47 protein-coding genes (2 of these 47 running past the window's edge) are annotated in these 57671 nt (G+C 70.9%); 20 read left to right on the top strand and 27 right to left on the bottom strand.

Annotated features, from left to right (window positions below; genetic code table 11):
• Window positions 1-376, bottom strand: partial view of a GNAT family N-acetyltransferase gene (locus OG589_RS02665; protein ID WP_405145811.1) — the 5' portion only. It extends 2309 nt beyond the left edge of the window; the window shows 376 of its 2685 coding nt (coding positions 1-376); the start codon lies at window positions 374-376; its stop codon lies off the left edge, out of view.
• 147 nt (window positions 377-523) lie between these two features.
• Between OG589_RS02665 and OG589_RS02660 the strand changes: the two genes are divergently transcribed.
• Window positions 524-1417: a carbohydrate kinase family protein gene (locus OG589_RS02660; protein WP_405145809.1), complete on the top strand. Its 894-nt coding sequence runs from the start codon at window positions 524-526 to the stop codon at window positions 1415-1417.
• 105 nt (window positions 1418-1522) lie between these two features.
• Here OG589_RS02660 and OG589_RS02655 read toward each other — a convergent pair whose 3' ends face one another.
• Both OG589_RS02655 and OG589_RS02650 read right to left on the bottom strand, forming a co-directional pair.
• Entirely contained in the window at window positions 1523-3817 is a 2295-nt protein-coding gene (locus tag OG589_RS02655) for a DEAD/DEAH box helicase (RefSeq protein ID WP_405145807.1), read from the bottom strand.
• 114 nt (window positions 3818-3931) lie between these two features.
• Window positions 3932-4750: a TauD/TfdA dioxygenase family protein gene (locus OG589_RS02650; RefSeq protein WP_405145805.1), complete on the bottom strand. Its 819-nt coding sequence runs from the start codon at window positions 4748-4750 to the stop codon at window positions 3932-3934.
• Between the two features lie 186 nt (window positions 4751-4936).
• Between OG589_RS02650 and OG589_RS02645 the strand changes: the two genes are divergently transcribed.
• Window positions 4937-7477: a DNA topoisomerase (ATP-hydrolyzing) subunit A gene (locus OG589_RS02645; RefSeq protein ID WP_405145803.1), complete on the top strand. Its 2541-nt coding sequence runs from the start codon at window positions 4937-4939 to the stop codon at window positions 7475-7477.
• Between the two features lie 236 nt (window positions 7478-7713).
• Here the strand turns inward: OG589_RS02645 and OG589_RS02640 are convergent, their stop codons facing one another.
• Window positions 7714-8037: a hypothetical protein gene (locus tag OG589_RS02640; protein WP_405145802.1), complete on the bottom strand. Its 324-nt coding sequence runs from the start codon at window positions 8035-8037 to the stop codon at window positions 7714-7716.
• A gap of 145 nt (window positions 8038-8182) precedes the next feature.
• Between OG589_RS02640 and OG589_RS02635 the strand changes: the two genes are divergently transcribed.
• Window positions 8183-8683 (top strand): beta-class carbonic anhydrase, encoded by a 501-nt coding sequence (locus OG589_RS02635; protein WP_405145800.1) that lies wholly within the window; start codon window positions 8183-8185, stop codon window positions 8681-8683.
• Between the two features lie 97 nt (window positions 8684-8780).
• Here the strand turns inward: OG589_RS02635 and OG589_RS02630 are convergent, their stop codons facing one another.
• Window positions 8781-10853 carry a type IIA DNA topoisomerase subunit B gene (locus OG589_RS02630; RefSeq protein WP_405145799.1) on the bottom strand — a complete coding sequence of 691 codons (2073 nt, stop codon included), beginning with the start codon at window positions 10851-10853 and terminating at the stop codon, window positions 8781-8783.
• Between the two features lie 244 nt (window positions 10854-11097).
• On the opposite strand from OG589_RS02630, the gene OG589_RS02625 reads away from it, so the two are divergent.
• A complete protein-coding gene (locus OG589_RS02625; RefSeq protein ID WP_405145798.1) occupies window positions 11098-11325 on the top strand; it encodes a hypothetical protein in 228 nt (75 codons plus the stop codon).
• Window positions 11326-11545: 220 nt separating this feature from the next.
• On the opposite strand, the gene OG589_RS02620 is transcribed toward OG589_RS02625, so the two are convergent.
• On the bottom strand, window positions 11546-12271 hold the full coding sequence (locus OG589_RS02620) for a GNAT family N-acetyltransferase (protein WP_405145796.1): 726 nt from the start codon (window positions 12269-12271) through the stop codon (window positions 11546-11548).
• 85 nt (window positions 12272-12356) lie between these two features.
• Here OG589_RS02620 and yaaA point away from each other — a divergent pair, with 85 nt between their 5' ends.
• On the top strand, window positions 12357-13121 hold the full coding sequence (yaaA, locus tag OG589_RS02615; RefSeq protein ID WP_405145794.1) for a peroxide stress protein YaaA: 765 nt from the start codon (window positions 12357-12359) through the stop codon (window positions 13119-13121).
• On the opposite strand, the gene OG589_RS02610 is transcribed toward yaaA, so the two are convergent.
• The 3 genes from OG589_RS02610 to OG589_RS02600 form a co-directional block, all read right to left on the bottom strand.
• A complete protein-coding gene (locus OG589_RS02610; protein WP_405145793.1) occupies window positions 13108-14082 on the bottom strand; it encodes a hypothetical protein in 975 nt (324 codons plus the stop codon). The genes yaaA and OG589_RS02610 overlap by 14 nt on opposite strands.
• A 132-nt stretch (window positions 14083-14214) precedes the next feature.
• The gene (locus OG589_RS02605; RefSeq protein ID WP_405145791.1) at window positions 14215-15933 is read right to left on the bottom strand and encodes an RNA polymerase sigma factor; all 1719 of its coding nucleotides are present in this window, start codon (window positions 15931-15933) and stop codon (window positions 14215-14217) included.
• A gap of 237 nt (window positions 15934-16170) precedes the next feature.
• Window positions 16171-18270, bottom strand: a complete 2100-nt coding sequence (locus tag OG589_RS02600) for a SpoIIE family protein phosphatase (RefSeq protein ID WP_405145789.1) — start codon at window positions 18268-18270, stop codon at window positions 16171-16173.
• A gap of 476 nt (window positions 18271-18746) precedes the next feature.
• On the opposite strand from OG589_RS02600, the gene OG589_RS02595 reads away from it, so the two are divergent.
• Complete coding sequence (locus OG589_RS02595) at window positions 18747-19034, top strand: hypothetical protein (protein ID WP_405145787.1); 288 nt, start codon at window positions 18747-18749, stop codon at window positions 19032-19034.
• A 212-nt stretch (window positions 19035-19246) separates the two neighbouring features.
• Window positions 19247-20956: a hypothetical protein gene (locus OG589_RS02590; RefSeq protein ID WP_405151942.1), complete on the top strand. Its 1710-nt coding sequence runs from the start codon at window positions 19247-19249 to the stop codon at window positions 20954-20956.
• Between the two features lie 12 nt (window positions 20957-20968).
• On the opposite strand, the gene OG589_RS02585 is transcribed toward OG589_RS02590, so the two are convergent.
• From OG589_RS02585 to OG589_RS02560, 6 genes are all read right to left on the bottom strand, one after another.
• Window positions 20969-22774: an ABC transporter family substrate-binding protein gene (locus tag OG589_RS02585; protein WP_405145786.1), complete on the bottom strand. Its 1806-nt coding sequence runs from the start codon at window positions 22772-22774 to the stop codon at window positions 20969-20971.
• Between the two features lie 40 nt (window positions 22775-22814).
• Window positions 22815-24860 carry a dipeptide ABC transporter ATP-binding protein gene (locus tag OG589_RS02580; protein ID WP_405145784.1) on the bottom strand — a complete coding sequence of 682 codons (2046 nt, stop codon included), beginning with the start codon at window positions 24858-24860 and terminating at the stop codon, window positions 22815-22817.
• Window positions 24857-25765 (bottom strand): ABC transporter permease, encoded by a 909-nt coding sequence (locus OG589_RS02575; RefSeq protein ID WP_405145782.1) that lies wholly within the window; start codon window positions 25763-25765, stop codon window positions 24857-24859. The genes OG589_RS02580 and OG589_RS02575 overlap by 4 nt, the downstream gene beginning before the upstream one ends.
• A 3-nt stretch (window positions 25766-25768) precedes the next feature.
• Window positions 25769-26752, bottom strand: coding sequence for an ABC transporter permease (locus tag OG589_RS02570; protein ID WP_405145781.1), 984 nt, complete (start codon window positions 26750-26752; stop codon window positions 25769-25771).
• A gap of 160 nt (window positions 26753-26912) precedes the next feature.
• A complete protein-coding gene (locus OG589_RS02565) occupies window positions 26913-29267 on the bottom strand; it encodes an AAA family ATPase (protein WP_405145779.1) in 2355 nt (784 codons plus the stop codon).
• Between the two features lie 175 nt (window positions 29268-29442).
• Entirely contained in the window at window positions 29443-31314 is a 1872-nt protein-coding gene (locus tag OG589_RS02560) for a hypothetical protein (protein ID WP_405145777.1), read from the bottom strand.
• A 290-nt stretch (window positions 31315-31604) separates the two neighbouring features.
• Here OG589_RS02560 and OG589_RS02555 point away from each other — a divergent pair, with 290 nt between their 5' ends.
• The 3 genes from OG589_RS02555 to OG589_RS02545 all read left to right on the top strand — a co-directional run bounded on the left by OG589_RS02555 (window position 31605) and on the right by OG589_RS02545 (window position 34785).
• Window positions 31605-33158 carry an MFS transporter gene (locus OG589_RS02555; RefSeq protein WP_405145775.1) on the top strand — a complete coding sequence of 518 codons (1554 nt, stop codon included), beginning with the start codon at window positions 31605-31607 and terminating at the stop codon, window positions 33156-33158.
• Between the two features lie 60 nt (window positions 33159-33218).
• Entirely contained in the window at window positions 33219-34007 is a 789-nt protein-coding gene (locus OG589_RS02550) for a DoxX family protein (RefSeq protein ID WP_405145773.1), read from the top strand.
• A 205-nt stretch (window positions 34008-34212) separates the two neighbouring features.
• Window positions 34213-34785 carry a dihydrofolate reductase family protein gene (locus OG589_RS02545; protein ID WP_405145772.1) on the top strand — a complete coding sequence of 191 codons (573 nt, stop codon included), beginning with the start codon at window positions 34213-34215 and terminating at the stop codon, window positions 34783-34785.
• Between the two features lie 127 nt (window positions 34786-34912).
• Here OG589_RS02545 and OG589_RS02540 read toward each other — a convergent pair whose 3' ends face one another.
• Together OG589_RS02540 and OG589_RS02535 are read right to left on the bottom strand one after the other, a co-directional pair.
• Window positions 34913-38296: a BTAD domain-containing putative transcriptional regulator gene (locus tag OG589_RS02540; protein WP_405145770.1), complete on the bottom strand. Its 3384-nt coding sequence runs from the start codon at window positions 38294-38296 to the stop codon at window positions 34913-34915.
• Between the two features lie 54 nt (window positions 38297-38350).
• Window positions 38351-38968 carry a hypothetical protein gene (locus OG589_RS02535; protein WP_405145768.1) on the bottom strand — a complete coding sequence of 206 codons (618 nt, stop codon included), beginning with the start codon at window positions 38966-38968 and terminating at the stop codon, window positions 38351-38353.
• A gap of 178 nt (window positions 38969-39146) precedes the next feature.
• On the opposite strand from OG589_RS02535, the gene OG589_RS02530 reads away from it, so the two are divergent.
• Entirely contained in the window at window positions 39147-41180 is a 2034-nt protein-coding gene (locus tag OG589_RS02530; RefSeq protein WP_405145766.1) for a sensor histidine kinase, read from the top strand.
• A gap of 49 nt (window positions 41181-41229) precedes the next feature.
• Complete coding sequence (locus tag OG589_RS02525) at window positions 41230-41877, top strand: response regulator (RefSeq protein ID WP_405151941.1); 648 nt, start codon at window positions 41230-41232, stop codon at window positions 41875-41877.
• Between the two features lie 85 nt (window positions 41878-41962).
• Here the strand turns inward: OG589_RS02525 and OG589_RS02520 are convergent, their stop codons facing one another.
• From OG589_RS02520 to fdxA, 3 genes are read right to left on the bottom strand one after another with little or no spacing between them, the layout of a single operon-like run.
• Window positions 41963-42397 (bottom strand): hypothetical protein, encoded by a 435-nt coding sequence (locus OG589_RS02520; protein ID WP_405145764.1) that lies wholly within the window; start codon window positions 42395-42397, stop codon window positions 41963-41965.
• Window positions 42394-43227 (bottom strand): helix-turn-helix transcriptional regulator, encoded by an 834-nt coding sequence (locus tag OG589_RS02515; RefSeq protein WP_405145763.1) that lies wholly within the window; start codon window positions 43225-43227, stop codon window positions 42394-42396. Before OG589_RS02515 ends, OG589_RS02520 begins: the two co-directional genes overlap by 4 nt.
• The gene (gene fdxA, locus OG589_RS02510; RefSeq protein WP_405145761.1) at window positions 43224-43568 is read right to left on the bottom strand and encodes a ferredoxin; all 345 of its coding nucleotides are present in this window, start codon (window positions 43566-43568) and stop codon (window positions 43224-43226) included. Before fdxA ends, OG589_RS02515 begins: the two co-directional genes overlap by 4 nt.
• Window positions 43569-43634: 66 nt before the next feature.
• Between fdxA and OG589_RS02505 the strand changes: the two genes are divergently transcribed.
• Window positions 43635-43901, top strand: a complete 267-nt coding sequence (locus tag OG589_RS02505) for a DUF2249 domain-containing protein (RefSeq protein WP_405145759.1) — start codon at window positions 43635-43637, stop codon at window positions 43899-43901.
• Window positions 43902-44190: 289 nt separating this feature from the next.
• Entirely contained in the window at window positions 44191-44523 is a 333-nt protein-coding gene (locus OG589_RS02500) for a cupin domain-containing protein (RefSeq protein WP_405145757.1), read from the top strand.
• Here OG589_RS02500 and OG589_RS02495 read toward each other — a convergent pair.
• From OG589_RS02495 to OG589_RS02485, 3 genes are all read right to left on the bottom strand, one after another.
• A complete protein-coding gene (locus tag OG589_RS02495) occupies window positions 44488-45531 on the bottom strand; it encodes a LacI family DNA-binding transcriptional regulator (RefSeq protein ID WP_405145755.1) in 1044 nt (347 codons plus the stop codon). The two genes, OG589_RS02500 and OG589_RS02495, sit on opposite strands and share 36 nt — an antisense overlap.
• Window positions 45528-48374 carry a glycoside hydrolase family 3 C-terminal domain-containing protein gene (locus tag OG589_RS02490; protein ID WP_405145753.1) on the bottom strand — a complete coding sequence of 949 codons (2847 nt, stop codon included), beginning with the start codon at window positions 48372-48374 and terminating at the stop codon, window positions 45528-45530. The genes OG589_RS02495 and OG589_RS02490 overlap by 4 nt, the downstream gene beginning before the upstream one ends.
• A 270-nt stretch (window positions 48375-48644) precedes the next feature.
• The gene (locus tag OG589_RS02485; protein WP_405145751.1) at window positions 48645-49856 is read right to left on the bottom strand and encodes an ROK family protein; all 1212 of its coding nucleotides are present in this window, start codon (window positions 49854-49856) and stop codon (window positions 48645-48647) included.
• A 333-nt stretch (window positions 49857-50189) separates the two neighbouring features.
• On the opposite strand from OG589_RS02485, the gene OG589_RS02480 reads away from it, so the two are divergent.
• The 3 genes from OG589_RS02480 (at window position 50190) to OG589_RS02470 (ending at window position 53869) form a co-directional block, all read left to right on the top strand.
• Entirely contained in the window at window positions 50190-51884 is a 1695-nt protein-coding gene (locus tag OG589_RS02480; RefSeq protein WP_405145749.1) for an extracellular solute-binding protein, read from the top strand.
• Window positions 51885-52103: 219 nt separating this feature from the next.
• Window positions 52104-52967: an ABC transporter permease gene (locus tag OG589_RS02475; protein WP_405145747.1), complete on the top strand. Its 864-nt coding sequence runs from the start codon at window positions 52104-52106 to the stop codon at window positions 52965-52967.
• Entirely contained in the window at window positions 52964-53869 is a 906-nt protein-coding gene (locus tag OG589_RS02470; RefSeq protein WP_405145745.1) for a carbohydrate ABC transporter permease, read from the top strand. Before OG589_RS02475 ends, OG589_RS02470 begins: the two co-directional genes overlap by 4 nt.
• A gap of 79 nt (window positions 53870-53948) precedes the next feature.
• On the opposite strand, the gene OG589_RS02465 is transcribed toward OG589_RS02470, so the two are convergent.
• The 3 genes from OG589_RS02465 to OG589_RS02455 all read right to left on the bottom strand — a co-directional run bounded on the left by OG589_RS02465 (window position 53949) and on the right by OG589_RS02455 (window position 55394).
• Window positions 53949-54197 carry a hypothetical protein gene (locus OG589_RS02465; protein WP_405145743.1) on the bottom strand — a complete coding sequence of 83 codons (249 nt, stop codon included), beginning with the start codon at window positions 54195-54197 and terminating at the stop codon, window positions 53949-53951.
• 184 nt (window positions 54198-54381) lie between these two features.
• Window positions 54382-54582, bottom strand: a complete 201-nt coding sequence (locus tag OG589_RS02460; RefSeq protein ID WP_405145741.1) for a DUF397 domain-containing protein — start codon at window positions 54580-54582, stop codon at window positions 54382-54384.
• Entirely contained in the window at window positions 54573-55394 is an 822-nt protein-coding gene (locus tag OG589_RS02455; RefSeq protein WP_405145740.1) for a helix-turn-helix transcriptional regulator, read from the bottom strand. The genes OG589_RS02460 and OG589_RS02455 overlap by 10 nt, the downstream gene beginning before the upstream one ends.
• 248 nt (window positions 55395-55642) lie before the next feature.
• Between OG589_RS02455 and OG589_RS02450 the strand changes: the two genes are divergently transcribed.
• The 3 genes from OG589_RS02450 (at window position 55643) to OG589_RS02440 (ending at window position 57360) form a co-directional block, all read left to right on the top strand.
• A complete protein-coding gene (locus tag OG589_RS02450; RefSeq protein WP_405145739.1) occupies window positions 55643-56095 on the top strand; it encodes an ATP-binding protein in 453 nt (150 codons plus the stop codon).
• An 85-nt stretch (window positions 56096-56180) separates the two neighbouring features.
• Window positions 56181-56480, top strand: coding sequence for a nucleotidyltransferase family protein (locus OG589_RS02445; protein ID WP_405145738.1), 300 nt, complete (start codon window positions 56181-56183; stop codon window positions 56478-56480).
• A gap of 460 nt (window positions 56481-56940) precedes the next feature.
• The gene (locus tag OG589_RS02440; protein WP_405151940.1) at window positions 56941-57360 is read left to right on the top strand and encodes a PIN domain nuclease; all 420 of its coding nucleotides are present in this window, start codon (window positions 56941-56943) and stop codon (window positions 57358-57360) included.
• Between the two features lie 59 nt (window positions 57361-57419).
• Here OG589_RS02440 and OG589_RS02435 read toward each other — a convergent pair whose 3' ends face one another.
• On the bottom strand, window positions 57420-57671 hold the 3' end of the coding sequence (locus OG589_RS02435; RefSeq protein WP_405145736.1) for a beta galactosidase jelly roll domain-containing protein. The gene runs 1014 nt beyond the window's last position; 252 of the gene's 1266 nt are visible here — the last part of the coding sequence; the start codon falls outside the window, past its right edge — the gene reads right to left on this strand; its stop codon occupies window positions 57420-57422.

Here is a 57671-nt window from a genome sequence, read left to right as displayed (position 1 = left end):
CGCGCAGGTGCTCCATGAGCACCGAGGCGACTCCCCTGCCCTGGTGCGCGTCCTCCACCAGGAACGCCACCTCGGCGCTGTCCTGCTGGTCCATCCGGTCGAAGCGGACGACCGCCACCATCTCGGTGCCGAGGGTCGCGATGAGGGCAACCCGGTTCACGTAGTCGACGGTCGTGAACCACGCCACCTCGCGATCGGAGAGGCGGGGACGCGGGCCGAAGAAACGGAAGTAGATCGACTGGTCGGAGAGCCGGGAGTAGAACGCGCGGAGCATGTCGGCGTCCTCCGGCCGGATGGGCCGCAGGTGCGCGGTACCCCCGTCGGCCAGGACGACGTCGGCCTCCCAGTGAGCGGGGTAGTGAGGTTCCACATTCATGAGGGTAAGGGGCCTCGTGCCGGGATTGTTGGGCAACGCTTGTGCATCGACTGTGCACGGGTGTCCGCTCTATGCCCCACGCCCCGGCTTGAAGCTGTTAGGTTTTCTGTCAGCAGCCTCCTGTAGTGCCAACAAGGTGGTGACATCATGACGCGGGTTGTCGTGGTGGGCGATCTGATGACCGATGCGGTCGCACGCGCCCGCTACCCTCTCGCCAGGGCAAGCGACACTCCGGCCGTCGTCACCATGCATGGTGGCGGCTCCGGGGCGAACATCGCGTCCTGGCTCGCCGTCGAGGGTGCGGAGGTGGCCTTCGTCGGCCGCCGAGGCGCCGACATCACGGGCCGTAACCGTGACATGGAGCTCATGGGATACGGCGTCGACGCCCGCCTGGTGATGGATCCCGAGCGACCAACCGGCACCTGTGTCGTGCTGGTCACGCACAAGGGCGAGCGCACGCTGCTCTCCGACCCCGGTGCCAACGCCGCGCTCTCTCCGGAAGACCTCCCTCGCGACCTGTTCGCCCAGGGCGGCCACCTGCACGTCTCCGGGTACACCCTGCTCAACGACGGCTCGCGTGACGCCGGCCTGGCGGCGCTCGACCACGCGCGCCGGGCGGGCATGTCGATCTCGATCGACTGCGCCTCCGCCGCGCCGCTCGAGCGCACGGGCGCCGAGCCGTTCCTCGAGTGGACCCACAGCGCCAAGCTGCTCTTCGCCAACGACGCCCAGGCCAAGGTGCTCACGGGTCGTGACGACCCCGCCTCCGCCGCCAAGGTGCTCACCGCGTGGTTCCCCCAGGTCGTGATCAAGATGGGTGCCGAGGGCGCTCTCTGGTACACCAACAACCGGGCGGAGCCCGTCCGCGCGCCTGCCGACCACATCGAGCGCACGGTCGACGGCACTGGCGCGGGTGACGCCTTCACCGCGGGCTTCCTCCAGCCGTGGCTGGAGGGCAAGCAGCCGGCCGACGCGCTGGCCGCGGGCAACGCCCTCGCCGCCAAGGCCATCGCCAACCTCGGCGCCCGCCCCCGCCTCTGACCGCTCCCCTCCACTCCTCTGACATGGAACGACCGAGAGGTCTTCCTCTCACATGGAACGGCCGAGAGGTCTGGGGCGGCTCCCTGCGTCAGGGCGGGGTCTTGGTCAGTTAGTGGTGGCCAGGGCCAAGGGCAGGACGGCGGGAGCGCCCGCCTCGCGTAGGAGCATCGCGCCCATGGTCATCGTCCAGCCGGTGTCGACCCGGTCGTCGACCAGCAGCACCGGGCCGCCGGAGACGTCGGCGACGGGCGGCGCGAGGGTCGCCCGCAGGGCACGCACCCGCTGGGCGCTGTTGTGCTGGCGGCCCGGAGGGCCCTGACGGTAGGTCAGGGAGCCGAGGTAGCTCAGCCTGCCGATGGCGGCCAGCCGCTCGCCCAGAGTCGTGATCAGCACCGGCCGGGTCGTCGACGGCACGGTGACCACGGAGACCGGGCGCGCGGCCCAGCGCCACGAGCTCAGCACCATGACCACGGCGTCGAAGATCTCGTCGGGCACCGGCCCATCGGCGGCCCGCTCCCCCAGCAGGCGCCTGAGGGCGTTGCCCCAGCCGATGTCGGTGAGCCGCCCGAGAGCCCGGCCCGGCTCCGCCGCCAGCTCGGGACGGATGCGACCGGAGAGGCCGAGTTCCTTGAGGCCGGTTGGCCACTGGCGCCGGGGCTCGACCTCGACGCCAGGTCGGTGAAGCCGCTCGCGGGCGCTCGTGACCGCCGCCGCCGCGATGTCCACCGAGCGGTGGGCCCCGGTGCAGTTGTCGCAGCGGCCGCAGGGCTTCGCCGTGTCGTCGTCGAGGTGGCGCCTGAGGAACTCCTCGCGGCACTCGCCGGTGGAGATGTAGCCGAGCATGGCCTGCTGCTCGGCCGCGCGCTCGGCGGCGACCCGCGCGTACCTCTCGGCGTCGTACGCCCAGGGCCGGCCGGTGGCCTGCCAGCCGCCCTTGACCCGCTTGGCGGCGCCGTCGACGTCGAGGACCTTGAGCATGGTCTCCAGCCGGTTGCGGCTGAGGTCGACCCGGGTCTCCAGCGCGGCCGTGGACATCGTGCCGTGCTCCGCCAGCGTGGCGAGGGTCGCCCGCACCACGGGCTCGGGAGGGAAGGCGAGCGAGGCGAAATAGGCCCAGATATCGCGGTCTTCGGGCCCGGGAAGCAGGATCACCTCGGCACGCTCGACGCCGCGCCCTGCCCGGCCGACCTGCTGGTAGTAGGCCACCGGTGACGCGGGAGCGCCGACATGCATGACGAACCCGAGGTCGGGCTTGTCGAAGCCCATGCCGAGGGCGGAGGTCGCGACCAGTGCCTTCAGCCGGTTGCCGAGCAGGGCCTGCTCGGCGGCGAGCCGCTCCGCGGGGTCGGTCTGCCCGGAGTAGGCGGCCACCTCGTGCCCCTGGTCGCGCAGGTAGGCGGCGATCTCCTGGGTGGCGGCCACGGTGAGGGTGTAGATGATGCCGGAGCCGGGCAGCTCGCGCAGCGTCTCGGCGAGCCAGGCCAGCCGCTGCTCGGCGGTCGCCAGCCGGACGACGCTCAGGTGGAGGCTGTCGCGCTCAAGAGGCCCCCGCAGCACCAGCGTGCCCTCGGTGTCCCCAGCACCATGGGCATCATCAGCATCAGCATCAGGGGTATCAGCGGCATCACCGCCCTCGTCGGCTTTTTCATCGGAGGGCCCTGAGCTGCCCGCCCCACCGTTGCCCGCCCCACCGCCGACCGCTCTGCCGTTGGCGGCCTCACCGTTGGGTGAGTTCTCGCGGGGCGAGTCTTCGTGGGGAGCGGTGGCGGGCCTGTCGTCGGTGAGCCCGGCGAGTTGCTCGGCGACGTCGCGGGTGACGCGGGCGTTGGCCGTGGCCGTGGTCGCGAGAACCGGCACGCCCGGAGGGAGATCGGCCAGCAGGGTGCGCAGGCGGCGGTAGTCGGGCCGGAAGTCGTGACCCCAGTCGGAGATGCAGTGGGCCTCGTCGACCACGACCAGGCCGGCGCTCGCCGCGAGCTTCGGCAGCACCAGGTCGCGGAAGTCGGGGTTGTTGAGCCGCTCGGGGCTGACCAGCAGCACGTCGACCTCGCCGCGCTCGACCTCGGCGTGGATGAGATCCCACTCGTCGACGTTGGCGGAGTTGATCGTGGCGGCGTGGACCCCGGCGCGGTCGGCGGCGGAGATCTGGTTGCGCATGAGGGCGAGCAGCGGCGAGACGATCACCGTGGGCCCCGCTCCGCGGGCCCTCAGGAGCGCGGTGGCGATGAAGTAGACCGCGGACTTGCCCCACCCGGTGCGCTGCACGACGAGCGCGCGCCGCCGGTCGACGACCAGCGCCCGGATCGCGGACCACTGGTCGTCTCTGAGCCTGGCGTGCTCCCCCGCGAGGGCTCGCAGCCGCTGCTCCGCCTCGGCCCGCAGACCGCTCTCGTCAACCATGGCTCCTTGGTACCAGGTCGCAGCGACGTTTCAGGCCGTCAAGGCCCCGCTGTGGACAACCGATGGCCGACTAGAGCGGGTTCGGCCGGTTCTCGTCCACACTTTTCCCCAGGATCAGTTCCTGTGCTCGTCGAAGGCGGCGATGGTGACGCGGTGCATGACGCGACGTTCGGTGTAGTCGGCCACCGCGTAGTGCTGGGTGCTGCGGTTGTCCCAGAAGGCCAGCGTGCCCGGCCGCCAGTTCAGGCGCACCTGGAACTCCGGGGAGCGGATGTGGTCGACGAGGTACGGCAGGAGCGCCTCGTTCTCCCGGTCCGACAGCCCGACCAGGCGGGTGGTCGACGCGCGGTTCACGAACAGCGATTTCCTGCCGGTCTCCGGGTGGACGCGCACGACGGGCCGCTCGTACGGCGGCCACTTCGCCTGCATGGCGGCCAGATCGTAGTCGTGCCCCTTGGATATGGCCTTCTTCATGGAGTTCGTGATGTCGTGCACGGCGGTCAGCTCGTCGCAGAGCCGCTGGATCGGCGGGGACAGCGTCTCGTACGCCATGTACGCGTTCGCCCACATCGTGTCGCCGCCCACCGAGGGCAGCTGGACGCAACGCAGCAGGGAGCCCATGGGCGGCTCGGGCTCGAAGGTGTTGTCACTGTGCCACTCGTCGCCTCCCTCGCCCTTGGGGTCGACCTGGTCGAGGCGGTGGATGGGACTGGACTGGTCCTTGTTGAACGCCGGGATGTTGAGCCTGCCGAACCGCAGCGCGAACCGTGCGTGCTCCCCGTCGTCGATGGGCTGGTCCCTGAAGAAGAGCACCAGGTGCTCCAGCCAGCCCTGCCTGATGGCGTGGACCTCGTCCTCCGACAACGGCTTGCGCAGATCGACCCCGGTGACCTCGGCGCCGATGTTCCTGGTCATGGGCCTGAACTCGATCATGTCTCCTGGATTCCTCCCTCTTCGTCGCCCTCTCTCAGCATCTAAGCAAGCAACCGCTTGGTCAAGTCAGCGGGCTGTTCCGCCGCTGTGCACGGGAGTGGCACCGGCCGCGAGAGCGGTCACCCACGCAGGCCGTACGGGCTCGGGAGGCCGTCAAGTCGCGGAGCACGTTGCACCTTCGGCACAATGTTCGATATGGCCCGACGGACTACCACACCCCCGCCAGACGAGGACTTCGAGGAGCGGATCGTCGACATCGACGTTTCGACCGAGATGCGCACCAGCTATCTGGAGTACGCGTACTCCGTGATCTACCAGCGCGCGCTCCCCGACGCCCGCGACGGACTGAAGCCGGTCCAGCGCCGCATCCTCTACTCGATGAGCGAGATGGGCCTGCGGCCAGACCGGGGGCACGTCAAGTCCTCACGGGTCGTCGGTGACGTGATGGGCAAGCTCCACCCGCACGGCGACACCGCGATCTACGACGCCCTGGTGCGCATGGCGCAGCCGTTCTCGATGCGGCTCCCGCTGGTCGACGGCCACGGCAACTTCGGCTCGCCCGACGACCAGCCCGCGGCGATGCGCTACACCGAGGCGCGCCTCGACCCGGCGTCCATGCTGATGGTGCAGTCGATCGACGAGGAGACCGTCGACTTCAAGCCCAACTACGACGGCCAGGAGACCGAGCCCACGGTCCTGCCGAGCGCCTTCCCGAACCTCCTCGTGAACGGCGCCGCGGGCATCGCGGTCGGCATGGCGACCAACATGGCGCCGCACAACCTCGTCGAGGTCATCGCCGCGGCCCGCCACCTCATCAAGAACCCGGGCGCGTCGCTCGACGAGCTCATGCGCTTCGTGCCCGGGCCCGACCTGCCGACCGGTGGCTCGATCATCGGGCTGGCGGGCGTCAGGGACGCCTACGAGACCGGCCGCGGCACCTTCCGCATGCGCGCCAAGGCGACGATCGACCAGGTCACCCCGCGCCGCAAGGGCATCATCGTCACCGAGCTGCCCTTCAACGTCGGCCCCGAGCGGGTCATCACCAAGATCAAGGAGCTGGTGACCTCAAAGAAGCTCTCCGGCATCTCCGATCTGAAGGATCTCACCGACCGGCACAAGGGCCTGCGCCTGGTCATCGAGATCAAGAACGGCTTCCACCCCGAGGCCGTGCTCGCCGAGCTCTACCGCATGACCCCGATGGAGGAGACCTTCGGGATCAACAACGTGGCGCTGGTCGACGGCCAGCCCCGCACCCTCGGTCTCAGGGAACTGCTCCACGTCTTCGTGGACCACCGCATCGAGGTCGTGCGCCGCCGCTCCACCTACCGGCGGCGCAGGCGTGAGGAGCGCCTCCACCTGGTCGACGGCCTCATCGTCGCCCTCCTCAACATCGACGAGGTCATCCAGGTCATCCGCTCCTCCGACGACTCCGCCGAGGCGCGCAGCCGCCTCATGGAGGTCTTCGACCTGTCGGAGATCCAGTCCAACTACATCCTCGACACGCCGCTGCGCCGCCTCACCAGGTACGACAAGCTCGAGCTCGACCGTGAGCGGCAGATCCTCCAGGAGGAGATCGCCGAGCTGACCGCGATCCTCTCGTCGGAGGACCGCCTGCGCAGGGTCGTCTCGGCCGAGCTGGCCGAGGTCGCCAAGACGTACGGCACGCCGCGCCGCACCGTCCTGCTGGAGGCCGGGGCCGTCACTACGCCCGGCGCGATCCCGCTGGAGGTCGCCGACGACCCCTGCCTGGTGCTGCTCTCCTCGACCGGCCTTCTCGCCCGCACGGGCGACGACTCGCCGCTCGGCGCCGGGGAGGAACGCTCGGCCCACGACGTGCTGGTCTCTGTCGTGCGGTCGACGGTGAGGGGAGAGGTCGGCGTGGTGACGTCGGCCGGGCGCCTGATCAGGGTCTCCGTGGTCGACCTGCCGACCCTGCCGCCTCTGGCCAGCCCGCCGTCCCTGTCGGGCGGCCACCCGGTCAGCGAGTACGTCACGCTGAACCCCGGTGAGCTGGTCGTGGGCCTCGGATCCCTCGACCCGGAGGGGCCCGGCCTCGCGCTCGGCACCGCCCAGGGCATGGTCAAGCGCGTCGTTCCCGAGTATCCCGCGAACCGCAACGACTTCGAGGTCATCGGCCTCAAGCCGGGCGACAGCGTGGTCGGGGCCGTGGAGCTCACCTCCGACGACCACGACCTGGTGTTCATCAGCTCCGATGCCCAGCTCCTGCGCTTCCCCGCCTCGTCCGTACGGCCGCAGGGGCGCCCGGCCGGCGGCATGGCCGGCATCCGCCTCGACGACGGCGCGAAGGTCGTCTGGTTCGGTGTCGTGGACCCCGCCCGCGAGGCCCGCGTCGTGACGATCGCCGGCTCCGCCACCGCGCTACCCGGCACGGAGGCCGGGGGCGGCAAGGTGTCCGACTACGCGGAGTTCCCGCCCAAGGGCAGGGCGACGGGCGGCGTGCGGGCCCAGCGCTTCCTCAAGGGTGAGGACGTGCTCATCCTCGCCTGGGCGGGCCCGGCCCCGATCAAGGCGGTGTCCTCCACGGGCAAGCCCGTCGAGCTGCCGTCCGAGCTGGGCCGCAGGGACGGGTCCGGTCTCCGCATGGCCTCGGCGATCGCCGCGATCGGCGGGGCGCTCGGCAGCGGCCCCGGCGCGGGCGAAGCGGACGGGCACCCGGAGGACCAGGAAGGCGTGCCGGCGGCCGACCCGGGCGAGCAACTCTTCTGAGCCGGCGACTCCCGCAGGCCGGGCCGGCGGGAGCACCACGTGGGTCGCCGGAGCCGTTTCATCGGGCTCCGGCGACCAAACGAGCCTAGTCGGCGTCGCAGAGGCAGAAGGGATGGCCGGCGGGGTCCAGGAAGACCGTGAAGTCCCCGGCCTCCACCACTTCGCCCCCGTATCCCAGGCGCGGCGCCCCAAACCGCTACGGACGGTGACACGCCGGCGCCGGGCCCGTACGCCGGCTACTGGCGTGAGGGGACGGAGTCTCCCCTGGCCACGGGCGCGATGGCCGTCAGCAGCTCCCACGGCTCGCCGTCCTGCCAGAAGTCGATCAGCTTGGCCGCCGCCTCTCCCGGCTCGAAGTCGCCGAACCCGTACGGGCCGAAGCATCCGGCCTCTTCCAGCGCGACGACCAGCGGGTCGTCCTCGGGAAGCGTCTGCGCGTAGGCGGCGGCGTCCAGGAGCGCGAGCGCGCAGCGGGCGTTCCAGCCGCCGTCCTTGCGCTGGACCCGGTCGAGCCGCCACCTGGCCCGGGCGCGCAGATATCCGGCGAGCGAATCGGTCATCCCCACAGCGAGCCCCCCAAAGATCTTGCACGTATCGTTGACCCATCATCACCGAAAGTGACGAGTGATCGGGGGATCTTTGCGAAGCCGCTTCCGGACACCCCCGGGGGTATTGCCGAAAACGGCATCCGGGAATATTGGCATCATGACGGAAGCATTCGACGATCTGCTCACCGCCAATGAGGAATACGCCCAAACCTTCCAGGGCTCGACACTGAGCGGCCGCGCGCTGCGCGGCCTCGCCGTGGTCACCTGCATGGACTCGCGCATCGACCCGCTGGGCCTGCTAGGCCTCAAGGCGGGAGACGCGAAGATCCTGCGCAACGCGGGCGCCCGGGTCACCCCCGACGTGCTGCGCACGCTCGTGCTGGCGGTTTACCTCCTCGGCGTCGAGCGTGTCCTGGTCATGCCGCACACCGACTGCCGGATGGCCAAGTCGACCGACGAGGACGTCCACGAGCTGATCAGCAGGGAGCACGGTGTCGACACGCGCAGCCTGGAGTTCCACACGGTGCCCGACCAGGACGCGGCACTGCGGCGCGACCTGATCAGGATCCGCACCTACCCGTACCTGCCGGAGCGCCTGGCCATCGGAGGCGCGGTGTACGACGTCCACACGGGCAAGCTGATGCCCGTCGCGCTGTGACCCCCGAGACGGAGCTGTGACGGCCCACAGCCTGGAGACCACGATCGCGTGACCCGGATCCCCCAAGGACCGGGTCACGCGGGCGTTCTGTCGCGCCTCAGGCGTCGATGTGGTCGCGGTCGACCTCGGCGGCGCTGCCGACGATGAACTCGCGCCGGGGAGCGACGTCGCTGCCCATGAGCAGCGCGAAGATCTGCTCAGCGGCCTCGACGTCCTCGATGCGGACCCGGCGGAGCGTGCGGTGGCGCGGCTCCATGGTGGTCTCCGCGAGCTGGTCGGCGTCCATCTCGCCGAGGCCCTTGTAACGCTGGATGGGATCCTTCCAGCGCTTGCCCCGGCGTTCGAGGTCGCGCAGCACCCTGTGCAGCTCGGCGTCGGAGTAGGTGTAGATGTACTTCTCCTTGCCCCTGCCCGGGTTGGTGACCTCGATGCGGTGCAGGGGAGGCACGGCGGCGAACACACGCCCCGCCTCGACCATGGGCTTCATGTAGCGGTGGAAGAGCGTCAGCAGCAGGCAGCGGATGTGGGCGCCGTCGACGTCGGCGTCGGCCATCAGGATGACCTTGCCGTAGCGCGCGGCCTCGATGTCGAACCCTCGGCCGGAGCCGGCGCCGATCACCTGGATGATCGCGGCGCACTCGGCGTTCTTGAGCATGTCGGCGACCGAGGCCTTCTGGACGTTCAGGATCTTGCCGCGGATCGGCAGCAGGGCCTGGAACTCCGAGTCGCGGGCCGCGCGGGCGGTGCCGAGCGCGGAGTCGCCCTCGACGATGAACAGCTCGCTGCGGTCGACGGCGTCGCTGCGGCAGTCGACCAGCTTGGCGGGCAGCGCGGAGTTCTCAAGGGCGCTCTTGCGGCGCTGGTTGTCGCGGTGCTCGCGGGCCGCGATGCGGGCCTTGGCCGCCGCGACGATCTTCTCCAGGACCGCGCGGAGCTGCAGCTTGTGGGCGCGCTTGGTGCTGGCGAACAGCTCCTTCAGCTCGCGGGTGACCACGTGGGACACGATGCGGCTCGCCGCAGAGGTGCCGAGGACCTCCTTGGTCTGCCCCTCGAACTGCGGCTCGGGCACCCGGACCGTGACAACGGCGGTGAGGCCCTCAAGGATGTCCTCCTTGGTGACCGGGTCGTCGCCGTTCTTGAGCAGGCGGGTCTCCCTGAGCTGCTCGTTGATCGTGCGATGCAGGGCGCGCTCGAAGCCGCTGACGTGGGTGCCGCCCTTGGGCGTGGCGATCACGTTGACGAACGAGCGCACGGTGGTCTCGTAGCCCTTGCCCCAGCGGACGGCGACGTCGACGGTGAGCTCGCGCTCGACCTCGGTGGAGGTCATGTGGCCCTGCTCGTCGAGCACGGGGACGGTCTCGTGGAAGTGGCCGACGCCCTGCAGCCGCATCACGTCGCAGACGGACTCGTCGCGGGCCAGGAACTCGGTGAACTCGGAGATGCCGCCGTCGAAGCGGAACTCCTCCTCCACGGGCTCCTCGCCCCGGCTGTCGCGCACCGAGATCGTGAGCCCGGGGACGAGGAAGGCGGTCTGCCGCGCGCGGACGTGGATCTCGTCGAGCGAGACCTCGGCCTCGCGCAGGAAGATCTGGCTGTCGACCCACCAGCGCACCCGCGTGCCGGTGATCTTCTTCGCGAGGGCGCCGCCGTCACGCAGGCCCGACTTCTTCTTGAACTTGGCGGTGGGGCCGTCGCCGTCGAAGACGCCGGGCACGCCGCGACGGAAGCTCATCTCGTGGATGCGCCCGCCAAGGTCGACCTCGACGTCGAGCCGGGCGGACAGGGCGTTGACCACGGAGGCGCCGACGCCGTGCAGGCCGCCCGAGGCGCCGTAGGACCCGCCACCGAACTTGCCGCCGGCGTGGAGCTTGGTGAAGACGAGTTCGACGCCCACGAGGCCGCTCTTGGGCTCGACGTCGACGGGGATGCCCCGGCCGTCGTCGCGGACCTCGATGGACCCGTCGGGGAACAGCTCGACCTCGATGCGCTTGCAGAAGCCGGCCAGAGCCTCGTCGACGGCGTTGTCCACGATCTCCCAGAGGCAGTGCATGAGACCGCGGCTGTCAGTGGACCCGATGTACATTCCGGGGCGCTTACGGACGGCCTCCAGGCCTTCCAGCACCGACAGATGACGAGCCGTGTAACCCGCCTCCGTGCTGACTGCGGTCACTCCCACTCCCACTGAGCATCGAACATGTGTGCGTAGCCTACCGTTTCTTGATGTTCCGCCGCGCCTAAGCGTGCCATCAACAAGGGCTTCTGCGTCAGGCGGACCTCGATTCACGTCACTTAACGACACATTCTGCTCTCGGCGTATCCGGAAGGCGATTGGGAACGTCTGCATCGGGTTAGATGTTGAGCCAAGTGACTGACGCCAAATCCCCACGTCAGTGGGGTGACCCGAAAGGCGATACGTGACTGGAGCTCTCGCCCCCACCAAGCCGCTGACCGCCGTGGACCGGTGCGACCGGTGCGGCGCCCAGGCGTACATCCGCGCGTCCCTCCCCGTGGGCGGGGAGCTACTGTTCTGCGCTCACCACGGGCGTCGGCACATCGCGGCACTGCGCGACAAGGGTGCCGACATCCAGGACGAGTCGGCGCGCCTGAGCGAAACCCCTACATCGAACGCCAGCGAACGGTGAGCATGCGCCCGCCGCTCTGACCCCGATAAACAAGCGACAACCACATAAGTGAACGCGGCGATCTCGGATGGCGTCCCCCTGGGCGACCATCTCGGGGCTCGCCGCGTCGCTGTCTTCCGGGCCGGGCCGTGCCTCCCCCCGTCTCGGGGCTCGCCGTGTCGCCGTCTTCCGGCCAGACCGGCCCTCCCACGGCACGGGCCATGCGCCGCCCCCTTGGGGTTCACCGGACGCGGTAGTGGTAGCCACCCGCCGGCGTGAAGCCCTCCGAGGCGTACATGGCCCTGGCCGCGAGGTTGGACGCCACCACGACGAGGTAGGCCTTCGAGGCGCCTCGCGCCCGGCCGTGGGCCAGCAGGGCCCGCAGCACGCTTCGGCCCAGCCCCTGGCGCCGCGCGTGGGGCTGCGTGGCCATGCAGTAGATCCCCAGCGTGCCGCCCTGGAGCACGGAGCGCCCGACGGCGACCGGCCCGCCGTCGCGGCCGACGGCGGCGTAGCTCGCGGGCACCCCTCGGACGATCCGCCCCGCGGCGGCCAGTCCGTCCTGCCCGAACCGCCCGTCCACCGCCCACCAGGCGGTGAGCCACGCCTCGGAGGGACGGCCGAGGATCTCCACATCATGAGCGGCGGGCTCCCCGGCCGTGGAGGCGACCATGCAGACCGTCTCGTCGACCGCGCGATATCCCCGCCCGGCCAGCAGCTCGTCCAGACCGGGCGCAGCGCGGGGGCCCATGGAGAAGACGCACGGCAGCCCCCGCTCGGCGTAGAACTTCTCGGCGGCGTCGACCGCCCTGTCCAGATCGTCCGGCGTGGCCCAGGGAAGCACCGAGTTGGCGCGCTTGGTCACCCCGTCGGCGTGACGCAGGACCCAGCCGTCCAGCTCTTCCTGGTAGGGCGCCGGCCAGGCCCGGTGCACGAGGTCGTCAAGATCAAGGCTGTCCCCGCTCATCGGCGCAGACTAGCCGATCGGCCCCGCCCCGGGACAGCCGGGCGCCGAGACCCCGTTGACCTGCGGGAGACTAGGATCGGACTCCGTGCTGATCCTCCTGCCTCCGTCCGAGGGCAAGGCCACCCGCAGTAGGGGGGCCGCCCTGGATCTCGGCTCCCTGAGCTTCCCCGCCCTGACCTCCGCGCGCGAGAAGGCCCTCGACGCTCTCACCGCCCTGGTCCAGGGGCCGCGGGAGGAGGCGCTGGAGGTGCTGGGCCTGTCCCCAGGTCAGGCCGGCGAGCTCGACAGGAACCTGCGGCTGCGCACGGCCCCCACCCTTCCCGCTTCACGGCTCTACACCGGCGTGCTCTACGACAACCTCGGGCTCGCCACCCTGGACGCGAGGGCGCGTCGCCGCGCGCAGCGCTCGGTGATCGTGTTCTCGGGGCTGTGGGGCGCGCTGCGGCTCTCCGACCGTGTCCCGCCCTACCGCCTGTCCATGGGCGTGCGGCTGCCGCCGCTGGGCGGCCTCGCGGCCCACTGGCGTTCCTCCCTGTCGGAGGCACTCGACGCGGAGGCGGGGATGGTGGTCGACCTGCGGTCGTCGACGTACGCCCAGGCCTGGCAGCCGGGGTCGCGCGCCACGACGGTGCGGGTGCTGAGGGAGACCGCCGGCGCCCGCTCGGTGGTGAGCCACATGGCCAAGGCCACGCGCGGCGCCGTCGCGCGGTCGCTGGTGGAGTGCGGCGCCGACCCGCGAAGCCCCCAGGAGCTGGCCGAGCTCCTGGCAGGGCTCGGCCACGTCACCGAGCTCGGCCCCCCGCCCCCGAAGGGCAGGCCCTGGGCCCTGGACGTCGTTATCCGTTCGTGATCACATTCAGGCGTGAACACGCCTTGTGGAACTCCTTCGCCGGGTCGCCCAGGTGCGACCAGGGCAGCACGCTGAACCTGCCGCCCGTGCGCGTGAGGTGCCCTCGGGCCGGCCGCCGCATGTCGGCCAGGTAGAAGGCCGCGCCGAAGGCGTTGTGCGCCTCCACGGCCCTCGGATGCGCCCTCCCGCCCCGGGTCTCGTGCCACCGGCCCGCCGCCGAGGTGATCTCCCGCTGCACCTCGTACGAGACCCAGGCGCGTGACCGCCCCGACCGCTCGTTGGCGACGTGCTCGAAGTAGGCGAGGGGCAGCAGCGCCGCCAGTGGATCACCGTCGGGAGCCTGCCGGCCCGCGGCCCGGGCGAAGTCGAACATCTCCTGGCTCGTGCCGCCCCATCCGGGGGACAGGGTGACCAGCCGGGCGGCATTGGCGGCGAACAGCGTGCGGTGGCGGCGCGACGCCTCCGACCAGATGGAGTCCTTCTCCTCCCTAGGCCGCTCCAAGCCGAGCGCCAGCCAGAGAAGGGAGACCCAGGGCGCCGGATCGGCCGGCATCAGCTGGGCGGCCGCCAGCAGCGGCCCCCGCGCCGCCTCCATCGCCTGGTGGAAGACGCGCATCCGGTCGGCCTGCACGGCCCGCGCCCGTACGTCGGGCTTGATCTCCCAGGCCTCCTCGACGCGGGTGCGGCCGAGCCACAGCCACAGATCGGGGTTGACCCGATCTCGCGACAGAAGGGCCTCGATGCCTCCCGCGAGGCCCACGGCAGCCTTGGCCAGCGCCTCGACCCGCAACGCGCGAACCTCGGGGTCGCCCCGGGTCGCGACGAGCGCGGGAATGGCGGGTTCGAGATATCCACGTCCCAGAGCGTTCACCGCGTCGTCGAGCACGGTGTCGGCCCATGGACGGCTTGCGATCAGTCGTGGCCCCCGAGCACGCGCCCGATCCACTTCGATCACACCCATGGGCGGTGAGCCTAGAAGCCGTCAAGACTTGTGCCGCTACCGCGACGTTACGGCTGGGTTAACGGCGGCGTCCGCAAAGCACCGATGACGCGGAACGGCTCCCGCCCTGCCCGGGCGGGAGCCGATCGGTCGTCAGTCGAGATAGTCGCGCAGAACCTGCGAGCGCGACGGGTGGCGGAGCTTCGACATGGTCTTGGACTCGATCTGCCGGATGCGCTCGCGCGTCACCCCGTAGACCTTGCCGATCTCGTCGAGGGTCTTCGGCTGGCCGTCGGTGAGGCCGAACCGCATGGAGACCACGCCCGCCTCGCGCTCCGACAGCGTGTCGAGCACGGAGTGGAGCTGCTCCTGGAGCAGGGTGAAGCTGACCGCGTCGGCCGGGACGATGGCCTCGGAGTCCTCGATCAGGTCACCGAACTCGCTGTCGCCCTCCTCGCCGAGGGGGGTGTGCAGGGAGATCGGCTCGCGGCCGTACTTCTGGACCTCGACGACCTTCTCAGGGGTCATGTCGAGCTCGCGCGCCAGCTCCTCGGGAGTCGGCTCGCGACCGAGATCCTGCAGCATCTGCCGCTGGACCCGGGCCAGTTTGTTGATCACTTCGACCATGTGGACGGGGATGCGGATGGTCCGCGCCTGGTCGGCCATGGCGCGGGTGATCGCCTGGCGGATCCACCACGTGGCGTAGGTGGAGAACTTGTAACCCTTGGTGTAGTCGAACTTCTCGACCGCGCGGATCAGGCCCAGGTTGCCCTCCTGGATCAGGTCCAGGAAGAGCATGCCGCGGCCGGTGTAGCGCTTGGCCAGCGAGACCACCAGGCGGAGGTTGGCCTCCAGCAGGTGGTTCTTGGCGCGGCGGCCGTCCTCGGCGATCCACTCGAGCTCGGCGCGGACGTCGACGGGAAGCCTCTCGCCGTCGTTCGCGAGCTGCTCCTCGGCGAAGAGGCCGGCCTCGATGCGCTTGGCCAGCTCGACCTCCTGCTCGGCGTTGAGCAGCGGGACCTTGCCGATCTGCTTGAGGTAGTCCTTCACCGGGTCGGCGGTGGCTCCGGCGGCGGCGACCTGCGCCACGGGGGCGTCGTCGTCGTCATCGGAGAGGATCAGGACCTCGTCGTCGCTCTGGACCTCGACGCCGGGCTTGGGCTCGGCCTCGACCTCGACCTCGGCTTCCGCCTCGATCTCGACCTCCGGCTCGGCCTCGGCCTCGACCTCTGTGTCGGTGTCGGCCACGGCCTCGACCTCCACGTCGATGTCGAAGTCCTCGAGCTCGAGGTCACCCTCGATGTCGAGGTCCTCGTCGTCCTCGGAGGAGACCTTGGGCTTTGTTTCGATCTTGGGCGATGGCGACGCGGGCACGGCGACCTCCGGCTTGGCCTTCTTGGCGAGGGCGGCAGGGGTTGCGACCTTGGCGGGAGCGTCAGGGGCTGGTGCGGCCTTCTTCGCCGGCGCGGCCTTCTTGGCCACCGGCTTCTTGGCGACCGGCTTGTCAGCCGGCGCCGCGGCCTCGCCCCCGGCACCGCTCACCACGGCCGTGACGGTATCGGGCTGCTCCTTGGCCGCCGCGGTGGCGGTCTTGGTCTTCTTCACGGGGGCGGCGGTGCGACGCTTGGCCGGGCCACGAGATTTCTTGGGCGCCGCCGAGTCCGCGGCGGTCACCACGACGGTCACACCCTCCTTGCTGAGGTTCCGAAGGAACCCAGCGGCGTGCGACATCGGGATGTCCGCCTCCTCGAAGGCCTTGCGGACATCCTCAGACTCGAGGAAACCCTGCGAGCGCCCACGCTCGATGAGCCGCTGAATGACGGGCTCGTTCAGCTCAGATGGCTTCGAGCGAGTCGAACTTGCAGGCGACACGAACACCTCTCGAACGAACGCATGGTGAGAATGGACCCAGGTGCCCGCTAGGGGCGCTTGCTTCTTTTCGGTGGAGGGCCGTGCGGACCGCGACGTACCTGCCCAGCATTCTGGCATGACCCCGCCGTCCTTACGGCCGCCTCACAGCGGTTGCCCTCCACCCTAGGCCGACCGGAACAGTAGTGCGTACGGAAGCGGGTCACCGATACCCGAAAGCAACCCTTATGACTGTTTCATTCAGTCACTCTTTGTGGCGGCCGGCACATGAACGGCGAGCACCGTGACGTCATCGTCCTGCTCATACCCCGCCAGCATCCGATCCACCAGGAAGTCAAGCAACATATGCGGATTTCCTAGGACTTCAGGGGGCGCTTCGCCGACCACAGAACATAGTTCTGCGAGTCCGGCGTCGAGCCCCCGCTTGCGGTTCTCCACGAGCCCGTCCGAATAGAGCACCGCGGTGTGACCCGGCGGGACGCAGAACCGGAACTGCTTGCGGATGGTGGGCCAGCCGAGCGGGGTGCCGGGCTCGCCCTCGGACAGCACCGCCGTGCCCTGCGGAGACACCAGCAGGGGCGGCGGGTGACCGGCCAGCGCGAGGGTGCCCTCGCCGGTGCCGGGCTCGACGACCATGTACGCCAGTGTCGTGACCTGCTCTTCCTCCTCGGTGGCGTCGAAGACCCTGTCGAGGCCGGTGAGCACGGCCGCGGGCGGCGGGTTGGTGAGGGCCAGGGCGCGCATGGCGTTGCGGATGCGGCCCATGCCCGCGGCGGCCTTGACGCCCTTGCCCATGACGTCGCCCACGACGGCCGCCACCCGGGCGTCCTGCAGGACGAACGCGTCGTACCAGTCGCCGCCGACCTGGACGTGCCTGCTGCCCGAGCGGAAGCGCTGGGCCAGCACCAGGCCGGGGATCACCGGCAGGCGGTCGGGCAGGAGGCTGCGCTGCAGCGTCTCGGCGGTGCGGTGCTCGCGCTCGAACAGCGTGGCCCGCTCCACGGCGAGCGCGCACTGCCCTGCCAGGGCCTCCAGGAAGACGCCGTCCTCCTGCGAGATCTTCTGCGGCCGGGTGAAGGCGAACCGGAGCGCGCCGAGCGCCCGCCCGGCGGCCAGCAGCGGGAGGCCGACCCACGCCCGCTCGTCGCTGTGGGCCAGGAAGCCCGAGACCACCGCCTCGTCGCCGCCGGCCTCCACCAGCTGGGCTCGGAGGCTGTCGGGAGACTCGGCGAACACGGGCCTGCGGCTGTTGACGGCCATGGTCATCAGGCTCGTCTGCGAGAGCGGGACCTCGTCGCCGGACGCCCCGGGAACATCGGGAAGGCCGCCGCTGTTGATCAGCTTCAGCGCCGCCCGATCGGTGTCGAGGAGGGCGACGGACGACCTGTCGGCGGCCAGGGCGGTGCGGCCGACGTCGATGATGACCTGGACGACCTGCTCCACCGTGAGGGCCTCCGCGAGCTGGGCGGTGGCGCCCTGGAGGCGTGCCGTGCGCAGGGCGGCGGCGCCGAGCTGGTCGGTCAGGCGGCCGCGCATCTCCTCGGCCTCGCGCTGCGGCGTGACGTCGCTGTTGGCGCCCACCCACTCGATGACCCGGCCGTGCCGGATGATCGGGACGGCCCTCACCTCGAAGTGCCGGTAACCGCTTGCCCGGGTGCGGACGCGATAGCTCCACTCGAACAGGGTGCGCCCGCGCAGGGCATCGCGCCAGGCCTCGTCGGCGGCCGGGCGGTCATCGGGGTGGACGGCCTCCAGCCAGCCGTAGGCGAGGTATTCTTCGAGGCTCTGGCCGGTGATGGCGCGCCACTGCGGGGCGTCCTCGATCACGGCGCCGGTGGGCGAGGTGATCCACACGAGCTGCTGCTGCGACTCCACCAGCGAGCGGTAGCGCTCCTCGCTGCGGCGCAGCTCCTCCTCGGTGAGCTGGCGCTCGGTGACGTCGACGCCGAACAGGGCGACCCCGGCCAGCGCGCCCTTGTCACCGTGGATGGGATAGAACGACAGGGTCCAGTGCCGCAGCTCGCCGGTGGCGGACATGGTGCGGTAGCGCTGGTCGCCGTTGGCGACCGCGCGGTGCTCCTCGACGACCCTGTGCAGCGCCGCGTCGATCACGGCCGAGAGGTCGGCGGCGAGGATCTCGGACGCCGCGTGACCGGCGTGCTCGTCGGCGGCGAGCCCGCTGACGTCGGCGAAGCTCTGGTTGACCCGCTGGAACCTGCCGGCCGTGTCGAAGAACGCGAAGGCGAACGGCGCCTCAGCGAGCAGGCCCTGGAACAGGGCGGGGTCTGAGATGTCCACACCCGACTCCCGGGGACGGGGCACGGAGGTTTCGGCGCTCATGGTCGGCACCTCCGTCGCGTGCCAGGGTCTCCCACGAGGCACATCTCCATAACTGTGATTGGTAGCGCGAACTGCACTACATCATCGGCGATGGGCACGCACGGACGGAAGCCCCGGCCGCGATGCGGTCAACGCATCCTGTCAAAAACGCGCCGCGGTGTGCAGCAAGATCGGCCGACTTTCTCGGCACTCGCCCCTTGGTCTGCCCGGTCTCCGCCACCTCGGCCAAGCCTTCACCTTCCGCCACCTCGGACCCGCACGGTAACGCGTCGTGCCCTGGGGCACGGCGTGTCCGGCAACCGGACGCGCTGGGGAACAGCTTCCCACAGGAGAGGCCGTGTGGTGCCGGATGTGCCCTTAACCCTTAGGGGTTGACACCTCCGCGATACAAGATGGAATGAGTACGCACGCCCCCTCAGCGCACTGGTCCGGGGGATGGATCTCCCCCGGCTCACCGGGAGGATGCGAAACCGCCCATGCCTGCTCTAGCAACGCGTTTCACCTGGGGAACCACCGAACCGCGAGTATCCGGACCGCACGCGGCCCAATCGGGCGCGGCCGGACCGCGTGAGCTCGTCAGCGCGCGCCTTTCCGACGAGTTCCTCACCGTGCCCATCGAGATCGTGGAACGATGCGTGGAGGACGTGTGGGCGTGCGCCGCCCACCTCGGAGTCGACGTCACCGCCCCCGTCGTGGAGCGCATCGCCCGAGAGCACCTGCTCGCGCTCGTCAGCTCGGCCCCCCTCGTGAGCCCTCCCGGATGACCGGGCCCGGCCATGGGTAACACACATGCCCCCTGCCGGTGACACTCGCAGGCCCAGGTCGGTAACAGTCGGGCCTTCCGGGTAACAGCGGGGTCACCAGGCGGCGTTCCGTGCACCGTTTGGGCCTGGAATGCGAGAAGGTAAGGGGCGTGAGCCGCCGACGACGACGAGACCCCCGGGGCACCCAGCCGCCGGACGACGTGTTCGCGGAGATGCTTCTGGCGGCCCGCGAGCTGCTCGCCGTCCGCACACCGCTCGACGCCGAGCTGATGGTGTCCGACATGCTCGGCGCGTGGTGGGGCCGCCGCCTGCGCCGGGGCGACGTCGAGGAGTTCCTCGGCGAGGGCCTGGTCGACTACGCCGCCAAGGCCGGCACGCCCGCCGCCCTGACGCTGCTGATCGCCGTGGCCTATCTCGGCACCGCGCGTCAGGCCGCCAAGGCCGAGGGCGCCGCGCTGGCCCTGATGGAGTCCGACGTGGCGAGGCCGCGCTGGGCCGAGCGGGTTGGAGCGGTCAAACCCCGGGGCTGCTACGTGTCCAGGGACGCCTACGGCGACCAGGACACCGTGGTGTGCACCTTCGCCTACCGGGGCTTTCCCAACCAGTCCGCCCAGGGCAAGATCGGCATGGGCCGGCCCGCGCCCGCCGGCCAGGGCGGGGCGGCGGGCCCCGGCCACCGTTCCGGCGCGAACGGGCACGATCGCGACGCCGAGGCCAACGACCCCGCGAGCGGGCACGAGGCGGCGGGCCGCGGCACTTCCACGAGCGAGGCGGCCGGGCGGGCCCCCGAGGCCCACAGCGAGGACTCCCACGCCCTGGTGGTGATCGTCGACTACAACATGCGGGGCATGGCCCGCGACGCGTGGGTCTCCTCCCAGGTCGACAGCCTGCTCGAGAAGGCCGGCATGGAGGCCGCGGGCAATCCCATGCTGCGCTTCGAGGAGATCGAGCCGCAGCAGGCCAGGGCGCTCCTGGAGTTCGCGATGAAGGCCACCACCGGGTCGCTGGGCCGCAAGTCGCCCAAGCTCGTCAGCGACAGCTACAGCGCCTACCACGCCTTCGCCAGGGCCCGCATCAAGGCGCTGCCCCCGGGTCGCAAGCGCCCCGCCCCGCTCTTCAGCGAGGCGCCCTACAGCCGCGACCGCCGCGCGATGCTCGCGGCGGAGTTCCTGGCCTCCGACGCGGCCGAGCACCTCTCCGACCCCTCGGCCGCTTCCCGATGCGCCGACCACATCATCGACTACGGCTGCGACCAGGACTTCAACCGCCCGTTGCGGGTCAGCCCCACCAAGTGCGAGACGTTCCTGCTCGACTGGCTGCCGCGCAAGGTCCTCCTCGACCCCGCCGAGCAGGAGGCCATGCCCCACGTGCTGCTGTCGTGGGTCAGGTTCGCCGCCCCGAAGACCGGGCTGCCCGACGAGGGTCTCAGGGCGACGCTGGACGCCGTCTGGGAGGCCACGGGCCGCTTCACCGAGGCCTACCGCGATCCGACGACCTTCGGCCTGGACCGGTCCCTCGTCGAGCGCCTGCTGCCGGACGGCGACCTGTCGGCCCTCGCGAGGCGGGCGTTCGCGTTCCCGTTCCTGGAGGGCACGCACGGCGACATCGACCTCTCGGCCCTCCATCCGGCCGAGGACGCCGGCCGCCGCATCCTGGTGGAGATCGACCACGCGGACGAGCGCGGCCGTCCCGACTACGCCGAGCACCTCGCCTGGCACGAGGAGATCGCCAAGCGGCTGTGGGACGGCGATCCCGAGCAGATGTGGGAGGCGGCCCAGCGCCTGCTCGACCTCGGGCACGACCGGCACGACGTGCTGCACGTGCTCATGGAGATCGCGGAGCGCATCGGCGACCACCCCGACGAGCTGGCCGCCGCGCTGGACGACATCGCCGACATCCCCGACGAGCCCCCCGCCCAGTGATCTGGCGCCCCGCTAGCCCGTGAAGCCGATGTCGGCGTATTTCAGGGTGTAGAACCCGGGGGCCCCGATGTTGGCGAGCGTGGACTTCACCCCCCAGTTCTGCGGCCGCTGGTAGAGCGGGAGCACGTTGACCTTCTGCCAGATCAGCTTGTCGGCCTCGTTGGCGTCGTTCCTCGCCTGTTCCGCGTTGAGGTCGGACGACGCCCTCTTCATCGCCGCGTCGATCTCGGGGCTGCCCGACCTGCCGAAGTTGGCGTTCCACTGGACCTTGCCGTCCGACGCCTTGACCCCGTTGGCGTACGTGCCGTAGCTGCTGGAGACCGGGAACGGCGTGCCGATGTAGGAGAACGGCGCGATGTCGAAGTTGCCGGGGATGACGTACTTGGAGAAGAAGTCGTCGTTCGGGACGGACTGGATCGTGACCTTGACGCCGATGCGCTCCAGCATGGCCTGCGCCAGCTCGCCCTCCGACTTGCTGAGCTGCAGCCCGGCGGGGATCACGAAGCGGAGGGTGAGCACCTTGCCGGCCTTCTGGCGGGTGGGGCTCGCCCGGTGCCAGCCCGCGGCGTCGAGCAGCTTCTCGGCCTTGGCCGGGTCGTACCTCCCGAGCGCGCCCGCGTTGTCCTGGTAACCCGCCTGGGTGTTCATGAAGAAGTGGTTGTTGAGCAGCGCGCTGTTCCAGTTGAGGCCCTGCAGGTCGGAGCGCGTGATCGCGTCGCGGTTCAGGCCGAGGACGATCGCCTGGCGGACCCTGACGTCGGAGAGCGCGGGGCTCTCGCCGTTGAACGTGAAGTGCCGGAAGTCCGGGCCCGCGGCCTGCCTGATGACCGCGCCCTTGGCGCTTTTGGCCCTGGCGTAGTCGGGCGCGGAGGGCCCGACGTCGAAGACGTCCAGCTCGCCGTTGGTGAACGCCCCGACCAGTGCCTCGGTGTCCAGCGAACGGTAGATGATCTTGTCGAGCTTGGCCCTGTCGCCCCACCAGGCGTCGTCGCGGACGAGCGTCGTCGTCTTGGCCGTCTGGTCGAAGGAGGCGAACTTGAACGGACCCGCGGTGACGGGGATGCGGTTCAGCCAGCTCGTGTTGAAGGCGTCCGGCGTCGCGTTGGTCGACTTCGGGTAGAGCGGCCAGAACAGCGACTGCCACTCGGAGAACGGGCTCTGGAAGGTCACCAGCACCTCGTAGTCGTCCCGGCCGCGCGCCACGCTCGCGATATCCTGGTAGCCGGTGGTGGCGGCGACGTGGAAGTCGGGGTTCCCGCCGTTCAGGGCCTTCCACTGGGCCTCGTAGTCCTGCCAGGTGATCGGTTTGCCGTCCGACCAGCGGGCCCTGCGGTTCAGCGTGTACGTCACGACCTGGCGGGGGTTGGTCGCCGTCACCCGGGCGTCGGTGACGTAGTTGGTGTTCGGGACCGGGTTGGCCTTCTCGTCGGAGCGGAACGCGGCGGGCATCAGGGCGTCGATGACCTTCTTGACCTCGGCGAGGTTGCCGTCCACGTGGTTGAGGTTCCACTGCGTGGGGAACTCGGTGAGCCCCCAGTGGAGGACGCCCCCCTGCTTGACCCGGTCGCGGGGCAGCTGGTTGATGTCGAAGGCCTTGATCGCCGGCGAGACCTTCCCCGTGGTCGTACCGCCCTCGCCGCCCTGGCCACCGCCACAGGCCGTGAGCGTGAGAGACAGGGCGACGACCAGGGCGACGGCCGCGAGCGGGCCCCTGCGGCCGGGCGTGCGCGCTCTGATCGGGACACCCGACGGCGAGGGCACGCCGGCGCTCCCGCGCGGCTCCCCCGCGCCCGGCCGTCCCCTCCGGACTGCAGTCACGTTTCCTCCCTATATATAGGTTTATGTCCGGCGTCGCCCACTAGACGACGTCGAGCCTCTCCGCGTAGTGGCAGGAGGCCCCGTGGTCGTCACCTAAGGGGCGGACCTCGGGCTCCTCCTCGACGCAGCGCACCCTGCGCTCGTCCGTGAGGACCTTGAACTTGGGGCACCGGGTGCGGAACCGGCAGCCCGAGGGGGGGTTCGCGGGGCTGGGGAGGTCCCCGTCGAGCAGGATGCGGCGGCGCTCGCGCTCCTTGTCGGGATCGGGGATCGGGACGGCGGACAGCAGTGCCTGGGTGTACGGATGCATCGGCGCGCCGTACACCTCGCCCACCCGGCCGATCTCGGCGATCCTGCCGAGGTACATCACGGCCACGCGGTCGGCGATGTGCCGCACCACCGACAGGTCGTGGGCCACGAAGAGATAGGAGAGGCCGAGACGGCGCGCGAGGTCCTCGAGGAGGTTGATCACCCCGGCCTGGATGGACACGTCGAGCGAGGACACCGGCTCGTCGAGCACGATCAGCCGAGGCTCAAGGGCCAGCGCCCGGGCGATCGCGACGCGCTGGCGCTGGCCGCCGGAGAAGTCCTGCGGGTAGCGGGAGGCGTCCGCGGGCTCCATGCCGACGAGCCTGAGCAGCCGGCGCACCCTCGCGCCGGTGTCCCTGTACCCATGGGCGGCCAGGGGCTCGCCCACGAGGTCGTGGACGGTCATCCGGGGGTCCAGCGAGGCGAGAGGGTCCTGGAAGACCACCTGCAGGTGCCGCCGGACGGCCATGCGGTCGCGGGGAGTCAGCTCGGCGGTGTCACGCCCGAACACGACCACGCGGCCCCGCTCTGGCCTGGCGAGCTCCAGGATCTCCATGAGCGCCGTCGTCTTGCCGCAGCCGGACTCCCCCACCAGGCCGAGCGTCTCGCCCTCGCGGATGTCGAAGCCGATGCCGTCGACCGCGTGGACCGTGCCGACCCGGCGCCTGAAGACCGCGCCCTTCATCAGGGGGTAGTGCCTCGCCAGGTCGTCGACCTGGAGCGCCACGGGGCGCCGCTCGCGCGGCGCTCGTACCGAGGAGGGCGGGGCGGCGGCCTGGCCGGCACGGGGCGGAGCGGCGGAAGGAGGGGCAGGCGCGCCGATCTCCTCCGCGCGTATGCAGGCCGCCCGGTGGCCGGGGGCCACCTCCCTCAGCGGCGGCTCGGCGATCGCGCACTCGGGGATGGCCATCGGGCATCGAGGCTCGAACGGGCAGCCGGGCGGCAGATCGGCAGGTGAGGGAGGATTGCCGTCGATCGGCACGAGCGGCGTCTCCTTGCCCGTGTCGACGCGGGGCACCGAGGCCAGCAGGCCGATGGTGTACGGCATGCGCGAGCGGTAGTACACGTCGCGGACCGTGCCGACCTCCACCTCGCGCCCCGCGTACATGACGAGCACGCGGTCGGCGAAGCCCGCCACCACCCCGAGGTCGTGGGTGATCAGCACGATGGCCGCGCCGGTCTCGCGCTGGGCGGTCTTGAGCACCTCCAGGACCTGGGCCTGAATGGTGACGTCGAGCGCGGTGGTCGGCTCGTCGCAGATGATCACGTCGGGGTCGTTGGCGATGGCCATGGCGATCATCGCGCGCTGCCGCATGCCCCCGGAGAACTCGTGCGGGAAGGCCCTGGCCCGCTGCCGCGGGTGCGGGATGCCCACCAGGTCGAGCAGCTCGACGGCCCGCTCGGCCGCCCGCTCGCGGCCCACCCTCTGGTGGACGCGCACGGCCTCGGCGATCTGGTCTCCCACGCGGTAGACCGGTGTCATCGCCGAGAGCGGGTCCTGGAAGACCATCGACATGGTCTTGCCGCGGAGGGCGGCGAGGTCCCGCTCGGGGGCGCCCAGCAACTCGTGGCCGTGCAGGAGCACCGAGCCGGTCACCTTGGCGTGCCGGGGCAGCAGGCCCATCACCGCCAGGGAGGTGACCGACTTGCCGGCGCCCGACTCGCCCACTATGCCGAGCACCTCGCCCGCCTCGACCGAGTAGCTGACCTCGCGCACGGCCGGGACGTCGCCGAAGCGCACCTCCAGGTCGCGCACCTCAAGGACCGGGCCGTTCACCTCGGCCTCCTGGCGCCGGGGTCGAACGCGTCGCGCAGGGAGTCGCCGATCAGGTTGACCGCCAGGATCATGATCACCAGGCCGCCGGCGGCGAACCAGAACGACCACGGGGCGTACATGGCGGTCCTCGAGCCGTCGGCGATCAGGCTGCCGAGCGACACGTCGGGCGGCTGGATGCCGAACCCGAAGTACGACAGGCTCGTCTCGGTGAGGATGGCGGCGCTGACGTTCAGCGTGGCGTCCACGATGAGCAGGGACGCGAGGTTCGGGATGACGTGCCGGAAGATGATCTTCGACGACGGCACCCCCATGAACCGCGCCGCCATGATGTACTCCCGTTCCTTGATCGCCTTGGTCATACCCCGGACGATCTTCGAGGTCACCATCCACAGGAACAGCGCCAGCATGATCACGAACAGCAGCCAGCGCCCCCCGGTGAACAGCGGAGACATGATCGCGAGGATCAGGAACGCCGGGAGGACGAGGAGCAGGTCGGCGACCCACATGAGCGTGCGGTCGGTCCAGCCGAGGAAGTATCCGGCGAACGAGCCCGCCGTCGCGGCGACCGCCGTGGACAGCACCGCCACGAGCAGGCCGACGATCAGCGACTTCTGCGCCCCGCGCAGCGTCACGGCGAAGACGTCCGACCCGGTCTGGAGCGTTCCGAACCAGTGGCCGGGCGAGGGCGGCTGCATGAACGCCGAGAAGTCCATGTCGGTGTAGGACCAGCGGTAGAACAGCGGGCCGAGGAAGGCGAGCAGGAACAGGGACGCCAGCAGGCCGAAGCCCAGCCGCCCCTGCCTGCTCCGGAAGAAGCGCGCGGCCACCACGCGGGTCCTCGACGGGACGCGCACGCGCTCGGCCCCCGCCTCGACCTCGGCGAACTCCTCCTCCGGAAGCGTCATCACCTAGCCCACCCGCACCCTCGGGTCGAGGTAGGCGTGCAGCACGTCGGAGGCCAGCGACGCGAGCAGCACGGCCAGCGCGGCGAAGCAGCTGATCGCCGCGACCGTGTTGACGTCGTTGGTGCGGATGGAGGCGACGAGCTCCTCCCCCATGCCGTGCCAGCCGAAGACCGACTCGGTGATCGTCGCGCCGACCAGCAGCGAGCCGAAGGTGAACGCGAAGTAGGTGACCGCCGGGATGAGCGCGGTTCTCAGCGCGTGCTTGACCAGCGCCGTGCGCCGGCGCAGGCCCTTGGCCATGGCCGTGCGGACGAAGTCGGCTTCGAGCACGTCGAGCATCATGTTGCGCTGGTAGCGGCTGTAGACGGCGACCTGCCCGATCGCCAGCGAGAGCGTGGGCAGGGCGAGGTGCTTGACGCGGTCGAGCAGCGCCGCGCCCGCGCCGCCTTCGAGGCCCGGGCTCGCCTCGCCGCTGACCAGGAAGATCTGCGTGCCGAGATGGTCGTTGAGCCAGACCGCGCCGATGATCAGCATGTTGGCCAGCACGACGGTCGGGATCGCGAGCACGAGGAAGGCGGCCACGGTGGACAGCCGGTCGAACCAGCCGTACTGCCCGACCGCCGCGCAGGCCCCGATGAGGACCCCCGCCACGCTGCCGAGCACCAGCCCGAGCAGGATCAGCCGCAGCGTGACGCCGAGACGCCGCCGGAGCTCGGCGTTGACCATGTCGCCGTTCCAGGTGCGGCCGAAGTCGCCGCGCGCCACCCCGCCCGCCCACCTGAGGTAGCGCTCGAACAGCGGGGTGCGGTCGTTGAGGTTGTACTGCGAGAGCTGGGCGTCGACCACCGCGGCGGGCGGGCGGGGAGTGCGGCCCTCGTAGTTGGACCTGGGGTTGAGCGCGGTGGCCGCCAGCATGTACGCGAGGCTCGTGGCGACGGCGATCAACACCGCGTAGTTGACCAACCGGCGGAGCAGGAACCCTGCCATCGCCCCCCTTCCGCCGATTGCCACGTGTTGCCGGATGACCGTCGTGAGGGGCGGCTCGCGACCCTCCGTGCCCATCCTGCTACATCCTGTAACCATCCGGTGACAGGAATGTGGTCAACCGGGCCAGGTGTCGGCCTCCGGCGGCTCCAGGTGCACCGGCTCAGCGGTCGGCGAGCTCGTCCACGGCCGTGCGCACGTCGTCGCTGGTGATCGTCGTGAGGTCCTCGGCGCTCGCGGTGCCGCCGCGCCCGGCGAGCCGTACGTCGCGCCCCAGCGCGGCCCGCTCGAACAGCGAGCGGGCGAAGCGGCCGTTGCCCAGCTCGTCGATCAGGCCCTCGGCGCAGACCCACGAGAACACGTCGGCGAGGTCGCGCCTCGCGGACTCGTCGAAGCGGTCGCCCGAGTGCTCGGCCAGCAGCCCCGCGATCTCGGTGAGCTCGGCGGGACTGTAAGACGGGAACGTCACGCGCTGGTTGAACCTGCTGGCCAGGCCGGGGTTGGTGGCCAGGAACCGCTCCATCTCGGAGGCGTACCCGGCGAGGATGATGACGAGACGGTCGCGGTCGTCCTCGGCGCGCTTCAGCAGGGTCTGCACGGCCTCGACGCCGAAGGCGTCCCCTCCCTGGTAGCCGCTGTTGACCAGGCTGTACGCCTCGTCGACGAACAGCACGCCGCCGAGCGCCCTGTCGACCAGCTCGTTGGTCTTGATCGCCGTGGCGCCGAGGTGCTGGCCGACGAGGTCGGCCCGGGAGGCCTCCACCACGTCGGGGCGCGACAGCAGCCCGAGCGCGGCGAAGATGCGGCCGAGCACCCGGGCCACCGTGGTCTTGCCGGTGCCGGGCGGCCCGACGAACACGAAGTGCCGCATCTGCGGCGGGGCGGGCAGCCCCTGCTCCTGGCGCATCCGCGCGACGCGGAGCTGCGCCGCGATGGCACGGACCTGCCGCTTGACCGGTTCGAGACCGGCCATGCGGTCGAGGTCGGCGAGGGCCTCCTCCAGGCTCGGCGTGGCCTGGTAGCCGCGGAACCTGGCGGTGATCTCGTAGAACGCCTTGGTGAGATCAGCGGTCGTGGTGGTGACGAGATCCTCACGGCTGGGAGAGCCGCCCGCGCCGACCACGCGCACGTCGCGGGCCTGCGCCGCCGCCTCGACCAGGCTGCGGGCGAACCGCGCGTTGCCCAGCTCGTCGATGAGCCCGCGGCGGTGCACGTCCTCGAACAGGCCCAGCAGCACCGGAGGGGCGTCCGGCGACAGCCGCTCGCCCCGCCGCGCCCGCAGGAGTTCGGTGATGCGCAGCAGCTCGGGCGGCGAGTAGGTCGGGAACTTGACGCGGGTGGAGAAACGCGACGACAGGCCGGGGTTGGAGCCGAGGAAGGTGGCCATCTCCTTCTCGTAACCGGCCAGGATGACGATGAGCCGCTCGCGGTCGTCCTCGGCGCGCTTCAGCAGGGTCTGCACGGCCTCCGCGCCGAACCTGTCGGACTGCCCCTCGCCGGAGTTCATCAGGCTGTACGCCTCGTCGACGAACAGGACCCCGCCCAGCGCCTGGTCGATCAGCGCGTTGGTCTTGATCGCCGTGGCGCCGAGGTACTCGCCGACCAGGTCGGCCCGCTGCGCCTCGACGACGTAGGGGGTCTCCAGCAGGCCGAACGCGTAGAAGATCTTGGCGACGGTGCGCGCGACGGAGGTCTTGCCCGTGCCGGGCGGCCCCACGAAGACGAAGTGGCGCATCGGCTGCTCGGTGGAGTAGCCGGCCTCCGCGCGCAGCCGGGACGCCTCGATCGAGGCCGCGATCGAGCGCACCTGCTCCTTGACGGGCTCCAGGCCGATCATGCTCTCGAGCTCGCCGAGGGCCTCCTCGACGGAGATCGGCGGGGGCGTGGCGCGCTCGGGCAGGCCGTCGCGCTCGCCGCCGCCGTCCCTGACCCGCTGCCTGGCCTGGGCGGACGACGCCTGCGCCTGCGAGGCCGCGAGCCTTCTGCGCGCCTGGCCCGCCTGGATGAGGCGGTAGACCAGGACGGCGGCGGCCACGCCGTACGCCGCCCACAGGGCGCCCTCGGCGGAGAACGTGGCCACGGCGAAGGTGACCATGGCGGCCGCGCCGAGGGCGGCGATCGTGGTCACCCATGGCGTCACCCACCGGATCAGGTGGGCGGCGATCCCGACCAGCACGCCGAGGAGGATGAACAGGGTGGGCAGCGCGGAATGCGGCTGCACGTACCCGCCCATGACGACCATCACGCACGACCACGCCACCACGACGAGCACGGTCGCGGCGGCTCGGGGAAAGCGCAGGGTCAGCTCGGCGAAGCCAAGGAGTAACAGGGTGGTGAGGAACGTCGAGAAAGGCGACCAGCCGAGGACGACCGAGAGGATCAGGGCGCCGATGAGGACGGCCGCGAACATGACCCGTCTCGTGGTACGGGAAAGCTGGAAATAACGTAGTCGGACATGCTCGAACGCCTCACGGGCCGCGGCGCGCCCCGCCGGCCGGGCCCTGTCGGAGTCCCGCATTTTGCCTCCCCGGTCGCCTCCCGGTTATACCGCACCAGGGCCCCACGCGCGCGTCCCTGGCCGCGTGCCCTTCACAACGCGCCGCGAGGTCCCTACGGAGAGGTGCCCCCGACGGGCGGGGAAACGCGGGGCGGGACGGTTCTCGCCGGACCGGGGATGCGCGGCCGTACGGGGATCAGGGTCTGCGGGGGGAGGTGCGGGCCTCGTGGCGGCCGGGGTACTCGCCGACGAGGACGTGCTTGGGCGTCACCCGCAGCACGTCCTCCCCGGGGTCCGGCAGGGCGATGCCGCGGACCTCGGCCCAGAAGCGCCGCTCGATCGGGTCGGCGACGAAGACGGCCACCCGCGGGTCGCGCTCGGCGGCGGCCCACGCCTCCTCTGCGGCGTTCAGGCGCAGCTCTCCGGACGCGCTCACCGAGGTCACGGCCCCGACGGCGAGCGTACGGGGGCCTCCGGCGTCGGTGTAGGACAGCACGACGCTGCGGGAGTAGGTGAAGGCCCGCCGCACCTCGGGGCTGAGCGCGACCGACGGGCCGACCTCGCCCGGCAGGCGCGGACCGCATCCCTCGCAGAGGATCAGCGAGGCCCGCCACGGCCCGGCCGACCCGCGCCACCACGCCCGCGCGGCCCGTGCCACGAACGCGACCACCACTACGAGGAGCGCGCCCGCGACCGACCACCAGGCCCGCTCGCCGATCCAGGGGGCGAGGCCCAGCGCGGGCACGGCTCCCGCCACCACCAGGGCGGCGGAGGACACCAGCAGGAACGCCAGCGCCACCGCCAGCCACCAGTCGGCGCGCAGGATCTCGCGCATCCGCGACCGCAGGCCGCCACGCCCGCGCACGTACAGCATGGCGACCGGTACGCAGACCCCCGCCAGCGCGGCGCGGCGCTCGGCGGCCATCAGGGGCAGCACGGCGACCACGGCGAGCACGGCCACGAGGAACCACAGGCGCGCGGCGACGATCCACAGGGTCACGGCGGTGTTCCGCCGCCCGACGCGCTCTGGCGGGACGGCGGTGAACTCCGCGAGCGCCCGTACGGGCCTGCCGCGCCACGCCTCGGTGAAGGCGCGCAGGACCAGCACGGCCACCCCGTTGAACAGCACCAGCCCGAGCAGCCCGGCCCAGAACCCGCCGAGGACGTCCTCCCACCGGACCATGGCGGGCGGGGAGACGGCGGCGACCAGCGTGACGATTTCGCCCGCGAGCGACCAGGCCGGCAGGGTGGCCAGCGCCGCCACGTACGCCGCCACCACGAGGAAGGTCACCGACACGGCCACGCAGAGCCACAGGTCGCGGGCGAGCATCCCGGGCACGTACTTCCACACCGTGATCCTCCGGCCCTGCCGCACGGTCGCCGCCAGCACCAGCACCAGGACGGCCGCGCCGCCGATGCGCGCCTCGGCGCGCAGGTCGTACCAGAAGGCCAGGACGGTGACGACGGCCAGGGAGATCGCCAGGAGCGCCCGCACCTGCCTGGCCCAGACCTCCAGGGCGCGGCGGGAGCGGCCGGTCTCGCGGGGGTCCACCGTCCAGGTGGGGTCGTGGTGGTCGCGGGGCCGTTCCCAGCGCAGGAACGTCAGCCCGAGGTTGATCCGCGCGCCGGGATGGTCGTCGTCCCTGCGCAGCGCGGCCCGGTAGGCGGCGGCGGCCTGCTCGTGGTCGCCGCGCAGCAGGGCGAGGTCGCCGATGAGGACGTGCGGGTCGGGCTGTTCGGGGGCGAACCGCACCGCCTGCCGCGCGTGGGCCCAGGCGTCCCGCCACCGGCCGGGGAGCCTGCGGAGCATCGAGCCCAACCTCAGCCGCGCGGCCCAGGAGCCGGGTGCGAGCCGGACGGCGTCCTGAGCCGCGACGACCGCCTCGGAGTCGCGGCCGAGGCGTTCAAGGGCGAGACTCGCCAGCCGATGGCCCCATTCGCCGTCGGGGTCGCGTTCGACCGCCTCGCCGGCGGCCTCCAGCGCCCCCTCGGGCTGATCGCGCGCCAGCCTCGCGACGGCGACCACACACCAGGCCCGGGGATCGGAGCGGTCTCGCGGGGATGGCACCGGAGAGGGATCTGACTCGCTGGCGTTCCCCACCTCGTCATGGTCTGTTGCGGATCACCGATTGCCTAGATGTCGGACATATACCTATAGCTCTCTAGAGAGGTCGGCAGCGCCCCAGCTTGACCACCCATCCCATGGGCCTCTGGAGATCGTGCAACACTCATGATCGTGATCTTCTTGAACGCATCGCGCCGGTGGTCCTCAGCCGTTGCGCCAAGCTGCTGAAGAATCACCCGAGATTGGCCTAAGCTGCCACGCATGTTCAGCAGGCCGAGCCCATTTGAGTGCTCATGACCGTTTTGGGCACCCGGCCCGGCGTCCGCGCCGAGAGCACCACAGTGGACCCCCGGAGAAGCCGGTGGTCGGTGCTCGCCCTGCTCTGCTTCAGCCTGCTGCTGATCGCCGTGGACGCCACGGTCCTGCACATCGCCGTGCCCGCGCTGACCGCCGCCCTTGAGCCGTCGGCGGTCGAGCTGCTGTGGATCATCGACGTGTACTCCCTGGTCGTGGCCCCGCTCCTGGTCACCTTCGGCACGCTCGGCGACAGGTACGGCAAGCGGCGGTTCGTCCTCGCGGGCTACGTGGTCTTCGGGGTCGCCTCGCTGTCCGCCGCCTTCGCGGGCACCCCGCTCACCCTGATCGCCTCCCGGGCCCTCCTCGGCGTCGGCGGGGCGATGATCATGCCGGCCACGTTGTCGATCATCCGGCAGGTCTTCACCGACCGCCGCGAGCGCGCCATCGCCCTCGGCGTGTGGAGCGCGGTCGCCGCCGGTGGCGCCGCCGTCGGCCCGCTGGTCGGAGGCGTCCTGGTCGAGCACTTCTGGTGGGGCGCGGTCTTCCTGATCAACGTCCCGCTGCTCGTCGTGGCGCTGCCCCTGGCCGTGCGCCTGCTGCCGGAGTCGCCGGGCGATCCTGGCCACCGCTGGGACGCGCCGAGCGCGGTGCTCTCCATCCTCGGCATCCTGTTCCTCGCCTTCGGCCTGAAGGAGGCGGGGCATGGCGCGACGCTCGGCCTCCTCCCCGCGATCGTGATCCTCCTGGCGGGTGCCGGGCTGCTCGTGTGGTTCACCTCCCGCCAGCGCAGGCTCGCCCATCCCCTGCTCGACATCGGCCTGTTCGCCCAGCGCGGCTTCGCGGTCGGGGTCCTGTGCGTGCTGCTCTCGGTGTTCGCCCTGGTCGGCCTGGAGCTGATGCTCGCGCAGTACCTCCAGCTGGTCCTCGGCGACAGCCCCCTGCGGGCCGGCGTGCGCATGCTCCCCCTCATGGTGGCCGCCATCGCGGGCGGGCTCTGCGCCGCCCACATCCTGCAGCGCCTCGGCCTTCGCGCGACCATGGCGGGCGGCCTCGCGCTCGCGGGGCTGTCCCTGGCGCCCACCATCGCCTGGGGCACCGAGCAGCACCCGCTCATGCTCTGCCTGTGCTTCGCCGGCATCGGCTTCGGCGTGGAGGTCGCGCTGCTGGCCGCCTCCGACACGATCATGGCCTCCGCGCCGGAGTCGCGCGCGGGCGGAGCGGCCGCGATCGAGGAGACCGCGTACGAGCTCGGCGCCGGCCTCGGGGTCGCCGTGCTCGGCACGATCACCACGATCGTGTACGCGCCGTCCGTGGGCACCGTGCCCGGGGTCGAGCCGCACGCCATGGGGCAGGCAAGGGAGTCGCTCGCGTCGGCCGCGCATGTCGCGGGCAAGGTCGGCGGGCCGGCCGGCGGCGCCCTGATGGAGGCCGCGCGGGCCGCGTTCGTGACGGCGCTCCACTCGACCGTCCTGGTCAGCGTCGTCCTGCTGGGCGTCACCGCGCTCACTGCCGTGCTCCTGCTGCCACGCCGCGCCTCCAGGCGTGCATGACGGAAGCGATACAGGGCAATTGTCTGTGCAACACGGACCGACCCCGAGAGAATGGCTACCGTGAGACGAACCTTCCAGGATCTCGCTTCGCTGGCCGCCCGGCTGGGCGTCGGCGGCATCTTCTTCGCCAACGGCTGGCACAAGCTCGAGTTCGGGCTGACCGCGACGAGCGAGCAGTTCGCGAAGATGGACGCCCCCGGCCCCGGCATCTGGGCCGCCGCCACCATGCTCATCGAGCTCATCGGCGGGGCGCTCCTGGTCGCGGGCCTGGCCGTGCCGGCCTGCGGGCTCATACTCTTCGTCGAGGCGCTCGCGGTCTTCGTCCTGGTGAGCGGTGACACCGGCCTTCCGCTGACCGGCGGGGACATCAACCTCATCGTCGCGCTCGGCGCGGCGTCCGTGCTGCTGGCCGTCGTCGGGGCAGGGCGGCTGTCCATCGACCACCTCGTCGTGATCCGGCGGCGCGAGGCGGAGGCCGCCGACGAGATGGCCGCCGACGCCGAGGCGGACGACGTGATCTCCTCCTGGCGCGAGACGTCACGCGAGACCGCTCCGCCCAAGGACGCCGGCCCCGTGGACGCCGGCGCCGAGACGCCCGCGAAGGGCCCGGTGACGTTCCCACAGGGGAAGACGGAGTCCGGCGACACCGCGGAGGTCACCGCCCCGCGCAAGACGCGGCCCCGCCGCCCGGCGCGGCCCGTGGGCGACGCGCAGGACACCACGCCCGGCAGCCCCGTCGACGCCCCCTCGGCTTCCTCCGCTCCCTCTTCTTCGTCCGCTTCGGCGGGCAAGCGTGACCGCCTCGTCGCGGGCGGGCGGAAGGCCACCACCGACACCGACCCCGGCTAGGCATCGCCCCATCGCCGTGCACCGGGCGGCTCCAGCCGAATCACCGACAATTTTTTTTGTCTTGAACGTTACTGTGGTCGGTGATGGGGTACTCTCATGTGCAGAAGCGCTTCTTCAACCGAAGGAGCCGGGGCCGAGAAGGCGTTAGAGAAGGCCGCCCATATCCATACATCGGATTGCTCGAACGCAGTCACGAGGAGATCCCATGCGAAAGACGATCGTGTCCCTGTTCGCGACCCTCGACGGTTTCGCCACTGGCCCTAAAGGGGACATGAGCTGGGTTACCGGACGTTTCCGGGAGGACACCGGAAAGTACGCCCACGACCAGCTATTCGCAGCGGACCTTCTCCTTCTAGGACGAGTCACCTACGAGCAAATGGCCGGTTCCTGGCCGTCCATGACCGATGACTCCGGATTCGCCGACCACATGAACGAGACCCCCAAGATCGTGTTCTCCAGGACCCTCAAGGAGCCTCTCACCTGGAACAACTCGACCCTGGCCAAGGGCGACCTCGCGCACGAGGTGTCGCGGCTGAAGGAGCGGCCGGGCGGCGACATCCTGGTCTACGGCAGCATCAGCATCGTGCGCGAGCTGATGAATCTCGGCCTGGTCGACCGGTTCCGCCTCTGGCTCCATCCTGTCACGCTCGGGGGCTCCGGCTCCGATTCCATTTTCGAGGGATACGACATGAACGAGTTCGAACTCGTGGACACGACCATCTCCGAATCCGGGGTCATCGTGCTCGATTACGAGCCGGTGCCGCCCTCCGGCGGCTGACGACGCGAAGAACTTCCCGGGCATGACACCGGCCGGCCCTCCTCACCGACCACAGCGTCGCCTCGACCGGACTCCGAACCCCCCCGGCCGAGGCGACCGTTGGTTTGCGGTCCGGGCACGATTCCGGTCACCCTTGCTGGTTCCGGGCTCTCGGGTCGGCGAAGACGGTCTTCCAGAGCACCAGGCCGTCCAGGGCCTCGGGAGGCACGCCGGCCAGCACCAGCGCCTCCACCGGGGTCATCGCCGCGCCGCGCTCGTAGGCGGCGGCGAAGGCGGTGGCGCCGATCAGCTCCTTGGACGCCGCCGCGACCCGGGGCACGTCCGGGTCCTCCCGCATCGTCGCGCCGCGCAGCGCCGTTCCCGCGCCCAGCAGCAGCGCGGCGCGTTCGCCGTCACCGCGCAGGAGCGCGACCCCCGCCAGCGCCTCGGCCACACCGGCCACGTTGAGGAGGTGGCGCAGGGAGAGCGCGTTGTCCAGCGCCTCGGCATGCCGGGACTCCGCCTCCCGCGGGTCGCCCCCGGCCTCGGCGATCCTCCCCAGCCCGACGAGGATCCGGGTGCGAAGATCTCCCGTGGGCACCCATTCGGAGGCGCAGGCGCTCAGCGCCATCTCGCCGAACCGCCTGGCCTCGGCGAGGTCGCCGCGCAGCCGGGCCAGCTCCGCGAAGCCGAACCACGCTCCGGCCATCGCCGCGGGCAGTCCGGCCGTACGGGCCACCTCGCCGGCACGCTCGTAGGTGGCGCGTGCGCCCTCCGGGTCGCCCTGGCGCAGCAGGCCGTGGGCCAGGCGGTAGAGCATCTCGGCCGTGTCCTCGGCCGCGCCGAGCTGCCCGGCCAGCTCAAGGGCCTGCTCGGTCATCGCCCGGTCGGTCGCCTGGTCGCCACGCCACTCGGCCAGCACCGCGAGCGCGTCCAGTGCCTGCATCGTCCCCCAGCGGTCCCCGACGGACCTGAAGCCGTGAAGAGCCGAGGTGAACGCGGGCCGCGCCTCCTCCACCCGCCCCCCGAAGAGCTCGCCGAAGCCCTCGCCGAGGCGGCTCAGCGCCTCCAGCCACGCGTCCGCGCCCCCGAAGCCCTCCCAGCTGCGGCCCTCGGCGGCGGCGGGACCCGTCGCCATCGCCCACAGGACCATCGTGAACGGCTGGCGCGGCGCCCTGTCCAGGGAGCGCATGATCGCTCGGGCACGCTCCCGGTACGGCCACAGCCCGGGCGCGTGGAACCCATCCCGTCCGGCGAGCACCACGCACGCGACGTACGCGTCCTCCTGGCCGACGGGCGGCTCGGTGCCGATCACGCGCAGCAGCTCGGCCGCCGGCGAACCTCCCTCGCTGGGCAGCCCGCGCAACCACCAGTAGACCGACAGGTTCGCCAGCAGCTCCAGCGCCATCACCGGGTCACCGCTCACCGCCCAGCGCAGCGCCGCCTGCAGGTTGGCGTGCTCAAGCGTCAGCCGTGCCAGCCATTCCAGCTGCTCCGTCCTGCGCAGGCAGGGCTCCGCCGTGCTCGCCAGCTCGGCGAAGCACCTCGCGTGCGACTTCCGCAACCGCTCGGCCTCGCCCGCGTCCTCCAGCCGCTCCGCGCAGAACATCCGGATCGTCTCCAGCATCCGGTACCGCCCGCCGCTCACCTCCACCAGCGACTTGTCCACCAACCCCGCCAAAACCCCCACCACCGCCCCGCGCGACTCCTGCGCCGGGCCGTCGCCGGACCGGCCGGGCGTCTCGGCCGTCTGGTGTTCCGGCAGGTCGCACACCTGCTCAATGGCCTCCAGGGTCGCGCCGCCGCGGAAGACCGTCAGCCGCCGGGCCAGGACGCGCTCCTCCGCGTCCAGCAGCTCCCAGCTCCAGGCCACCACCGCGCGCAGCGTCTGGTGCCGTTCCGCCGCCGTGCGGTCGCCACGCGACAGCAGGCCGAACCGGTCGTGCCCCGCCTCGCCCTCCCGGCCCATCACGCCGAGCCGGACGGCCATCTCTCGCACCGGCAGCGCCCTCAGCCGGGCGGCCGCCAGCTCGATGGCCAGCGGCAGGCCGTCGAGCGCGACGCAGATCCCCATCACGGCCGCGGCGTTCGAGTCGTCCACCACGAAATCCGGCGAGACGGCGGCGGCCCGGTCCGCGAACAGCCGTACCGCCGGGTACCGCAGTGCGCCGGCCACGCCGAGCCGCACCGCCGCGTTCCCGGCGGGCAGGCCGAGCGGCGGCAGCGGGCACAACGCCTCGCCGGTGATCCCGAGCGCCTCCCGGCTCGTGGCCAGCACGCGGACCCCGGCGCAACCGCCCAGCAACCGGCGTGCCAGCCGGGCCGCCTCGTCGATCACGTGCTCGCAGTTGTCCAGGATCAGCAGCAGCCGCCGGTCGGCCAGCGCGGCCAGCAGCCGCCCCGTCACGTCGGAAGGCACGCGTGCCAGCGTCGACAGCCCCGCCTCGCGCAGGCCGAGCGCGCTCAGCACCGCCTGCGGCACCCGCGTCCCCTCCCCCAGCGGGGCCAGGTCGACGAAGCACACCTGGCCCTGTTCCCGCTCACCGGCCTCGACCGCCAGCCGGGTCTTCCCCGCGCCGCCCGGGCCGATGATCGTGACCAGCCGGCCTGCGCCCAGCAGCTTGCCGACCCGCCGCAGCTCCTCCTCCCGTCCCACGAAGCTGGTCAACTGCGCCGGCACCCCCTGCCAGGGCAGCGCGGACGCGGCGGGACGGTCTGAGGCGGTACCCGACGAGGAAGGGGATGCCGGGGCGGCGCGCGGTGGGGGCGGCGATGAGGGCGGGGAGGGTCGGGTGAGTGACGGGTCGGCGCGGAGGATGGCCAGGTGTACCGTCGTCAGGTCCGCTGAGGGGTCGGCGCCGAGCTCCTCGGCCAGCAGCCGCCGCCCGTCCTCGAACACCGCCAGCGCCTCGGCCTGACGCCCGCAGCCGTACAGCGCCCGCATCAACTGCGCGCGTGGCCGCTCGCGCAGCGGGTGGGCGGCCACCACCTCGAAGAGCTCCGCGACCACCTCGCGATGGCCGCCCAGCGCCAGCTCCGCCTGCACGCGGTCCTCCAGCGCGGCGAGCCGCAGCTCCTCCAGCCCGGTGGCCCGCGCCCCGGCGAACGGCACATCGGCCAGCGCGGGCCCGCGCCACAGCCGGAGAGCCTCGCCCAGGAGCGTGCGGGCGCCGGAAGGATCACCATCCGCGAGCGCCCGGCGCCCCTCCCTGGCCAGCCGCTGGAAGCGGTGCGCGTCCACCGAATCCGGGTCGACCGCCAGCCGGTACCCGGCCGCGTGGAGCTCCAGCAGCCGGCCTTCCTCCGGGCCGAGGCCGCGTCGCAGCCGCGACACCTGCGACTGCAGGGCATTGGCCGCGTCCGCCGGCGGATCCTCGCCGTACAGGCCGTCGATCAGGCGCTGAGTGCCGACCACCTGACCCGCGTCGACCAGCAACAGCGCGAGGAGCAGGCGCACCCGGGGACCGCCGACACGTGCTGGACTCCCGTCGGAGCGCCACGCTTCGGTCGAGCCGAGGATGCCGAAGAACACGTCCCTGATTGTCCCCCATCGTCACCCCACGAGCGCGAGACAGCCGACCACGTATCAAAGGGCCGGGCGCGCGGCGAGCCGGAGTCCGATGTGGGTATAGGTGCCCAGCAGCCACGCCGCGCTGACGTAGGTCGACACGAGGGAGCCCCCGAAGAGCTGCGCCAGTATGGACACCGGGAACCACATTCCCGCGAGCAGCGGCAGCCGGCGCATCAGCCCCTGGTAGCGGCCGGTCACCGCGACGGCGATGCCGAGGACCAGCATGCCGAGCATGCTGAGCGGCCAGCAGGCGTCGAGGATCAAGAGCGGGAGCGGGAAGTCGTCGTAGTGCGCGTAGCCGAAGGAGAGCGCGTTCAGCAGGAACGCGCCGGGGAGCAGGACCAGCAGCCCCCCGGGGATCACCCGTCCCCACCGGTCGCCCGTCCCCCGGGTGGCGAGCACCACCCAGACCAGGGCGAAGACCCCCGCGATGTACAGCATCCCGGTGATGGTGTCGAGGGTCTGGACGCCCTCCTGGACCTTGTCGCCCAGGATGACGATGCCGGCCGCCCAGGCCGCCGCCCCCGCGGCGAGTAAGAGCCCGGCGACGCGGATCCGCGCCGGATCCACGACGGGCCGCGGCGCCACGGGCTCGTTCGGGTTGACGTTGCTTCGCTGCACGCGAACGGACATGGTGGTCCTCCTTGGTCGGTCGGAAGACCACCGTCTCCGCCCGGCGTCCCGGGCGCCCAGGGAGCGGAGCCGCGCCGGGAGTCCTCGATCCGCCCGGCCCCGCCAGGGACCGGTGTCCCGGGTGGGACGGGACGCCGCTCCCGTGTCATCGAGATGGACATATGACACGCTGATCAGCATGTCCGGCCTCTCTGGCGCGCACCATCGTCCGGCGATGGGCGCGACGACGATCGCGGCGCTGTGCGTCCTCGCCGCCGCGCTCGCCACCTGGGCCGACGTGGCGACCGGACCGGTGACGCGGCCGGAGCCGCTCAACTGGGCCGTGTGGTCCTCGACGGTTCCCGGCGCGGCCCTCGCGGTCACCGGGTGGGTCCTCGCCATGCGCCTGCCCCGCCACCTCATGACCTGGCTGCTGATCGCCGGCGGTGTGGTGGCGAGCGTCAACGGCCTCGCCGCGGCGTACGCGGTGCTGTCGCTGACCCGGCACGGAGGGACGCTGCCGCTGACCCCGCTGGCGGTGTTCGCCGGAGCGCGGCTGGGGCCGCTGCTGAACCTGGTCGCGCCTCTCGTCCTGCTGTTCTTCCCCGACGGCCGGCTGCCGTCACCGCGCTGGCGGTGGGCCGCCGCGCTCTCGCTCGGTGCCACCGGCCTCGCGGTCCTGGTCTTCCTCACCGTTCCCTGGGGGAGCCAGTCCTCGGGAGGGCCGTTGCCGGGGAGCGATCTCCCGCTTCCCCCCGTCCCCGACCAGGTCTGGCGAGCCGCCATTGCCGTCACCCCGGCGCTGCTGGTGCCGAGCCTCTTCGTGCCGGTGGCGGCGTTCGTCCGGCGGTTCTGGGGGTCCTCGGGCATCCGCCGCGCGCAGCTTCGCTGGATGCTCATGGCGGCGCTGCTGAACGGGGTCCTGATCCTGACGCCGCTCGTGGTCGACGGCCTGCCGCTGGACCTCACGTTCGTCGTCTCGCTGCTGGCGATCGCCGCGGCGGTCCTGGTGGCCGTGGGCCGCTACCGGCTGTACGACGTCGACCCGGTGCTCGGCTGGACCCTGTTGTACGGCAGCCTCGCGATCGCGGTCGTCGCGATCGACGTGCCCGTCTTCGTGGGACTCGGCGCGCTCATCGACGAGCCGGTCGCGGCGGTCCTGGCGGCGGCCGTGGTCGCGGTCGTCTACGCGCCGCTGCGCGCGCGCACGCGCCGGTGGGTGAGCCGCGTCCTGACCGGACGGGCCGAGCCGTACGACGTGGTCTCGGCGCTCGCCCGGCGGCTGGAGGAGTCCGTCGGGCCCGACGAGCTGCTGCTGGAGGTGGCCAGGGTGGTGTCGGCGTCGTTCCGCTCCCCGTACGTGCGGGTCGAGCTGGACCGCGCGGACGGCCGGACGGTCGTGGTCGAGCACGGCACCCCCCGCGACGACGTGGTCGTCCTCCCGTTCACGTATCGAGAGGCCTCGATCGGGCGGCTCGCGCTGGTGCCGCGCACGGGCGCGCCGCCGTCCGAGTCGGACCAGCGGCTCCTCGCCGACGTCGTACGGCAGGCCGCCGCGGCGGTACGGGCCACGGCACTCACCGAGGAGCTGCAGCACAGCCGCGAGCGCATGGTCACCGGGGTGGCGGAGGAGCGTCGCAGGCTGCGCAGGGACCTCCACGACGGGCTGGGCCCCACGCTCGCCGCCGCCGCGCTGAAGATCGAGGCCGCCCGCAACCTGGCCGTCCGTGACACGGGCGCCGCCCGCGACGCGCTGGACCAGGTCAGGGGGGACCTGGCCACCGTACTCGGCGACGTGCGGCGCCTGGTCCACGGCCTGCGCCCGCCTGCCCTCGACCAGTTCGGCCTGGCAGAGGCGCTGCGGCAGGAGGGCGCCCGGTTCCGGGAGGGCGGCCTCGCGGTGCGCGTCGAGGCCAGGGGAGATCTCGGCCGCCTGCCCGCCGCGACCGAGGTGGCGGCCTACCGGATCGTCTGCGAGGCTCTGGTCAACGTCGCCCGGCACGCGGGCGCGACCGGCTGCGAGGTCCGCCTGACCGTGACCGAGAGCGAGCTGGAGGCCGAGGTGATCGACGACGGCCGGGGGGTCCGGCCTGGCGCCCTGGTGGGCGTGGGCCTGCTCGGCATGCGCGAGCGCGCCGAGGAGCTGGGCGGCCGGTGCACGGTGGCCGCCGCCGAGACCGGCGGCACCCGCGTCCACGCGGTGCTGCCTGCGCGGGCAGGAGCATCCCGATGATCCGGACCGGCCCGGTGTTCCTCCCTGCTCGGGCAGGAGCGTCCCTGTGATCCCCCGGGTGCTCCTCGCCGACGACCACCCCGTCTACCGGGACGGCCTGCGGATGATGCTCGCCTCCACCGGGGACGTCGACGTGGTCGGCACCGCCGCCGACGGGGAGGAGGCGGTGGCCCTCGCCGCCGAGCTGCGCCCGCACGTCGTGGTGATGGACCTGCGGATGCCCCGGCTGGACGGCGTCAAGGCCACCGAGCGCATCGTCTCCGCGCGCCCGGAGACCGGAGTGCTCGTGCTCACGATGCACGAGGACGACGAGAGCGTCTTCGCCGCCATGCTGGCGGGCGCGCGGGGGTACCTCCTCAAGGGCGCGGACCAGACGGAGATCCTGCGCGCCATCACGGCGGTCGCCAGCGGCGAGGTGATCTTCGGCCCGGCGCTGGCCGGTCGGGTGACGCGCTACTTCGCCAGGCTCGTCACCGCCCAGCCGCCGAGGGAGACGCCGTTCCCGCAGCTCACAGCGCGCGAGCGGGAGGTGCTCGACCTCATCGCGGCGGGGCTGTCGAACCAGCGGATCGCCGAGCGCCTGTCGCTGGCCCCGAAGACCGTGCGCAACAACGTGTCGAACGTCTTCGCCAAGCTCCAGGTCGCCGACCGCGCCCAGGCCATCGTCCAGGCCCGCGAGGCCGGCCTCGGCCACTGACACCTCGACGACGACGCGCGAATCCCGCGGTTCACGGCCACTACGGCTCGCTGCCCAGCGTCGCGAACTGCGATGCGGCCCTCGGTTACGAGAGGCCGGCGATGAGCGTCACCGCGAGGACGGTCAGGGCGATGATCTTCACCCCTTCGAGTGCGATGTAGGCGTGGTGGGCCCGCGACCGGGGCGCCTCCTCGCCGGCCAGCACGCGGTCGGAGCGGCGGTTCAGCCGCGGCCGTACCACGGCGACCTGCACGGCCAGCAGCGCGGCCAGGGCCAGGGCCAAGGCGGTCAGCGCCGCTGACGCACCGCTTGTGACCATTGCGGCGAGCACCACCGCCGCGAGCGCCATCTCGACACGGTTGAGGGCCCGGAAGACCAGCCGGCCGATGGACAGGCCGACTTGGAGGCTCACTCCGGGCGCGCGGAACTTCAGTGGCGCCTCCAGGCCGGAGATGGCGAGGACCATCCCCAGCCAAAGGAAACTCGTGGCTGCCGCGGCAGCCACGACGGTGTGGTTCATGTCCGCCCTTCATCTGGGTGCTGGGGGTTCGCGGCCCCGGAAGGGGCGGGCCGATCGGTCGCCGGACCCAGGTGGGCGAGGCAGAGGTCCGGCCGGGCGAACGGCTCCAGGTGGGTGGCGGTCAGCGGTGCGCCCATCGCCTTCATGGCTCCTTGCATCAGGCCGAGATGGATCGGGCAGACGACCCGGGCTCGCGTGTCGGTCAGCTCCAGAAAGGGGCAGTGGCGGAGTCCGATCCGGGTCGGCCGCTCGGCCGGCTGCGGTTCGGGCGCGAAGCCGAGTCCGTCGAGCAGCTCGACGAGCCGGCCGACCGCCTGCGTCTCGGTGACCTCCTGTACCGGTGGAGGGGACTGCGCCAGGAATGCCCCCCAGGTGCGTCCGGCGTCGATGGCCGCCTGAGCCGGGTCGGCGGCGGTGGCGGCGAGGTGCCCCGCGAGGATCTCCGCCAGCAGAAGGTAGTTTCGCGGGCCGCCGCGATCCATCCCGGGGCGCGGCACGTACACCACCGGTGGCCGGCCTGGCCCGGCGCGCTCGCCTGCGGTCCGTTCGACGGCCCCCGAGGCGAGGAGCGCGTCGAGATGGAAGCGCACCGTATTGGGATGGACGTCGAGCCGCTCGGCGATGTCGGCCACACTGAGCGGTGCCGGCGCCTCGCGGACCATCGCCAGGACGAGGTCACGGCGCGACGGCTCGTCGCCGGCGTCCCCGCGCGGGCCGCGGCGGGAGTTCGAGCCGGGATGACCGGCATCTCCGACGCGGCGGAGGTCCGAGCCGGGATGCGGCGACGGCCCGGCGGACGGCTGGGGCCGTGGCCCCGGGGAACCCGTCATGACGTCTGGAAGGGAAGAGCGGTCACCAGCGGGGTGTCGGCGGGCACCAGCCCGAGCTTGGCCGCGCCCCCGGGTGAGCCCAGCGGTCCATCCAGGCCGGGAAGGGTCTCGGAGAAGAAGCGCTCGTTCTCGGCCTGGTACTTCTTCCACTCGTCGGGCAGGTCGTCCTCGTAGTAGATCGCTTCGACCGGACAGACCGGCTCGCACGCGCCGCAGTCGATGCACTCCTCCGGGTGGATGTAGAGCATCCGTTCTCCCTCGTAGATGCAGTCCACCGGGCACTCGTCCACACATGCGCGGTCCTTGACGTCCACGCATGGCAGTCCGATCACATAAGTCATGCTCGCCAGCTTATCCAATTAATCCATGTGGTAATAGTAGTAACCTCGACCAGGTGAAGGAGTGACATGCCGGTTCAGGAGATCGATGTCCGCGAGGTACCGCGTCCCGAGCGACACCCGCGGATCTTCGCACTGTTCGCCGAGCTTGAGGCGGGCGAGTCGTTCGTGCTCATCAACAACCACGACCCGAAGCATCTGCGCGACGAGTTCGAGACCGACGAGGCGGGCGCGTACCGCTGGGAGTATCTGGAATCCGGGCCCCGCCTCTGGCGGATCCGCATCAGCAGGACCGCCGCGCCCACCGCACCGCAGATCCAAGATCCTGGCCGGTGACGGTGAGTCGGCCACCGACGCGGCCACGCTGCCGCTCAGCTACGGCGGATTGATCTGCTCCCTCGCCGGTCGAACCGTTCGATCACCGCGGGAGCCAACGGCATCAGCTACTTCACCGTGCATCAGCGGCGGCCAGCGCTGTCCATCCAATCGGCCCCGGCCTGTTGAGCATGTCCTGACTCATCGGCCGGCCGGTGCCCGTGTGCCAGGCGCGGCACGAAGATCCGCCGGCCGCCCTCACGCGTTCGGCGTACACACCAAGAGGCAACACACCGAGGAAGGTGCCTCCATGCAGAAGTTCTCTCTGGATGAGCTGGCTGGTCGCCTGCTTGACCGCGCGGCGGGCTCGGCCGGGGGTCACGCCGCCGAGGGGGTCGTCGGCGGGCGTGAGCGCGTGCTACGGCAGATACTGATCGGTATGGTCAAGGGCTCTGCGCTGCAGGAGCACGAGAGCCCTGGTGAGGCGACCGTCCATGTGCTCCGTGGACGGATCGGCCTGGCCTCCGGAGAGACGTCGTGGGAAGGCCGGGCGGGCGACCTTCTGCTCGTGCCGGACGCCCGCCACAGCCTGGAGGCGTTCGAGGACTCAGCGATCCTGCTCACGGTCGTGAAACGGTCCTGACCCGTGGTGTTTCGAGCTGTGGCGGATGGTGAGGCGGGGTTCGAGGAGGGTGGAGTCGGGGACGGCGACACCCTCCAGCTTGGCCATCAGCAGCCGCACCGCCTGGTAGCCGACGTCGGCGGCGGGGATCAGCACCGAGGTCAGCGGGGGGCTGGCCCGTTCGGCCACGTCGTCGGGGCAGATCGCCACCACCGACACGTCCTCCGGCACCCGCCTGCCCAGCACCCGCAGCGCGCCGAGCACGTGGCCGACCGCCGCCTCGTTGTGCACCACCAGCCCGGACAGCCCGGGATGCCGCTCCAGCAGCGCCTTCACGGTCGCGCACACCTCGTCGAAGCTCTCCTCGCACGGCCAGGCGATCGTCGTCATGCCGTGCCCGCGACCGGCCTCGGCGAAGCCCTCCATGGTGCGCTCGGCGTACCCGGTGCCGCGCTCGTAGACGACGTTCGGGGCGCCGAGCAGCGCGATCTCCCGGTGGCCGAGCGAGGCGAGGTGGTCGGCGCAGACGGCGCCCGCCCGCGCGAAGTCCAGGTCCACGCAGGTGAGCCCCGAGGCGTCGGCGGGGAACCCGATCAGCACGCTCGGCTCCCCCAGCTCGCGCAGCAGCGGCACGCGCTGGTCGTGGATCTCCACGTCCATGAGCACGAGCCCGTCCACGAGCGCGCTCGCGGCCACGCGCCTGAGCCCGTCGGGCCCCTCGTCGGCGGTCATCAGCAGCACGTCGTGATCGAACTGGCGTGCCGTGGTCACCACGGAGGTGGCGAACTGCATGAGGACGGGCAGGTGCATGCCCGCGCGCAGCGGCAGCACCAGCGCGATCACGTTGGACCGCTTGCTGGCCAGCGCCCTGGCCCCGGCGTTCGGGTGGTAGCCGAGCGCGCGGACGCTGCGCATCACGCGCTGGCTGGTCGTCGCCGAGATCGCCCGCTTGCCGCTCAGCACGTACGACACCGTGCTGACGGCGACCCCGGCGTGCTTGGCGACGTCGGCGATGGTGACCGTTCTCAACGAGCGCCCCCCGTGGCTCCCTGCGCGGCCGCCGGCGTGAAGGCCAGCTCGCTCACCGTGACCCCCTCGTTCTCGAACACGACATAGAGATCATGCACCCCGGCGGCACCGGCGAGCGGGCATCCGACGCCGACGAGGTCGTACCTGTGCCTCGATGGTGCCACCGACACGGCGCCGACGACCTCCCCGAAGAGCGGATCGTCGAGCCGCAGCGTCAGGACGCCGCCCTCGGTGCTCGCGACCGTCAGCTCGCACGCGGCGGCGCCGCCGGCGAAGTCGACCTCCTTGAAGGCGATCCACCCGCCGGGGTCGGTGCCCTGGACGGCGTCCCCGGACACCCGGGCGGCGTCGCGGAGCACGATTCCGTCGTACTCGTCGTTGTCCGCCGCGTCCAGAGGGCGGGCGTAGGGATCGCGTGGGGGGATGCGCTCGCCGTTCACCGTGAACCGCCCGCACAGCCTGATGTCCCGCGCGGAACTCCCCACCAGCACCTTGTGCGGCGCGTCCTCCACCACGAACCTGCCCCGGGTGACGTCCCAGAACGCCAGGTCCGCCACCTCGACGGCCATGGTCACCGTACGGCTCTCGCCGGGCGCGAGCCGCACCCGCTCGAAGCCCCTGAGCCGGCGCAGCGGCTGCTTGACGCGGGAACGCCGCTGGCAGGTGTAGAGCTGGACCACCTCGGTCCCCGGCCGGGACCCCGCGTTGGCGACCGTCACCTCTACCGTCAGCACGTCGCCCGGATCGACCTGGTTCGCCGACAGCCGCAGGCCGGAGTACGCGAACCGCGTGTAGCTCAGCCCGTGCCCGAACGGGTAGAGCGGCGTGCCCCGGTAGTACAGGTAGGTCGAGTCGGTGGCGATGATGTCGTAGTCGAACAGGTCGGGCAGCTCGCGGGCCGAGCGGTACCACGTCTGGGTCAGCCTGCCCCCGGGGTCCTCGTCTCCGAACAGCACGTCGGCGAGCGCGTGGCCGTACTCCTGGCCGCCGTGCGAGGACCACACGATCGCGGGCACGTTCTCCTCGGCCCAGGTCACCGCGAACGGGTAGCCGCTGCTGACGACCAGCACGGTGTCGGGGTTGGCCGCGTGGACGGCCTTGACCAGCGCCTCCTGGGCCGGCGGCAGCCCGAGGCCGGCCCGGTCCTCGGTCTCCCTGCCGTTGACGAGCGGGTGGTCCCCGACGACCACCACGGCCACGTCGGCGCTCGCGGCCAGCTCGGCGGCGGCCTGGGCGCCGCTCTCGACGAGCTCCAGGGTCAGGACGGCCGCCGCGTCCGGGTCGTCGGTCAGCCGCAGGGTGCCGTCCTGCGCCAGGCCTACATGGCGGCCGGTGGAGATGTGGCGGAGCGCCAGAGCGCCCCGGGGCCGCTCGTCCAGCCGGAAGGTCTGGCGTACCTCCCATCCGTTGGGACCGGGCTGGTCGTTGACGAGCAGGCCGTCGTCGCCGGCCGAGACGTACCTGCCGTTGGCGACCGCCCGCAGCGCGTACGCGCCGCCGCCCCAGTCGAACAGGTCGAACCAGGTGACCCGCGCCTCGCACGCGGGCCTGACCGCGAGAGGCGCGCCGCCGTCCTCCCCGGCCGCCACGTACCCGCCCGCGGCGTGCAGGGCCACCCGGTCGACGCCCTCGCGGAACTCGGTGACGCACCGCTCGGCGAGCCCGGCGCGGGCCGTCACCGCGTACGGAAGCGTCCCGCTGTACCAGTCCTCCATGAGGGTGTCGGCGAGCGGCCCGATGACCGCGATCCGCGCGGGCTCCCCCAGCGGCAGGATGCCGTCGTTCTTCAGCAGCACGATCGACCGCGTGGCGGCCCGCCGCGCCAGCGCCTGGTGCTCGGGGCGGTTCACGACCTCCTCGGTGATGTCGTCGTACGGCGTCGCGGGGTCGAACTCTCCGAGCCGGAACCGGATGGCCAGCGCGTGACGGACGGCGGTGTCGACGTCCCGCTCCTCCAGAAGGCCGAGGTCCAGCGCCTTCCTGATGTGGTTCAGGGTGTCGCCCGGCCGGTCGTCGTCCTGCGTGAAGCTGTCCAGCCCCGCCTTGATCGCCGCCGCGTACGCCTCCGGCGAGTCGTCGTAGTAGGCCTGCATGCCGGTCAGGTTCGCCGGGGCGTGAGCGTCGCTGACCACCAGCAGGTCGTCCTCCGTCCAGGTCCGGACGAGGTCGTTGATCAGCGGGCTCAGCGTCGCCGGGCGGCCGTTGACGAGGTTGTAGGAGGGCATCAGCGAGACGGCGGCGCCGGACTCGATCGCAGGGCGGAAGGCACTGAGCTCGTACTCGTGCAGCACCCGGGGCGGCAGGCCGCTGGAGGTGACGCACCGGTCGGCCTCGTTGTTGTACGCCAGGAAGTGCTTGAGCGTGGGCGCGGTCTTCATGGTCGGGAGGTCGCCGCGCAGTCCCCGGGAGTAGGCCGTGCCCATCACGCCGGTCAGCCAGGGGTCCTCGGAGTAGCCCTCCTCGTTGCGTCCCCAGCGGGGGTCGCGCAGCGGGTTCACCACGGGCGCCCAGACGTTGAGCCCGGCACCGGCCGGGTCCTTGTGATGGAACGCCACCACCTCGTCGCCCGTCGCCGAGCCGACGCTCCGCACCAGCTCGGGGTCCCAGGTGCTCGCGAGTCCGATCGCTTGCGGGAAGACGGTCGCGGGCCCGAGCCAGGCCGGGCCGTGCAGGGCCTCGGTGCCCGTGCGGAAGGCGCCCAGCCCGAGCCTCGGCACCGCCGCCTGGTACTGGTGCAGCAGGCCGATCTTCTCCTCCAGGGTGAGCCTGCCGAGGAGGTCGGCGATCCGGTCCGCGAGCGGCCGGCCGGGGTCGCGGAAGGCGGCTGGCACGGGTTCGTTCATCTGGGGGGACCATCCTTCGCTCACCGAGGGGCGTATCGAAGCGCTTCGATGCCGAACGTCTCTGGCGGTCGAAGCGCTTCGACGCCGCTGACGTGCGGAGGTCTGTCGAAGCGCTTCGACGATGTATACGAAGATTTCAGCGGTGTTACATCGGGGTTCTCCTGAAGAGTGCCGGTTTGTCGCCCCGGGGTCAAGAGCCCACTTCTGCCGACGAGGTCAGGTCTGCCGGTGGGGACAGTCCTATCGGCAAGCTCGGCTCTGCCGGCGAGGTCAGGTCTGCGCGGGCAGGCGGCCGGAGTCGATCGAGTCCAGGAGGCGGGCCGCCGCGCCCAGAGCCGCCGCGCCGTAGCCGAGGGTGGAGACGACCAGGCGCGTGCCGCCCGAGTCGGGCGCGAAGCTGCGGCGCGCGAGCTCCTCCCGCGCGGCGGGCAGCACCCAGGGCGCGAGCGCGACGTAGTAGCCGCCGAGGATCACGACCTCGGGGTTGAGCACGTTCGCGATGATCGCCACGCCCCTGCCCAGGTTGGCGCCGACGGTGGCGAGCGCGGCGAGGACCTCGGCGTCCTCGCCCCGCGCCAGCCGTACGACCTCGTCTATCTCGGGCTCCAGCTCGGCGGGGGTGGCGTCCGGCGCGGTGTGCTGGAGCACGGCGCCGAGGCCCGCGACGGCCTCCAGGCAGCCCCGGCGGCCACAGCGGCACTCGGGACCCGAGGGGTCGATCTGGATGTGGCCGATCTCCCCGGCGAACCCCTGGCCGCCCCGGCGGAGCCGTCCGTCCATGATGACGCCCGCGCCCACGCCGACCTCGCCGGTGAGGTAGACGAGGTCGTCGGCTCCCCCGTGCGGGCCGAAGCGGTGCTCGGCGAGCACGGCGAGGTTGGCGTCGTTGTCGACCAGGACGGGGAAGCCCGGATCGCGCAGCGCCTTGGCCAGGTCGCCGGACAGGTCGACGTCGCGCCAGCCGAGGTTCGGGGCGATGCGCACCGTGCCGCTCACGTCGACCAGGCCCGGCACCGCGACGGTGAGGCCGAGCACCTGGCGGGCCTCCTTGCCCATGCGGTTGAGCACCCGCCGGGCGAGCGCGGCCACGGCGGCGACGGCCTGGTTGGGCGTCGCGGTCGCGCCCGCGAAGGAGCGCCGCCACGACAGCAGCTCGGTGCCCGAGAGGTCGACGGCCACGGCGGTCAGGTAGTCGACGTTCACCTCGATGCCGATCGCGGCGTACGGCGAGCCGTCGAGGACCAGCATGGTCGCGGGACGGCCCACGCGGTTCTCGGTGAGGCCGGTCTCGCGGAGCAGGCGGCGGTCGACGAGGTCGGCGACCAGGCTCGACACCGTGGCCTTGTTGAGCCCGGTGGACGCCGCGATGTCCGCCCGGGAACAGGGCGCGTTCTCCCGTACGAACCGCAGCACGACCGCGAGGTTGGCGGCCCTGACATCGGCGAAGTCCGCCGGTTGAGGGCCGGTGTGCGTATTGATCAAAATCAGCCCCGTTCCCGCTGAGCCCCGGTGGGCTCATCATGCCGCATCGTCGAGCAGGTGGTCATGCCTCGCCCCTGTGCTCCCTCGTCGCGCCGCGTCATCAATCTGTGACCGCCACCCGGCCGAACGCCGGCGGCCTTCCCTTGTGGCGTAGGTCACCCTCGGCTAATTTGTTTGGGCGGAAGACGAACTAACTCTACCTCGGAGCCCGCCTCTGCCAACACCCTTGAAAGCCGGCACTCCGCCGATTCGAACGATACGAAGGGAAACCGCCGTGACACCCCTCGCAGCCGACCTGACCTCTGCTGCTCGACACCATGACCGGAGCGCGCCGTGACGCCTCCCCCGGGCGCCCGCCCCAGCCGCCGGGGTTTCCTCGGCCTGGTCGGCCTCAGCGCCGCCGCGCTCGCGGGCGGTGGCGTGCTGACCGCCTGCTCGACCCCCGCCGGGCGCAGGCCCGGCAGCGGAGGCGCCACCGCCGCGATAGCGGACAAGCTGACCTCGCTCACCCCGTCCTACATCCCCTTCCAGGGCGTCAAGCCGGACATCCCCGGAACCACCTCGACGCTGCTCGGCGTGCCCGATGTAGGCGGTGGTTTCCTGAAATATCCGGCGAACCTCGCCGACGCGATCCCCGGGAAGGCCGGCAAGGGCGGCAGCTTCAAGGCGATGACCCCACTGTGGGGCCCGCCCCCGCCCGGCCTCGCCGACAACGCCTACTTCCAGGCCTGCAACGCCGACATCGGCGCCACCGTCGAGTTCCAGATCGCCGACGGCAACACCTACGGGGACAAGGCGACCGCCCGGCTCGCCGCGGGCGACATCCCCGAGCTCATGGTCGTCCCCCAGTGGGAGATCGAGAAGATGGCCGACTTCAACCTGGCCGTCGACAAGGCCTTCGAGGACCTCACCCCCTACCTGCAGGGCGACAAGGTCAAGGCCTACCCGATGCTGGCCAACCTCCCCACCGCGGCGTGGACGTTCTCCGTCTTCAACGGCAGGCTGATGTCGGTGCCGTTCCCGACCGAGCCGTTCCCGTACGCGCTGCTGTACCGCAAGGACATCTTCGACGCCAACAGCGGCTGGGCCCTCCCGAAGACCGCCGACGAGCTGTACGAGCTGGGCAAGGCCATCACCGACCCGAAGGCCAAGCGCTGGGCGTTCGGCGACATCCACGAGATGGTATGGCCCATCTTCAAGGTCCCGCAGGAGTGGCGGTACGAGGGCGGCAAGCTCGTCTTCAAGTACGAGACGCCCGAGTTCGAGCAGATGCTCGCGTTCATGCGGAAGCTGTTCGAGGAGAAGCTGATCCATCCGAGCGTCGTGAGCAGCAAGGGCACCAACGAGAAGGACCTCTTCGCCTCCGGGCAGATCATCTTCTACCGCGACGGCCTCGGCGCCTGGAAGGAGCTGCTCCAGCAGCACCGGGGCAAGAACCCCGGCTTCGCCATCGGCGCCGTCCCGCTGTTCTCCAGCGACGGCAGCCCGCCGATCATGTACCACAACAGTCCCGCGGGGATCTTCACGTTCGTCAGGAAGGGCCTCGGCAAGGACAGGATCGAGGAGCTCCTCGGCATCCTCAACTGGTGCGCGGCCCCGTTCGGCACCAAGGAGTACGAGCTCGCGACCTACGGCGTGGAGGGCAAGCACTTCACCAGGGACGCGCAGGGCGTGCCGCAGTACACCGACCTCGGGCGCAAGGAGGCCCAGCCGTCGTACGTCTTCCTCGGCGGGCGGCCGATCGTCGCGGACTACGTCATGTTCCCCGACGCCGTCCAGGCCAACCTGGAGTGGCAGAACAGCAGCTTCCAGTACATCGAGAAGACGCCGCTCGACGGGATCCGCCACCAGCGGCCGTCCAGGATGTCCGGCCTGCAGATCCCGACCGAGGACAAGTTCACCGACATCATGCGCGGGCGCAGGCCGGTGAGCGACGTGAAGCAGATCGTCGCGGAGTGGAAGCGGGACGGCGGGGACGAGGCCCGCGACTTCTACATGAAGGTCCTGCGGGACAACGGCCGTGCGTAGGAACCGCGCGCACATGGGGTGGCCGGGGTGCTGAGAAGGGAAGCGAGGACCGGCCCGGCGGGTGACCTGACCTCACCCGCCGGGACCGGCACCCCCAACAATGTCCGTAAGGGGACCCCTAAGGCAAGCCGGAGCACCAGAAATACGGCCCCGACCGGGGCGATCACGGCCAGGAGGCCGTTCCTCGGCCGCCTGAGACGCGACTGGCCGCTCCTGCTGATGACGCTGCCGGCGGCCGGCCTGCTGCTGGTGTTCCACTACGTGCCCCTGCTCGGCAACGTCATCGCCTTCCAGGACTACTCCCCCTATGTCGGCATCAGGGACAGCCCGTTCATCGGGTTCGGGAACTTCCAGTGGCTCCTGCAGGATCAGAGCTTCTGGGACGCGACTCTGAACACGCTGGGCATCACGACGTTCCAGCTCGTGTTCTACTTCCCCATCCCGATCGCCCTCGCGATCCTGCTGGACAGCGTCGTGCGGCCCCGGGTGCGGCTGTTCATCCAGGGCGTCGTCTACATGCCGCACTTCTTCTCGTGGGTGCTGGTCGTGACGCTGTTCCAGCAGATGCTGGGCGGGGCGGGGCTGGTGTCGCAGATCCTGCGCGACCACGGCTACCAGGGCATCGACGTGATGACCGACCCCGACACCTTCATCCTGCTGCTCACCGGCGAGACGGTGTGGAAGGACGCGGGGTGGGGGACGATCATCTTCCTCGCCGCGCTGGCCGCGATCAACCAGAACCTGTACGAGGCGGCGGCCGTCGACGGCGCGGGCCGGTGGAGGCGCATGTGGCACATCACCCTGCCCGGCCTGCGCCCGGTCGTCGTCCTGCTGCTGATCCTGCGCCTGGGCGACGCGCTCAACGTGGGGTTCGAGCAGTTCTTCATCCAGCGGGACGCGGTCGGCAGGGAGGCGGCGGAGGTGCTCGACACGTTCGTCTACTGGCGCACGCTGACCACCGGGGAGTGGAGCTATGGCGCGGCGGCCGGGCTGGTCAAGGGCCTGGTGGGCCTGCTGCTCATCCTCGTCGCCAACAGGGTCGCCCACCGGTTCGGAGAGCAGGGGATCTACAAACGATCATGATGACGCACACTTCGCGGCCCATCTGGGACGAGCGGCCGAGCCTCGCCGGGCGGCTGGCCAAGGGGCTGGTCCTGACGCTCATCGTGGCGGCCGTCGTCTTCCCGATCTACATGGTCGTGCTCACCAGCCTGTCCACGCAGGACACCGTCACCAGGGCCGGCGGGCTGGTGTCCATCCCCGGCGAGCTGTCCCTCGGGGCCTACCAGGAGCTGTTCTCCGGCGGGGTGGTGACCCGCGCCGTCATGGTCAGCGTCGGCGTCACGACGGTGGGCACGGCCATCAGCCTGGTCACGACCGTGCTGGCCGCGTACGGGCTGTCGCGGCCAGGCTCGCTGTTCCACCGGCCGCTGCTGTTCATGATCCTGCTGACGTTCCTGTTCGGGCCCGGCATCATCCCGAACTACCTGCTGGTCAGCTCGCTCGGCCTGATCGACAGCTACTGGGCGCTGATCCTGCCCTCGGCCGTGACGGCGTTCAACCTCGTGGTCATGCGGGCCTTCTTCATGAACATCCCGCAGGAGGTGACCGACAGCGCGCGCGTCGACGGCGCCGGGGAGTTCCGCATCCTCGGGCGCATCGTGCTGCCCATGTCCAAGGGCGTCGTCGCGGTGATCGGCATGTTCTACGCGGTGGGCTACTGGAACTCGTTCTTCAACGCCGTGCTCTACCTGAACGACAACGCCAAGTGGCCGCTGCAGGTCGTGCTGCGCCAGTACGTGCTCCAGGGCCAGTCGCTCGTCGTCGGGCAGACCAGCGACACCATCGCGGGAGAGGCCCTGCCGCCGAGCCTGGCGATCCAGATGTCGATCGTCGTCCTCGCGCTGGTGCCCGTGCTGGTGGTCTACCCGTTCGTGCAGCGCCACTTCACCAAGGGAGTGATCATCGGCGCCGTCAAGGGCTGAGCCGCCGTGACGAGCCTCCCGCCCGTCCTCCGGGCGGGAGGCTCGTCACCAATGGATCACACGGCACGGACGTTGACCGTCAGCGCATGGCCGCGCCGACGCGGTCGACGAGCTCGGAGACGCCCTTCTCCCTGGCGCAGTGGGCGCAGCAGTACCAGTGGCCGTTCGCCTCGACGCCATGGCCGACGATCCGGCACCCGCAGTGCTCGCAGGACGGCGCCATGCCCTGGATCGCGCATTCGAAGCTGTCGTAGGTGTGCACCCCACCCTTGGTGTGGATCTCGAAGCTCATGTAATAGTCGTTGCCGCACACTTCACACTTCGCCATGATCTTCCCTCCGGGCCGCTTTCTACCGAGCTACCCACGAAAGGGCAGAAGGGACTGCAAGCCGGTGTATTCCTGACGCAGATTTGGTGATCCGGACACAGAGCTTCCACAGCGAGACGAAGGTATGCGGCACAGAGCCCTCGGCCCGACTATCCGGCCGAGGGCTCTCGGGGTTCGTCAACTTTCAGCCGGGGAATCGGCCGAGCTTCACGCCTCCGAGGAAGGTCTTCCACTCGCCCGGGGCGAAGACCAGCTCGGGGCCGTACGGGTCCTTCGAGTCGCGCACGGCGACGATGCCAGACAGGTTCGTGGCAACCTCGACGCAGTCGCCGCCGTCTCCGCCAGACCATGTCGACTTGCGCCACCGCGCACCAGTCAGGTCCATTTCTGCTTCACCACTTCCTCGATCATCTTGCAGGACAGGTGTTGCGGGTAAGCGTCAGCCCGGACGGCGTCATAACGACTCACCAGCTCTGCGATCGTGCTCCTGTCGGTTACTGTCCGTCCCCGAGGCTGAGACTCCACTCGAACCGTATACGGGTTTCCGCGCATTTCGGCAATGATGCAGGCGCCGAGCAGCCCGGGTAGCGCCTCTGCGCTATAGGGGACGATCTGGATGGTCACCCTGGGATGGCGCGCCATCTCCAGGAGGTGTTCCAGTTGCTCACGCATGACGGCGGGGCCGCCGACTGGGCGGTGCAGCACACCTTCATCGATGAGGCTCATGAGCATGGGCGGATTGTTCCGAGAAAGGATTGTCTTCCGTTGCATCCGTCCCGTGACGCGCTGTTCCACCTGCTCAGGGGTGATTCCGGGCTCGCGCTCGAATATGCGCCGTGAGTAGGACTCTGTCTGAAGCAGACCAGGTATGAGAATGGGCTCCCAGCTTCGGAGCGTGGTGGCTCGTTGCTCTTCCACAGCCCAGTCGCGGAAGTGGGCCGGGACGGGGGGCGGGGGCGGCCAGACCTCCGCGTACAGGCGGGTCATGACGCCGTCGAGGCCGAAAACCTCGTCGCACAACTCGGCGAACCGCTCGGACGGCCGGAACTTGGACGTCTCGACCATGGCCACCGCGCTGGTGGAGAAGCCGATCCTGCGGCCTAACTGCTTCTGGGTGAGCTCCGCCGCCAATCGGTGGCGGCGAAGCTCGTACGCGAACCGAGCACGCGGCGACTCCTCGGGGTCGATGTCGATCATTTTGGTCATGAGGTCCCCTCGCGACACCTGGCCAGACCTGACTCACTGACCTCAGAACAACTCTGAAGTCATTCCGTAGTCAATTCGCTACCAAGCGTAATGTGCTGGCTCCAGGCTTGGGGCAAGAAATCACGACTACGTGGGCGCATCCGGGAAAGCCGAACTCATCGCAAAGCCTTACCTCGCCCATGGTGATCACCTGATTAAGCGGAACGAGCATTCGTGCTCGGCACGAGCGAGGGAAGTCCATGACCGGCACGAGAAGACGGCAGCAGTATCTGGAGTTCTTGGCGCACCCCAACGCGCCGTCCCAGGCACGGCGTCACGTCAGAGCCGTGCTCTCGAACTGGGACATACACGAACTCATCGACACGGCGGAGCTGATCGCCTCCGAACTGGTCACGAACGCCATCCGCGCCGTCCAGGACATCGGCACCCACAACGAGCCGGCCCACGGAAGCGCCGAGATCGTCTGGATCGACCTCTACCTCCAGGACGCGAACGTCGTACTCGAGGTCTGGGACCCCAGTGTCACCGCACCCGCCCTGAAGTCCCCCGAACCCGACGACGAAGGCGGCCGAGGCCTCTGCCTCGTCGACACCCTTGCCACAACCTGGGGCTACAGATGGCCCACAACCGGCGGCAAAATCGTCTGGTGCACCCTGCCCGCGAGACGCGGCTCGCAGGTCAGGGTGCGATAGACCCGAGATCGACAGACCTCGCGAGAGGCCGAGAGCCCTGGGGAACTCCGATGACTCCCGCTCTCCGATTCGGAACAATGGGAGAGTGAGGCTAGATGAGCTGGAAGAACTGCGCCCCACCATCGCAGAACTGTGCGCTAAGTACGGCGTGGTCGAACTCACCCTGTTCGGGTCTACAGCAAGAGGTGAGGCAGACCCGGACAGCGATATCGACTTGCTCTACCTGAGAGGCCCCCACGCCATGAAAGGGCTCGCCTTCTTCGGCTTCCAGGAAGAGTTGGAGGCACTGCTTGGTCGCCCAGTCGATCTACTGCCCAAGACCGGCCTGCACTGGGTGATCCGTGATCGGGTGCTCACCGACACTGAGGTTCTATATGGCGCCTGACAGCTCACGCTGGGTGACCTCATGAGGCGCACGCTCTGCCATGCGCTCACCGTACTCGGTCGCGCACTACGAGGTGCCACAGCAAGGAGCCTGACGACGCGAGATTCCACGAAACCCCGATGCGCTTCGTAGCCATTCCATTACCCTAAGTTGACATGATGATTACTACGGAATGTCATCGGGTGGGCACGCACCGCCCGGGTACACTCCAACCGAAGCCCCGAGCCCCGGAGGTGCAGGATGGCGAAGATATCGATCGATGTGGACGATGCGGCCCTGGCTGCGGCCATGGCGATGTACGACACGTCAAGCGAGGAAGAGGCGGTCAACACCATCCTGCTGGAGACCACAGCAGACTGGCGGCGCCGCTCCGAGGCATTCGATCGGTTTGTCGAGCTGGCCAATTCCGGCGCCCTGGACCTGGACTGGCTGATGGACAAAAGGAACTACCGAGGTGGCCATGCCCCGGTACCTGATCGACACCAGTGCGCTTGCTCGCCTGACGCGGCGTACGAGCCTTCGGGCGAAGTGGCAGCAGACACTCCACAGAGGCAGGGTCGGCCTGTGCCCGATCACCGAGCTGGAACTGCTGCTTAGCGCTCGGTCCTTCGGCGACAGGTGTTCGGTTCTCAGTGAACTGCAGGACGAGTATTGCTGGATCCCGATGCCAGATCGCGTCTTTCAGCGAGCGGCCGAGATCCAGGAGTTGCTGACCAAGCAGGGGCTGCACCGGTGTGGTAGTCCTGTCGATCTTCTCGTAGCCGCGACTGCCGACCTCAACAACCTGATCGTTCTGCACTACGACCGCGACTTCGAAAGCATCGCGAGGATCACAGGTCAACCCGTGGAGTGGCTGGCTCCTCCAGGGTCGTTGAGCTAGAAGTCAAGAGCAGGAAGGGCCGGGGCCGAAAGGTCCGGCCCTTCCTGCTATGTGGAGATTCAGCGGAAGTCCGGGGCGGGGACGGTGGAGATGGGGAGGCCGCCGAGGTGGGTGGCTGTGGGGATCAGGGTGGTGGGAGGCAGGGTGGCGTCGGTGGTGGAGATGACGGCGAGGGCGAGGGTGTTGGCGCCGTGGTGGCGCAGGAGGCCTTCCTGGAGGTAGAAGTCGCGCTGCGGGCCGATGTCGCCGGAGAACTGGCCGACGTTCAAGCCGTTGAGGAACACCAGCACGCGGTAGCCCAGAGGAAGGTC

This window comes from Sphaerisporangium sp. NBC_01403, from assembly GCF_045040145.1.
Taxonomy (GTDB): Bacteria; Actinomycetota; Actinomycetes; order Streptosporangiales; family Streptosporangiaceae; genus Sphaerisporangium; species Sphaerisporangium viridialbum.
This window is presented reverse-complemented; position numbering and strand designations above follow the sequence as displayed.

Excerpts from the sequence above, each read along its gene's own strand:
- OG589_RS02645 (WP_405145803.1), top strand. The coding sequence starts at position 4,937 with ATGTTCGATATGGCCCGACGGACTACCACACCCCCGCCAGACGAGGAC.
- OG589_RS02530 (WP_405145766.1), top strand. The coding sequence starts at position 39,147 with ATGTCCGGCCTCTCTGGCGCGCACCATCGTCCGGCGATGGGCGCGACG.
- OG589_RS02490 (WP_405145753.1), bottom strand. The coding sequence starts at position 48,374 with ATGAACGAACCCGTGCCAGCCGCCTTCCGCGACCCCGGCCGGCCGCTC.
- OG589_RS02500 (WP_405145757.1), top strand. The coding sequence starts at position 44,191 with ATGCAGAAGTTCTCTCTGGATGAGCTGGCTGGTCGCCTGCTTGACCGC.
- OG589_RS02570 (WP_405145781.1), bottom strand. The coding sequence starts at position 26,752 with ATGGCAGGGTTCCTGCTCCGCCGGTTGGTCAACTACGCGGTGTTGATC.
- OG589_RS02455 (WP_405145740.1), bottom strand. The coding sequence starts at position 55,394 with ATGATCGACATCGACCCCGAGGAGTCGCCGCGTGCTCGGTTCGCGTAC.
- OG589_RS02565 (WP_405145779.1), bottom strand. The coding sequence starts at position 29,267 with ATGCGGGACTCCGACAGGGCCCGGCCGGCGGGGCGCGCCGCGGCCCGT.
- OG589_RS02465 (WP_405145743.1), bottom strand. The coding sequence starts at position 54,197 with ATGGCGAAGTGTGAAGTGTGCGGCAACGACTATTACATGAGCTTCGAG.
- OG589_RS02520 (WP_405145764.1), bottom strand. The coding sequence starts at position 42,397 with ATGAACCACACCGTCGTGGCTGCCGCGGCAGCCACGAGTTTCCTTTGG.
- OG589_RS02650 (WP_405145805.1), bottom strand. The coding sequence starts at position 4,750 with ATGATCGAGTTCAGGCCCATGACCAGGAACATCGGCGCCGAGGTCACC.
- OG589_RS02475 (WP_405145747.1), top strand. The coding sequence starts at position 52,104 with ATGACGCTGCCGGCGGCCGGCCTGCTGCTGGTGTTCCACTACGTGCCC.
- OG589_RS02460 (WP_405145741.1), bottom strand. The coding sequence starts at position 54,582 with ATGGACCTGACTGGTGCGCGGTGGCGCAAGTCGACATGGTCTGGCGGA.
- OG589_RS02545 (WP_405145772.1), top strand. The coding sequence starts at position 34,213 with ATGCGAAAGACGATCGTGTCCCTGTTCGCGACCCTCGACGGTTTCGCC.
- OG589_RS02450 (WP_405145739.1), top strand. The coding sequence starts at position 55,643 with ATGACCGGCACGAGAAGACGGCAGCAGTATCTGGAGTTCTTGGCGCAC.
- OG589_RS02600 (WP_405145789.1), bottom strand. The coding sequence starts at position 18,270 with ATGAGCGCCGAAACCTCCGTGCCCCGTCCCCGGGAGTCGGGTGTGGAC.
- OG589_RS02555 (WP_405145775.1), top strand. The coding sequence starts at position 31,605 with ATGACCGTTTTGGGCACCCGGCCCGGCGTCCGCGCCGAGAGCACCACA.
- OG589_RS02655 (WP_405145807.1), bottom strand. The coding sequence starts at position 3,817 with ATGGTTGACGAGAGCGGTCTGCGGGCCGAGGCGGAGCAGCGGCTGCGA.
- OG589_RS02595 (WP_405145787.1), top strand. The coding sequence starts at position 18,747 with ATGCCTGCTCTAGCAACGCGTTTCACCTGGGGAACCACCGAACCGCGA.
- OG589_RS02635 (WP_405145800.1), top strand. The coding sequence starts at position 8,183 with ATGACGGAAGCATTCGACGATCTGCTCACCGCCAATGAGGAATACGCC.
- OG589_RS02640 (WP_405145802.1), bottom strand. The coding sequence starts at position 8,037 with ATGACCGATTCGCTCGCCGGATATCTGCGCGCCCGGGCCAGGTGGCGG.
- fdxA (WP_405145761.1), bottom strand. The coding sequence starts at position 43,568 with ATGACTTATGTGATCGGACTGCCATGCGTGGACGTCAAGGACCGCGCA.
- OG589_RS02535 (WP_405145768.1), bottom strand. The coding sequence starts at position 38,968 with ATGTCCGTTCGCGTGCAGCGAAGCAACGTCAACCCGAACGAGCCCGTG.
- OG589_RS02515 (WP_405145763.1), bottom strand. The coding sequence starts at position 43,227 with ATGACGGGTTCCCCGGGGCCACGGCCCCAGCCGTCCGCCGGGCCGTCG.
- OG589_RS02660 (WP_405145809.1), top strand. The coding sequence starts at position 524 with ATGACGCGGGTTGTCGTGGTGGGCGATCTGATGACCGATGCGGTCGCA.
- OG589_RS02440 (WP_405151940.1), top strand. The coding sequence starts at position 56,941 with ATGCCCCGGTACCTGATCGACACCAGTGCGCTTGCTCGCCTGACGCGG.
- OG589_RS02590 (WP_405151942.1), top strand. The coding sequence starts at position 19,247 with ATGCTTCTGGCGGCCCGCGAGCTGCTCGCCGTCCGCACACCGCTCGAC.
- OG589_RS02610 (WP_405145793.1), bottom strand. The coding sequence starts at position 14,082 with ATGGGTGTGATCGAAGTGGATCGGGCGCGTGCTCGGGGGCCACGACTG.
- OG589_RS02620 (WP_405145796.1), bottom strand. The coding sequence starts at position 12,271 with ATGAGCGGGGACAGCCTTGATCTTGACGACCTCGTGCACCGGGCCTGG.
- OG589_RS02470 (WP_405145745.1), top strand. The coding sequence starts at position 52,964 with ATGATGACGCACACTTCGCGGCCCATCTGGGACGAGCGGCCGAGCCTC.
- OG589_RS02505 (WP_405145759.1), top strand. The coding sequence starts at position 43,635 with ATGCCGGTTCAGGAGATCGATGTCCGCGAGGTACCGCGTCCCGAGCGA.
- OG589_RS02575 (WP_405145782.1), bottom strand. The coding sequence starts at position 25,765 with ATGACGCTTCCGGAGGAGGAGTTCGCCGAGGTCGAGGCGGGGGCCGAG.